This window comes from Sulfitobacter sp. 1A13679 (assembly GCF_043557115.1).
GTDB lineage: Bacteria > Pseudomonadota > Alphaproteobacteria > Rhodobacterales > Rhodobacteraceae > Sulfitobacter > Sulfitobacter faviae.
In genome coordinates this window covers 1-57671 of the sequence record NZ_JBIFFO010000021.1, presented here as the reverse complement: position 1 = coordinate 57671, position 57671 = coordinate 1, and the positions used below count along the sequence as shown (strand labels likewise).

Sequence of the window (57671 nt, the reverse complement as noted above, 5' to 3'; positions counted from 1 at the left end):
GGGGCTTAAGGTTGGCGCGGCACTGGGCTGACGTGGCGGTACGGATTTTGGTGAATGCGCATACTCATTGTTGAAGACGACGCGATGCTCGGCGACGGTCTCCGCGTGGGACTGCGCCTCTCGGGTTTCACGCCGGAACTTGTCACCACCTGCGCTGACGCTGGCGAGGCGCTGACCCAGGGGGGCTTTGCGGCGGTTGTGTTGGATATCATGCTCCCCGATGGAACGGGGCTCGATGTGCTGGCGCAGATGCGGGGCAAAGATGACATGACGCCTGTTCTCCTGTTGACCGCGCTGGATCAGGTGCGCGACCGGGTGGCGGGGCTGGATCTCGGCGCCGATGACTATTTGGGCAAACCCTTTGATCTGGACGAGGTAACGGCGCGCTTACGCTCGATCGTACGGCGAGCCGAAGGCCGCGCGCAGGCCGATCTGGCGTGGAACGGGCTGACCGTGGACCCGGCAAAGATGACCGGTCAATACGAGGGCCGAGAGGTTGAGTTTTCGCCGCGTGAATTCGTCATTCTGCGCGCCCTGCTGGAACGGCCCGGAGCCATCCTGTCAAAATCCACCTTGGAAGACCGGCTTTATGGCTGGCAAGACGGGGTGGAGAGCAACGCGGTCGAGGTTCACATCCATAAATTGCGTGCAAAACTTGGGGCGAATTTCATCCAGACCATTCGCGGGGCCGGCTACAAATTGTCAAAGGATAGGCCATGAACTCGATCCGCATACGGCTTTTTGCAATCCTTTTGCTGGCGACAGGGGTGGTGTGGCTTTCCGCCTTCTTGTGGATCCAGCAATCCACCCGCGCCGAGGTCGAACGCGTGTTGGATGCAAGGCTGGCGGAATCTGGTCAGATGGTGTCCTCGCTCATCTCGGACCGGCGCATAGATGTGGCCCGTGGGGCGACGCTTGTCGAAGATCAAAGCCCACTCACCAGTGATCCGACGGCGGGCTATTCCCACAAGCTGTCTTGTCAAATCTGGTCATTAGACGGGGAGTTGGTCGGAAAATCTGGCAGTGCCCCAACAGATAGCCTGTCCGGGCAAGAGCCGGGTTTCAGCGATAGCCTTGTGGAGGGGGAAAACTGGCGGGTCTATACCGTCATCAATGAAGAGCTTGGCGTGCGCGTCATGGTGGGCGACAGTCACAGCGTGCGCGACCGTCTGGTGCGGGACGTCACGACGGGCCTTGTTTTGCCGGCTTTGATGATCTTGCCGATCCTTGCGGGGTTGATTTGGCTTTCGGTGCGCGGTGGTCTGCGCCCCTTGGACAGGCTGGCTGACGGGCTGTCGCAGCGCGCGGCGGATGATTTGAGCGCCGTTGAAGAGATCGAGATGCCGCGCGAGATCAGACCCGTGGGGGTGGCGCTTAATGGGTTGTTCGCCAGGGTGAATGCCCAACGGGAGCGAGAGAAAGCCTTCACGTCATTCGCAGCACATGAGTTGAAGACGCCGCTTGCCGGGATAAAGACACAGGCCCAGATCGCCTCTATGGCACCCGATCAGGCGACCCGAAAGACCGCCTTGGCTCATATTCAGAAAGGCATCGGACGGACCGACAGGATGGTGCGACAGCTTTTGTCTTTGGCCGCGTTGGACGGCCCCGAAGTTGGAACAACGCAGGAGGTCGATTTGTCTGGGTTGATCCGGGATGTGGTGCAGGATTTGTCGCGTCTGGCTGCGGCAAAGAGTGTCTCCATCACCGTGCCTGACCCTTCCCCACTTTCGGTGCAAACAGATCCAACACTCTTATCGGTGGCGCTGCGCAATGTGGTTGAAAACGCCATTGATGCGGCCCCCGAAAGCAGCGAAGTCAGCATCCTTTCGGAAGCTACGACTGACGGCATTGCAATTTCCGTAACAGATCGCGGGCCGGGCATCGCAGAATCCGATCTGAAGAGAATTACCGACAGGTTTTTCCGAGGGTCAGGTGCCAGTGGCGACGGGAGCGGACTAGGGCTGGCTATTGTCGATACTGCGATTGAACGTCTTGGCGGAAAGCTGATGTTCGCGTCGAGAGCAGGCGGCGGCGAAGTGGTCCGGTTGGAAGTGCCCTTTCTGTGAAATCTAATGGGCGGAAGGAGATAAGCTTGTTCAAAAAAATTAGTACCGGAGCTCGTAAGCGACACAAATCGTTCCTTCAAGAACAAGCCGATCAGCGGTTCGAGATCGCCTGCGACCCTCGCGGGGCTGCGTTCTTCAGGAATAGAACTTGGATGGCGAGCGGCAACGCCCCAGGATCTTGTAAACAAATCGGCTCCACTGCGGGTTTGCATAAAAATGAAATACACCCAGCTTGTTCACCTGAAGATAAAGCCAGATTGATGAGTGCTGGAGAGGGCCCAACGGCCTTTGTCGGAGACGGTGTGAACGACACGTTGGCCATCAGTTGTGCTGACATTGGGATTGCAGCCACTGATGCGTCCGCAGCTACGATTGCTCTGGCAGATGTTGTGATCGCAAAGCACGTCGGGTTTTGCGATAAAACCTCGTCTTTTCGGTAGCCTACAACATCCCCGCCCTTAGTCTCCCAGCCTTCGAAACTGTACCACCTCTTGCTGCTGCAACCGCGATGGTCTTAAGTTCGCTGATGGTAATCGCAAATGCGGGGAGACTACGCGCGGGCATAGGGTCGAACGGTCAAGCGATGCCAAATCTGGGATGCACAACTACCGCTGCAACGAATCTAAAAGAGTAAGGTTCGAAAGTGAAATCGACAGACAGGAGACACGAGACAGGCTCACAGGGTAAATGCAACATGAAACATCTGAGCTACAATGATTTTTATGATGGAGGAGAGTTTGATGACCAAGCAGATGACTAAGACCCAGCAGGCCCTTCTCATTCTGCTCGACGCAGGCTGCGATCATAAGGAGATAGCGCGCCTTTTCGGTATAACCGACGCGCAACTTCAAGAACTCTGCCCAAACGGCGTAGAAAACGAAGACCGTGAGTTCACTGCAAAACGCGATGAAAGACAGAGCAAAGTCAGCATTGTGACCGACGTCAATCCATTTCGGCCGGATCGGTGTGTGCTACCTTTCAAATTCAACGGATCGCGGCGGGATAAGTTTGCGAAGGGGAAAAGGCCGTGTAATGACTTATCCCAAGTATACGAGCCGCCGCGCCAACGCAGACACGTGACAGTCTTGTTTGACAAGGATGCAGTTGGTCCAAAAAGCTTTTAGGTTAACATAAGTTAGCTTATGGGTTTCGAATGATTGTAAAGGCGCGCGCTACCCTCAAGTGCGACTCTTGTTAGAAAACAGTAGTTTATCTAATGAGAGGAATCGGTATGGGAGCCGTTTACGAGCAACTGAGTATCACAGAACGACGCAAGATAGAACGCTGGAGACACGCAAAGGTCCCTGTCGATGAGATGGCGCGCGTTCTGAAGCGCTGCAGATCAACGATATTCCGCGAGCTAAAGCGCAACAATTTCTCGGATGAAAACATGCCTGGATGCGATGGCTATTACGGTGCCGCTGCGAACCTGATGCAAGCGGAACGTCGTGCTCGAGAGCGCAAACTGATCAAACATCCTGAGCTTCGAAAGCGCGTGATCGAGCGTATAAAGAACGGCTGGACACCAGAGCAGATCAGTAACCGTATGATCCACGAGCGCGCTCCCCTCAGGGTCTGTCAGGAAACCATCTATCGCTACATCTATTCCAAGGAAGGTCAGCGCGAAGACCTGTGGTGGTATCTACCGACCCATCGTGTCGCCCGCAGACCACGTCGCACCAGAAGGCGCAGAGAACCCAAATTCCACCGCGATGTCAGTATTCTGTTCCGACCCGATGATGTCGCTCATCGCCGTCAGTTTGGCCATTGGGAAGCTGATTTGATGCTGTTCAAACAAAAGCTTGGCCAGTCCAACGTTACCTCATTGGTTGAGCGCGTCAGCCGCTTCACCGTGATCCTGAAGAACCCGAATAAGCGCACCAAACCGGTCATGGGAAAGATCATGAAGTCTCTCAAAGACCTCCCCCTCGTCGCCCGTCGATCCATTACTTTTGACCGCGGAACCGAGTTTGTCAGTTGGCCGCACCTCCAAGCCGAGATCGGAACCCAGACGTGGTTGTCTAATCGCAAGGCCGCAGTCAAGTCTTGATGCAAAAGCACGGCCTATCGAAATGCCTTCAGAGCATTTCGATCTCCGGTTCTTGCTCAGTTCCTTCTCAGCACGTTCACGTGATTGAGGTCATGCGTGTGTCCGGGGCATGGTTGTCTTCGCGGTCAACACTTGGCTGCCGCATTCTGGGTTCCGCAGGTGAAGCCTTCCTTTGTTTTGCACGCAGTCTGTAACAGCTGCTGCCACGTCTTTCGGATTGGCCTGACCTCCGTCCACGACAGGGACGCCTCCTCGCATCAAGTTATGATGCGCTGAGCTCGGTGTGCGAGGGACAGTACCTTAGGCGAGTTCCTCGCGCGTTGGAATAAAGGTTTGACCGGTCTTCAGCATGGAATGCATGATGACGGCGAGTTTGCGAGCAACGGCGACCGCCGCCCGCTTAAAGCCAAGGCGTTCGCGCAATTGAAGCCCCCAGGTTTTTAGATCACTGACCGTTTCGGCTCGAGTCCTCGTAAGCAACGAGGTCGCAGCCTCGTAGAGCAGCCCACGCAATCGTTGATCCCCCCTTCGGGAGATGTGACCGTTAAAATCCATCTCTCCCGATTGGTATCGGCGTGTGGTGAGGCCAAGCCATGCGCCGACAGATCGGGACTTCGGAAAGTTCTTCGGGTCTTCGATAGCGGCCACATAGGAAACTGCTGTGATCGCCCCGATGCCTGGTATCGTCATAAGCAAACGCGTGCTTCGGCACTGTCGCGCCGCCAACAAGAGCTGGCGGCTGAGTGTAGACGCCTGCTCCCTGACAGCTTGCCAGGCTTCGAGCAGCGGATAGATGATCCCTTTCAACTCGACATGTCCGTCCAGCAGACCGTTAACCTTTTCTACGAACACCCGGCCTTTGCTCTTGGGCACGACAAGACCGAAAGTCTTCATCAAACCACGGATCTGATTGGTCAATTGTGTCGTGATGGCCAGGAGTTGCGTGCGGGCTGCAACCAATGACCGGATCAGCATCGCTTCGAACGACTTGACCCTAACAGCCTTATAGAAGCCGGTTTCGGCAAGTTTGGCCAATCCCTCAGCATCGTTTGCATCGGTCTTGTTCAACGTCTCACCCAAAATTTTCTGGGCATGCCGTGCCTCAATGCAGATCGCCCGAAGTCCTTCCCCCGTTAAAGCATGATAGAACCAAGTGGCGAGTGGGCCAGCTTCGAAAACGACGTTCACGGGGTCGTCCGCATGCTTCCGAACCGTCTGCGCAATAATACCCGGGTCTGAGGGACATTTCCCGCGCCATACTCTTTTGCCGTCTTCTCGGATTGAGATCGCGGTATCCTTCAACGAAACGTCAAGCCCTATGTACTGGCCCATGCTCAATCTCCATCTGTTGCTTCGAACAAGACCCTTTCGGATCACGCTCTGGATCATACCGAAGAAAAAACATTTCGCTGCCATGACGAAACGCGGAGTGACAGAGCGATTACCCCATGTTTTGCGACCCCTCCAGCCCCTGGCAGAAAGGCACAGTCGAGAACACAAACCGACGCCTTCGAAGGTGGCTGCCCCGCAAACGCGACATCCGGCAATGCACAGATCACGATATGAAGGTGATCTGTGATCGCCTCAACAACACGCCGCGCAAGTGCCTGGGATGGAAAACGCCAGCCGAGGTCTTTCGCGAAAAGATATTGGAGGAAATGCGATGACACCCCTACCCTGAGCTCGACAGGAGTCGCGGTTCAGGTATCGCTCACAATCGGGCGGTTGCGATTGTCGCAACGGCAAGCATTCTGGGAGGCTGGGGGAGCGTGGTTGTCGGACGGCTGGTGTCGCAGCGCCTGATCCGTTGGTTCGTCATTGCCACTGGATTGGCTTTAAGTGCCTGGTACTTCATCCTCGGATAGCCTTTGGTTCTGCAACCCGGGCAATTTGACTTTTGAACCTAGTCGACCGTGGGGTTTGATTCCGAGCTCAAACTGAAGTTCGACGCTGACAATGGTCATATTGCCGACGATGTTTATAGCGCTCTTCCAGGAACTAACAAGCGGCATGAAGGAGTATGAGGGCAGTAGTAAATATAGGGCGGCCCTTGGTGCCCATCCTTTCTAATCTGCTTTGCGGGGAAAAGAAAATACTGAGCCTCCACGTCCTTAGAGGGTCGACGTTGGTGTGTAGTGATACGTATATGGGGGCATATCTGAAATAGAGGTTGATATGTTTACCAAAAGTGACCTGAAAGCAATGTCCCGTAAAGAACTCGAAAGGCTTTTGTCTGATGTGAAAAAGGCATTGGACGCTGCTCGAACCCGGGATCAGAGAGAGGCAAGAAAAGCTGCTACTAAAGCGGCCGCAGAATTTGGATTTTCCTTAGGGGAAATTTCTGAAACGCAACCCTCAGCTCCTGCGAAAAAGCGGGCCAAGATTAAGAAAACTTCGAAGCCCTCAAAACCAATTTATGCCAATCCAGACGATAAGAAACAGACCTGGACGGGTAAGGGCCGACAGCCGAATTGGTTCCGTAGTCAGGTCGAGAGCGGCACCGCGCCCGATGCTATGCGTATCTGACCGGTGGAAGCCTAGAATTTCAACTATTTCGGGACCGAAAAGTACCTGACATCCGGGGAGCGAGACTGATGGTTAGCTGCGCATTTCAGAATGGTTTTTCCCTGATGCGCAGCTACCAGCATTTCGCCCACCCCCTTTATACCGATCGGCATAAGGCCTCGGGAGAGAAGTCCTCCTTCAGCGTCACGTCTACAAGGCGCCTACAGAATGACCTCATTAGGCCTACAGGACAGCTACAGACGGGCCACAACAAGTATCTCTAAAAAGCAATCTCGTTAACGGTCTGCGCTGAGCTTTTAGGTGATCATAGAGCTTTTCAGGATCGGAGTGCCCGCTCATGTTCCCAAACTTTCTTTGAATACTGAGTGGCGCTTGTAAGGCTGTTACCCTAGCGATTACTGCGCAGGGTGTTCTGGGACGCCCTGGTGTTGTTGCACCTCGGCCGAGGTTGCGCTGAATAAGGATTAAACCCGTGTGGCAAGAAGTCTGGGCAACCATCATCAACGAATTTTCCGATATTCCGGACTTGTCGACCATGACCAGTATAACACTTCGCTTGGTGTTGGCCGCGTTTCTGGGAGGATTGCTTGGCTATGAACGAGAACTCAAGGCGCGAAGCGCCGGGGTGCGCACCCATATGCTGGTGGCTGTAGGTGCGGCGCTCTTCGTGATTGGACCATTACAAAGTGGCATGCCCACACCAGACATGTCCCGGGTTCTGCAAGGTATTATTCAGGGCATTGGCTTTTTGGGCGCAGGAGCGATCATTATTCGCGCAGCAGAACAAAAGGTCCAAGGTCTGACGACCGCTGCAAACATTTGGGCTACCGCTGGGATTGGTATCGTTGCGGGGCTCGGTCTCGAGGCAACTGCGGTCCTAGCGACGGTGATCGTGCTGATCATCCTAGCCGTTATCCCGCGCATCCTACCGTCTTCGGTTAGGCCTAACGGGGCCCAAGAAGGACAATAACCCTATTAGGTTCCCCTTTACCCCGCCCGGTGGCCTGTCGTTCCAAGGGGCTGTATCCAACGTAATAGGTATTTGGTTTAAATCACGTAGGGCACCCTCAATGCATTATGGCATCCGCTCCGGCTGCAACTGACATCGCGACGAGAACCGTCAGGACTATCGAGGCCAGCCCCATGCCGATACCTGCAAGCACAACCAGTCCGTCGCGCTCAACGAAGCCAATACCTGCGACGAAAAGCGAAATAGCAGGAAACCACCCGCTGAGCGGTAAAGGCACAAACAGTGCCACGGCGATTCCCAAAAGAAGCAATCCGATTAGTCGCTCAGTTTTGGGTTGGAATACGCCTTGCAGGCGCGGTCGAGTCAGGCGCTCAACGCGTCGGGAAATCGGCCGTAGACGCAGCACAGTATTTCTCAGGGCAGAACGGGACAATGACCGTTTGGCAATCCAAGGCGGCAGCCAAATATAAGAACGCCCTAGCACCAGTTGAACACTAAAGAACACCAGGGGGATGGCCGTTACAAGCGTGGCGCCGGGAGGCAGCGGCAACAGATTAATTAGGGATGAGAGCAGAATGGCCCAACCGAATGACCGCTCCCCCAATCGTTCTAAGAGATGACCAAGGGGTATCGCGTTGCGCTGGCGCTCACTCCGAAGCACGCAAAGCAAATTGAACGATAGAGAACGACTTTTAACGGTTCTTTGCCTTTTCGACAGTGGAAAACTGGAGTTGATTGTCACAATTCTCCTAAGCCCCGATGGGGAGGCGTTAAGAAAAATGTCTCTCGGATGGTCGTCATTGGCCTGCCTTTAACTTGGGGCCAATCTGCCCGGCGCATTGGTTGGCAGGTCCCTTTGGAATCCGCCCTGTTCCACTCTTGTAGAGAACTGGATGGAACTCTATTTGGGTATGAACCTGAGGGAACCAAGAGCCAATGCAATATTCTTACGAGCTGAGACCGCATGGGCGTTGATCTGATCTACATCGCAGCTGGCCTCATTCTGCTCTTCGCGGGTGGTGAAGGGCTTGTACGCGGTAGCGTGTCAATTGCCGAACGGGCTGGGCTCTCCAAAATGGTCATCGGACTGACCATCGTGGGGTTTGGCACCTCAGCACCGGAGTTGCTGGTCTCCTTGAAGGCCGCATTCAGCGGAGCCCCTGAGATTGCTCTGGGCAATGTGGTCGGGAGCAATATCGCCAATATTCTTCTTATTATCGGCGCAGGTGCCCTAATCATGCCGATCGCCGGTTGGGATAGGTCTGCTGTACGGGAAGCTCTGGTAGCGGCCTTGGTCGCTTTCGCGCTGTTTGGTCTGCTCAAAGGAGCGTTTTTGGACCGGCTCGAGGGCGCTCTGTTGCTGGCGGTTTTAGCTGTCTACCTCGGTGCGACGTTTTGGATGGAAAAACGCAGCCGTGACTCCAAGATGTTTGAGCATGAGGCCGAAAACTTCGAAGGCTCTGGCGTTTCCAGAACGAGCGTAGCCGCCGTCTTTGTTGTAGGTGGCATCATAGCACTCGTGGCGGGCGCAAACCTTCTAGTGACAGGTGCAGGATCAATCGCCAAAGCCTTTGGGGTTTCCGATGCTGTGATTGGCCTGTCCCTCGTAGCCATCGGCACCTCCCTGCCTGAACTTGCCACATCTATCTCTGCGGCCCTTAAAAAACAGTCTGACGTAGTCATAGGCAATGTGATCGGGAGTAATATTTTCAACGTTTTGGCGATCCTCGGGATCACATCCGCGATTGTCCCCATCGAAGTCAGCGACCGGTTTCAAGGGTTTGACATGGTGTTCATGCTGCTTCTGTCATGCGGCCTAGCGGTGATTTTGTTTGCAGCCAAGCGCATTGGTCGAGTAGCAGGCTTCCTGTTCATAGCGGGCTACGCTGTCTACATTGGATACTTATTCCAAAGCGGCGCGATCAGCTAGCCTTCCTGAATATCCCCGGCCGGGGTCGCATGAAGATGTAGCTCAAGCCAGACCGATTAGATGGCCGCTCAATCGCATTCTGTGCTGACCATCGTCTCATCTGGCACCTGCGTGTTGCAGTAGATCCCAGCATCAAGATCAGTGTCGACCAAAACGGCATCTTCAAAAACAGCGGCCTTCAGAACCGTGTTTTCGAACGACACGTTGATGAGCTTGGCGCCGGTGAAGCTGGCGCCCGTCAGATCGGCAGAGTCAAAGGAGACATTCTCCAAGGTTGCATAATCAAACAGCGAAAGATTGAGGCCTGCTTCAGAGAAGTCCACGTCTCGAAGCTCAGCTTCGGTCAGGTCTATTCCGGTCAGTTTCCGACCCGTAAGGTCCAGCTGCTCGAAGGCACAGCCGGGACATCTTCCGAGCATACGCAATTGTTTCTCTTGCTCCGGTTCCTGCCCGATCGCGGACGTGCCAAAGAGCGAAGCGACAGCCAGAAGCACGCCGAGGCGGCTCGTCCGAAACGCAGAATTTTTCAAGAAGTACCACCTAAGCCTATAAGGCCTCTAAAAATCAAAAAGCTCGCTCAAGAAGCCTTCGCGCCGCTTCTTTTTATAGGGCCTGCCATGACCGTGATCTTGTCCGGAGTTGCGCAAGGAGGCGACCTCACGGGGTGCAGGTTCGGGGCCCGAGCGTTCAATGATCTTGTCTAGCTCGCCTCGGTCTAACCAAACCCCACGACATTGAGGGCAGTAGTCAATTTCTACACCGGAGCGATCTGTCATCACCAGCTGGGTTCCATCGATCGGACATTGCATCGGTTAAGCCTCCTTCATTCCTAAGTTAATTGGGCACCCGCGATGCAAACTGCAACCACTTCAAATTTATTCTCGCCAGAATCGCTGTGCGTTTGAGCGGCTGGAGCGGAGCCAGCCAAGTTCCAGATGGTCATATAAAGTGGAGTGCATGCCTGCTCTCCGGGTGCGAGCTAGATCACGCGGTGCGCAGCATCCCAACGATCAGATGAAGCGGCCTCTTTCAAAAAAGCTATAACAGTCTCGGGCTGATAGGGTTTAGCAATAAATGTCGTGCCGGTAGGAAGACTGTTTGCCGCCACATTTGAGGCTCCGGATGCGACAATGATCGCAATGTGCGGCCATCTGCGGCGCACAATCTTTGACAGTTCTAAACCGTTTAGTGAGCCAGGCATCTCAATATTTGTGAACATGATGCCTATGTCATTATTCGAAGTGAGAACTGTGAACGCGTTGGCCGAATGTGCAGCAGCGTATCCCGAGAGGCCCGCATCCTCCACAAGGCCCATGGCCGCGAGGCGCAAAAATGGATCAGCTTCTACGACGAGAACGCCGCATGCATCACTAACGATCATAACAGAGATATTCCTATGCGCTGAGATTTACATATCATTGCTAGATAAGCGTTCTATGTCATTTTCAATTGACCTGCCCCCCCTTCCTCACTAAAGCCATTTTCCCGACAAATATTTAACAACATTGAGTATCCGTCGGATTCTTTCCTCCACGCTAGGAGGATGGTTAAGTAGCAATGGCTCGCATCGCTAAAAAATGCACTTGTCCGAGGAAGGTGTACCTATGAAAAAACATACGCACAGCGCCTCTCCTGCAAGTTGTCCGACCGACCAGCTTAAAGGTCGAGATGCTCCGGTAAATAGCGTACCGCATGCCATAGCGATCGAAACTATGGAAACGGCGTTGGCAGCTGCTCGGATAGCCGTGTTTGAACTCGATCTGGTTGCAGACACCTCGAATGTCTCAGCAACTTGGCGTGATCTTATGGATGTCGACCTGTCCGACGGCGTCGACTTTCAAACAGAATGGCGAAAGAGAATCCACCCTGACGACGAAGTGCTTATCGAACGTGCATTGGCTGATTACGTAAATGGCCAAGCTCCCCGGGTGGCAGTAGAATATCGGCTACGTTCACGTGATGGGCTGGACTGGCTCTGGATGCGTACAGATGCCGAAGCAACTGAGTGGGATGCTCAGGGGAATGCTCTCAACTTGGTCGGCACGCAACGAGACATTACAGACCGAAAACGCGCCGAGATAGCGCTGCAAGGTAGCGAAGAACAATTTAGGTCTCTGATGAACAATGCCCCCATCGGAACAGCCTTGGTTTCATTGGAGGGTCAGTGGCTGGCGACAAATGCAGCAATGACTGCCTTCCTTGGCTATTCAGAAGAAGAACTGAGAAGCACAGATTTCCAGTCCATAACGCATGAGGACGATCTGGATAGTTGCCTTTTGAAAGTCCAAAAACTTTTAAGTGGTGAAATTGACGCTTTCGAACTCGATAAAAGGTATGTGCGCCCCGATGGAGAGATCGTTTGGGGGCATCTCTGCGTGGTTCTTGTGCGGAGCGATTATGGCCAACCTTTGCACTACATAACTCAGGTCTTAGACATAACTGAGGCTCGGAAGTTGGATTTCCTCAGGAACGAGTTCATGTCCATCATTGCTCATGAATTACGCACGCCCGTGACGGCAGTCGTAGGGGCGCTGGATATGCTCGACGTCGTTTGTCCCAATGGTCCAATAGAAAAAGTGCAGCAGCTTGTAAAAATTGCCAAACGCGGCGGTGACCGGTTGCGCACGGCGTTGGAAGATCTACTCGACTTCGAACAAGTGTCAGGCGGAGCTTTATCCCTCAACCTGACTGAAACAAATATTATCGAAATTTTAGGAGAGGCGCTGCTGAAGAGCCAACCCGTCATGGATCAGCATAAAAGTTCAGCCCGCATGATCCTACAGGAAAGCGAGATCTCCTGGAAATGCGATCCGGTTCTGTTGGATAAAGCGCTTAGGCACCTGCTCTCAAATGCTGCTAAATTTTCTCCTGAGGATACTGAGGTTCGGGTTATAATCGCGAGGGATACAAGCCAATTAAGCATCCGTGTAAAAGATTCAGGCCCCGGCATTCCCGGTAATCTTCAGGAGAAGATATTTCAGCCTTTCTGGCAGCAAGACACATCTGACACAAGAGCGCAGCAGGGTATCGGCCTCGGGCTCACTATTTCCCGCCAGGCGATCCGAAGAATGGGCGGTGAGCTATCAATCGAGGCCTGTGGTGGGCCGGGGGCTGAGTTTCTTATCACGCTTCCCGCCTGCCCTTCGCAATGAATTCACCTCAGCGAGGAGGGTGACGGGAAGTACCGCCACTTTCGCCCACTCAGATTCAAAAGGACCCGCCGAAGAAGTGGTTGATCGCAACGTAAAGAGTAAAGGTGCACAGAACCGCCATAGAGGGCATCACGGCCCAGATAAATAGCCGTCGCTGCTTAATCTTATCGCGCTTTTTTTCCTTCTCCAGATCATCTAGACGCATCGTGTTCTCCGTAGATCAGCAAACGGCGCACAAGGCCGCTTCGCCAAAAAGTTTCTATCTGGTGGAAGGCAATTTCTTGCGGGGAGGCCTCACCAAGTATGACAGGCGCCTCCTACACCAATTCTCTCCAGAACGACGGAGAGAGAAGTACGAAGACCGTCAGCATCTCTAGCCGACCAGCGTACATGCCCAAGGACAGCAGCCATTTTGCCCCATCGGGTAGCGAGGAGAAGTTGCCTGCCGGGCCTATGATGTTGCCTAGACCGGGCCCGACATTAGCCACTGCGGTGAGGGCACCGCTAATTGAGGTCGTCATGTCCAAACCGAACGAGTTAAGAGCAACTGCGAGGCCCATTACTGTAGCAGCATAGAGGGTGAAGAAGGTCATCACCCCGTTGATAACATCATAGTCGACCACCCGCCCTTCGTAGCGGGTTGGAAAAACTCCATGAGGCTGATGAATATGCCGCATCTGGGCGTATACGCTGCGGATCACGACCACCCATCGCATCATTTTTCCGCCTCCCGATGTAGAGCCCGTACATCCACCCAGGGCCGTGAGGCATAAAAAGGTAGTCGCTGCAAAGGGTCCCCAAAGCGTATAGTCGGTTGTCGCAAATCCTGTGGTGGTTACAACCGAGACGACATTGAAAGCCACCAGCCGCAGGGTCTCAAGAAGCGGTGTGTGTGTTGTAATGACACGCCATAGTGTCAGGATGAAAATCGCCGATGACAGAGAGATGAGCAGGGCGCGAATCTGTTCGCTACGGAAGGCGCCCCTTGTCAGCACGCGGATATACCACGCGAACGGCAGGGCCGCTGTCAGCATAAAAAACGTTCCCATCCATTGCAGGTAAGCGCTTTCGAAAAGGCCGAATGAGGAATCTGAGGTAGAGTAGCCGCCGGATGATACGGTCGTGAAGGCGTGTACGAGCGCTTCAAATCCGGTCATGCCGCCGGAAAGGTAGGCGATGGCGCAAATGAAGGTCAGGGCAAGATAAATCCAGACCGTTGCTGAAGCAAACCGAGCGGCACTGGCGAGTGCCTTCTCCCCTTTTTCTGAGCTTTCTGTTTGATAAAGCTGCATGCCACCAACGCGCATGATTGGCAGCAGAGCTATGCCTGCGACAATGAAACCGACCCCGCCGATCCATTGAAGCAGTGCCCGCCAAAGCAAGATGCCGTGATCCGTGTTGTCGAGTCCCGTCATTACGGTTGAGCCGGTGGTGGTAATCCCCGACATGGATTCAAAGAACGCGTCGGAAAAAGACAGCCCCCAAAGCCACAGAGGAAGGCCCCCTGCCAAAGCCGCGACGAACCATGCGCTGCCGGTGAGAAGGAAGGAATGCCGACGGTCCAATCCTGGGCTGCGACCCATAGCGCTGACACAAACACCACCCCCAATGGACATGGTGATCAACGCTGCCTCGAAGAATACCACCCGCGTTGCGGGGAAGATGAGCGCATCGAAGGCCATTAGAACGCCAAGGCCGAGCAAAAGTAGGCCGTTGATGAATACCACGATTGCCATGCCGCCCTAGCTCTCGCGGAACCGGTAGCCGATGCCGGGCTCGGTAAATATCCAGACGGGGTCCGTCGCATCGTCGCCAAGTTTGGTGCGCAGCTGCCGGATAAATACCCGTAGATACTGGCTGTCTTCGGCGTGAGCCGCGCCCCAGACCTTTTCGAGCGCCATGCGCTGTGTCACCAGCCGACCGGGATGGGAGGCAAGAAGCCAGAGCAATTGAAACTCTTTGGGCGTCAAACTGAGGGCCTGGGTGTCCAAATGTGCTGAATGTGCAGCGACATCTAGAATAAGTCCGCCAATCTCAATCCGGGAAATGTCCTGCTGTTCGGTGCCACGGTCCCGAAGCAAGGCGCGCAACCGCGCAAGCAATTCGCGCGTACCAAAGGGTTTCGCCACATAGTCCTGCGCCCCAAGGTCGAGCGCTGCCACTTTTTCAGTCTCATCGGCGCGCACTGACAGAACAAGAACCGGCAGATTTGACCAAGTACGAATGTCTCGTAGCACATCTTTTCCGTCCCGATCCGGCAGCCCAAGATCAAGAACCAGCAGATCCGGCGCACCTGTGGCGGCCTGCACGATAGCCTCCCGGCCGGTTGCGGCCTCAAGAACAGTATGCCCCTCGGATTCCAGCGCGATCCGCAAAAAGCGTCGGATCTGATCTTCGTCGTCAATAACAAGAATACGGGCCATCAGACCTCCTGACCGGCGATCGGCAGGCGAAAGACGATTGTCGTCCCGCTTTCGTCTGGGTTGGTTGCCTGAACATAGATGTCACCGCCATGCGCATCGACGATGCCGCGCGCGATCGCGAGGCCAAGGCCCGTCCCGGCCCGCTGCGTATCGCCCGCCGTCACGCGGTAAAACATCTCAAAAACGTCGCTGCGTGCCTGCGCCGGTATGCCAGGCCCCTGATCGCTGATTGCAAGTTTCAACCAAGTGCTTTCCGCGTGCCCGGATAACAAAATTTCAGAATTCTCCGGTGCATACTTGGCGGCATTGTCCAGCACATTGACCAAGAGCTGTTCGATCAGGATGGGATCAACATCAATTAACGGCATGCTGTCGGGCAGGCTTAGTACAATCTTGTAGGGGGCGAGATTACTGCGGAGCCGCCGCCGGGCATTTCCGATAATCTCGAGCAAATCGGAGGCCACGCATCGAGGCCGAAGCGCTCCATGGCTCAGACGTGTCATGTCCAGAAGGTTCTGCACATAGCGGTCCAGACGCTCGCCTTCCTCCCGGATCGTCTCGGCCAAGTCATGGCGCATTGGTTCAGTGTAGCGGTCGCCCCCTTCTGCTAAAGTAGATGCAGCACCGATAATGCTGACCAAAGGCGTTCGCAGATCATGGCTGACTGATGATAAAAGTGCCGAGCGCAATCTTTCAGTTTCCGTCGCGAGGCGGGCAGCTTCGAGCGTTTCCGTGAGATCAGTACGTTCAAAAGCCAATGCCAACTGGCTTGCAAAAGCTTCCAGCAGACGTCGATCATCGCGTTCGATGGCTTTAGACCGAATACCAAGCGCAGCCAATGTTTCTTCGCCAGCACGCACAGGTAAGATCAACCACTCGGGGGAAATTGCTGAATTGCTGGCGACAGTGACAGGCTCCCCGGAGGCAATCGTTCGGCCGCAGGCCTCTTTGATACCCTCGTTCTCAACCGCTAATGCCGGGCTGTAAGCAATCTTTTCGACAGCATCTGCAAAAGTGCGAAACAGCGCCACCTCCACGCCCATTGTGGCGGTGACATGATCCACTGCGGCGTGCGCCACAGCCTGCGACGAAGGCGCACGCGCAATCTGCTGAGCGAACTCATGAAGGATCGTGATACGCTCCACACTCCCACGTAGCGCCATGGCGCGGGTCCGAAGTCGCGCAGCCAAACTGCCGGTGACAATGGAGGCCAGAAGAAACAAGCCAAGGGTTACCAGATCAGCTTCTTGTAGGACACGGAATGTGAAGCGTGGCTCAGTGAAGAAGTAATTGTATGCAGCGAACCCAGCAAAGGATGCCAGGATTGAAGGCCCGGGACCGCCGATCGATGCAACAACAACGACACCAGCCATGAAGACAAGAGTTAACTCGCCAACTGGTAAGGTGGCTTCCAGCACCCTGGCTGCAAACGTGACCATAACCATCACTAGACAGGCGCCCAGATAGCTGCGGCTTCCTGCATGCGTCCGTGCACGGTGAAGTCTGAATTTCGGCATTTGGCGAGGACGGTTGATTGGGTTTACCTCAGAAATCACAGCACCTTGGAGCATCCAGCGCTACTTTTGCATCGAGAGCACGTAAAGACGCTATGCTTGTTTTCACTAGCTCGTATAAAAAAATCATAAAAGTTAGGGCTGCGCGTTGATTAGGAGCGATCGCTGGAGTTGCAGATTTGAAAGACAGAAGCAGTGATTTCTGGCGATAGCTATCGGTTTTCTCAAGAGCCGCTTTGGGTCCCCGTTGGACGTGAGGTTCAATGGGGACAGGCATGGTGGAGCAGCAATACGAGGTCTAGTTGAGCCCGATCAATGATAAGGAATTAAATCCGTTAAGAACGGAGATTTCCAACTAGGTAGGCCAATGTCTTGGGTGGGTGAAAGCAGATTACGGCTAAGTGAAGAGAGGGGCAGTCAGGAGCGATTTACGTGTTTCTAGTGGATCGCGCCCTAGATGCCCGAAGGCCTGAACTTAAGAGCCGCATGCAATGACAGAAAAATTTCTTAATTTACCATTCTGAAGTATGGAGCTCGATACGCATTCTCCATGCCAGAGTTCCGGCAAAAGCCCATATCCATGTTGCTTGTTCCGTCAATTTGGCCGTAGGAAATGAACGATGCCCCCTTAACTCCATCTGCATTAGCAGAAAAGGTAATGTCCCCCATCGCCAAGACTTGTCCATTGTAGACGCTCAGAGAGGAGGCGACCTTGAAACCTCCGAGGGTCATCAGCGAAGCACCGCCACCTTCTGCGCAATCATCATCACGGCCAATCTGTAAGCCTTGAGGGGAGTTTAAGGATGTTGCTCCCTCATGGGTTGTTGCGATCACCACATCTTCCAAGACAACGCCGTTAGAAAACTTGATCTCGCAATCGGAAATGAAAACAAATTCACTGTAGAGGCCAGCATCCATGGTGATAGAGCCGGAGCCACCACAAATCATACGATTTACTGCATTTTCTTTGAAGTGATAAGAGTTCAGTGAGTTGGTGTTTCCCTTCGGTTGTGGTTCCCCTGGCGGGAGACCGGGGAATTCTCTTAGGTCGATGTCGTAGTAATAGCTAGGGCTGACATACGGCGGCAGATGCTCAGCTTCTGCCGTCCAGAAGCTATCGATGATATCAGGCAATTGATTGAGCAACCGCAGACGGTACTTTCCGTTCCGAAGAGCAGTTTGCAGGCCGTCGTTCTTTTCGAAACCGGATCTTGGGATGTCGAGGTCGTCGATGTTCGGCATCGATACAACAGTTCCCGGTTCAAAATAGTTATTCTGATTCATGCTGACATATTCATTTGAATGAATGCAAAAGCCATTTGAGAAATTGTTGTTTGATTGGACATCCACTACGCCTTCGGCAACGAAACCTTCGGTAAAACAGCCTGGATAATATGTAGAATAAACTGACTCGACTCTGACATCGAATGTATCGCGGCCGACTAGGCGGAGTAGAAAGTTGCGCGAGGCATTATCCCGGGCCTCCTCCATCATTGCGTGAACTTGCACCGCAGACCTAGAATTTGGATCTTGAACGAAGCTCTGTTCCGCAAAATCCCATTTCCCAAAACTCACATCAGTAGCCAATAGAGCATTATAACCGAACTGGTTTGGAGGCAGCATAGATGCTACGGTTTCAGTTGCCGTCGCAATGGATTCTTCCGGACTGTGTTTTTCTCGGGTGTAAAGTGCAGCGTGAGCCGCACTATCCGCAGCCACTTGTAGTTGTGTCCGTTCAGAGATTACTTTGTTAATATCAACGGCAAGCCCACCAAGAATGAGACATATCAAGAGCAGGAAGAGGGAAAGAAGCGTAATGGCTCCATCTTCTTTATGAACCCACTTGAGATGAGCTTTTATAGGCACAGCCTCAAAACTCCACGATATGTTGGGCGCTGACAAGAATTTGCACGCTGTCAAACGTGCTCCTGGCTAAATTCAAAGGCATCAATTTTCCAGCGGAAGCTGTGAGGTCCGTCTTTACGAAGCCCCCTGAGATCGTAGTTGCAACGTTTATATCGGCATCGAGATGTGCAACCTGTCCGATAATGTAATCCTGAACGGCTATACTATCGGGAAGACGACCTAGGGAAAAGGCGCGGTTGCCATCATGTACAATCCGCGTCAACTGCGACTCATAGAAAAATACCATCGAGACGTTCATGATTATCGCTAGTACAAAAACGAAAATCGGCAGCCAGATCACTGATTCAATCGTAGCAGAGCCCTGATCATCCTTACAGAATCTGGTTACACGACGTGAAACGCTCGCTTGATCGGCTCTGACTGTATCCCAAGATCGCTGCATAGTGTGGTCCTTAGGGGAAGGAAACTCCTCCCGTGGAGTAATTTGGTGCCCTAAGAATCTGACTTAAATACGTTCTCGCGGCGGCATTTTTTCGTTTTTCTGTAATCGATCCGTGGCGATATGCGATTGTCCCTCAATCCCATCGCGCTCCGCGCAAGCACAGCCCTTTGTCGCCGCAAGATCTTCAGCATGTATGGGCGCGGCATGACGACCCGTGATGCCCAACGGCAAATCGAGGAGGTCTACAGTTTTGAGGCATCTCCCAGCTTGATATCGGCGTGCACCGAGGCCGTGATGGACAGCATGGTCTTTTCCGATTGCTCAGGTCCCGCGGATAGCCGCCAAGTTCCTTTTTTATCATTCCACTCGCAGTCTTGAGCAGATCATGCTCAATCGGGAACTCGCGGATGTCGCACTGCAGAGCTTCACGCTAACGCTCCAATTCTTCAAGCTCTGGGTGAAGGGCGCTCTTCTTGCGTTTCATCACGGCAGGAGCCTCCGGGCCAAGGCTCTGTGTTTTCCAAGCATAGAGCGTCGGCCGACTAACTCCGAACTTTTTGGCCAGGGCCTGGGCATTTTCTTGACGGCTATATAGCCCGACCACAGCAGCCTGCTTCACGGCGTCAGTGTGGTTGCCAGGGCCATATGCCGCGTTGGAAGCCGGCTTCATGTCAGGAAAGGCGTCGCGCACCCAAGCCGTCATTGTGGCCCGGCCAGGATAGCCTAAAGCACGTAGTGTCCATGAGATGCAGCGGCCATGGGTTGCATAATGCTCTAACGCCACCTGCTTCTGTGCCGTCGAGAACTTAGGCGGGCGCGGCGCCGATTGTATAGGCAAGTCCTGCAGACGTTCGTATTCTCGATGCCACCCTTTCAGGGCGTTCTTCGTTGGATACCCCAACTCACGTATTGTGGCCTGCACACGCTTACCGAACTTGAGATAAAGCTTAACCGCGCGCAGTCGTTCTTCGTAGCTGTACATGGACTATCTCCAAGATAGTCCAACTTTTCGTCCGCACCCCCCCCCCTTAGATGAAAAGTGAAGGTGTCCGAACAACCAGAACCTTGCGAAAACTGTATTTAACAAGAGCCCCTACATGCGCGAAAGCCCGCGCCAGTCTGGACGGGGGACGCGAGCTTTCTGAGAAAACCGAACAGAGAATCGGCATTCTCCAGAAAAGTATGTTTTACAGGTCAACCAAAGGCAACTGGGCCGCGCTTGAAGACCGAAATCAGCCCGAACCCGGTGGAATTTTGCCGAACTGTCTTTTCATGCTAGGTGCCGTCCAAGGGGAGCTAGCATGCGCCGAAAAGAAGATGACATACACGAAGAGTGCGAGAAGATCAGGCATCGTAGGTTTTTGATTTGGGGCGTGGTACCGTCTATGGTTTTCCTATGGGGCTTCGCTCTATGGGTCGCGCTGGAGCATTTCTTCAACGCCTACTAGGTCAGATAAGAAGATGGTTCCGCAGAGAGGTGTGAGCCTAGCCGGAGCCAATCCCTCGGTATGTTGGATCGCGATCTAGCCCTCCCGCTTCTAAGAACGATTAAGGGGAGGAAGACCTTAGATGGACCCAGAGTTTTTAAAATTCGGTGCTACGTGGGGATATATCCTGTCCGCCCAAGGTAGGCCGTCCGCCAAACGGCAGCGACAAGACATTTCGCTGCATGGGGTAATTGACCAGGTTTGGTGTGACCAGTTTGAGGGGCAAACTACGCGTCCTCGAAAGCATCTCATCCAACGAGAGCAACTGCTGCTGGCGGTAAATCAAGGGGATAAGGTCGTTGTGACGGCACCAGAATGCCTGGGATTGTCAGAACGTGACGTGAACTGGTTCTTGACAGAACTCGCCACTCGCGGCGTGCTTCTGTTAGTCCATTCCGGAACCATTGTTGTTGATCCGGGTGGATCGACAAGAGACTTAGCTGCTGTAGTTGGCCGATTTCATAGCAAACTGCGACTATGACACTGGAGCGCGGAGAGACCGTTCGACAGAAATTTTGACCAGCTTGACATCATTATCAGGTAAAATGGCGGCCGAGCATTCTGTGATGAAGGCGCCTAAGGTGGACCGCTTCACCGTCAAACCGCAACCCTTTTGCTCTCAGCTGGCCCATCGACGATCATCATTGCGCAGCCTCGCGAGCAGCGCTCAACGCGGCTGTTGATACCATAGAGGCGGCGGATCATCGCGGGTGTCAGTACCTCTAGGGTCGGACCGGTGGCGAGGATGCTGCCCTCGCCCAAAGCGATGGTGGTCGCGCTGCAACGCATCACCTGATTTAGGTCATGCAAAGCGAGGATCATTACTGCTCCGCTTTCAGCGGCATAGGATTGCAACGCCTCCAATACCTCGTATTGCCGGTAAAGGTCGAGCGCGGAGGTGGGCTCGTCCATCAGGATAACCCGCGGCCGCGTCACCAGTGTCTGTGCGATCGAGACGACCTGGCGTTGCCCGCCGGACAGTTCCGGCAATTGCCGCTCAGCAAGTGCGGTGATGCCCAATCTGGCCAAGACGTCGTTCACGGCCGTTAGCTCGGAAGCCGAAAGGCGCCAGCCGCCCCCACCCTGCTTCAGCGCGAGTATGATGGATTCGTAGACCGTCAGCGCTGCATTCATCCCCGTATCCTGAGGCATGTAGCGCAAGTCCTCCGCGGCTGCACCGCTGAGACGCACAGTCCCTGCCCCCCGCATCTGACCTGCGATGCGCCGAAACAACGTGGACTTACCAGCCGCATTGGCTCCCACAAGAGCGGTCAAGCTGCCTCCTCGAATAAGCGGTGTTGTTGCCTTGCTGAGGACCTCATGCCGACCATAGCGCGCACCGAGGTTTTCAAGTTGCAGCGTCACCATGCTTTACGCCCCTTGGTCAGAATAAGAGCGGCAAAGAAGGGAACGCCCACCAATGCCGTGATAATGCCAATGGGCAGGACAGCGCCGGGCAGCAAGGCCTTCGAGAGCACAGATGTGGCCGAAAGGATCAGCGCGCCAGCTAACATCGCTCCAGGCAGGAAGAACCGTTGATCTTCACCCAAGAGAAGCCGTGCCACATGTGGACCGACAATGCCGATGAAACCTATCGTGCCGACGAAGGAAACCGGCACGGCCGCCAAGAGCGATACGAGAAACAAAGCTTCCAGTCTCAGCCGACGCACCGGCACGCCCATTGCCGCCGCGCGCGCTTCACCCAGTCGAATGGCGGTCAGGGCCCATGCCCGGCGAGCAAAGAGCGGCACACAGAGCGCGAGGACCACCGCCGTCACCGCCACCTTGCCCCAAGTGGCTTTGGTGAGGCTGCCCATGGTCCAGAAGACCACGGCAGATAGAGCCTGCTCCGAGGCAAAATATTGCAACAACGCCAAGGCTGCGTTGAAGCTGAAGACCAATGCGATGCCTAGAAGGATAATGGTTTCGACCGTCACGCCCCGTAGAGTGGACAATCCAAAGATCAGCAAAGCGGCTGCCATCGCCATCAGAAAAGCATTGATCGGCACCATCAGGGAAATCGCCGCCGGAAAGAGTGCGACCCCCAACACCATCGCCAACGCCGCGCCAAAACTGGCTGCTGCCGAAAGGCCGAGCGTGAAGGGACTGGCCAAAGGGTTCGCCAGGATGGTCTGCATCTGCGCCCCGGCAAGCGACAGGCTTGCGCCGACCGTCACCGCGAGCATGGCCATCGGCATCCGAATGTCCCAAATGACGACCCGCATCTGCACATCCGCATCGGTTGGAGAGACGAGGGTCCGCAGCACATCTGCCACCGAATAACGCGCCGGTCCCAGTGATACGTCCACCGCGACAGAAAGTATCAGCAAACAGGCCAGCAGAGCCAGAATGAAGATACGTCGCGTCACCAGCCCGCGGTAGGCGAACGCGGGTGCCGCAGTGTCGGATGTGATACTGGTCATTGGTCTGCCTTATTCGACAAGAGGGTGCGCTGCGCGCCCTGGTTACTTCAGTGAAACCCAATATCCAGGACGGTAGTCGACGGGCAGGAACCGCTCGTGAAGTTCCTTAAGTGTTGCCTCCGCGTCGAGGTCGGCAAACAACTCCGGGTGCAACCATGTCGCCAGCCGTTGGACGGCGACAAAGCTATAGGGCGAATTGTAAAACTGATGCCAAATCGCGTGAACCTCGCCTGCCTCGACGGCCTTAACACCGGTAAAGGCGGGACGCTCCATCAAAGCCTGCAACTTCGCACGGGCCTGCGCTTCGTCCGAGCCTGGCCCGACGCCAACCCATGCGCCACCGGGGACGTAGGCCTCCCAATTTCCACCGGTGACTATGATTTGATCGGGGTTGGAGGCGATCACCTGCTCCGCGTTCACCGTACCAAATGTCCCGGGGATGAACGGGGCAGCCATGTTTTCCCCACCCGCCAGTTCGACCATGCGACCGAAGTTGCCGCTGCCGAATGACATGCAGCAATCCTCGGAGTAGCCCCCTGCCCGTTCGACAAATACCAAAGGTCGCTCCAGATCGTTCTGCGCATCGATCACATCTGTGACACGGGCGATCTGCTCTTGATAGAAGTCGTTGAAGTCATCGGCACGCTCTTCTTCGCCAAACAATTTACCGATGATTTCCATCGACTTCGCGGTGTGTTCAAACGGCTTTTCGCGGAAATCAACATAAACGATAGGGATGCCGACCTTGGCGAGTTTTTCCTCATAGCCTGCCTCATCGGTAGCCGCCTTGGCTTCGAGGTTCATGATCATCACGTCAGGGGTCAGGGATACGGCCTGTTCAATATCGAATGTGCCATCCTTGAAGCCGCCGAAGGTCGGAATATCAGCGATCTCGGGGAATTTTTCAGCATAGGCCTCATAGCTCTCGGGCGCGGCCTCACGGAAATCGTCCCGCCACCCCACCACGCGCTCGAATGGGTCTTCGCCGTCCAATACGGCCGCAAAGAAAATTTGCCGCCCTTCGCCGAGAATTACCCGGTCCACAGGTGCTTCGAGTGTGACTTCTCGCCCTGCAATATCCGTTATGGTGATCGGGGCTGCAAAGGCAGGAGCGGAGAAAAGACACAGCGCACCGGCGCTCAAGGTGTAGCGAAGGGACATCAGAAGACCTTTATGTTTGAACTGGCCCACCGCGTATTAATTCCTACTTAAATAGTCAAGTTTTAATATTGACAAAAATTGTCGCCTTTAACATGGAGGTTATCGACACGTCTTGGAGCAGACCTATGACCCAACCGCTTGGCAGCAACCGTGATCTACGCGATGAGATCCGCGACTACTGGTCGGATCGTGCCGCCACTTTCGACGCCGAGCCAGGCCACAAGATTGGGCAAGGTGAAGAACAAGCAGCTTGGCAGGCGCTTGTCCAAAAACATCTCGGATCTGCCACGGGACGCCGACTGCTCGATCTGGCGTCTGGAACAGGAGAGATTGCGCGCTTGTGCCACGATCTTGGTTATGCGGTAACAGGTCTCGATTGGTCCGAGCCCATGCTCGAGCGCGCCCGCGCCAAAGTTCCGGCCGCAGTTTTTATGCAGGCTGACGCGGAGCGTACCATGCTGCCCGATGCAAGTTTCGATGCGATCGTAACCCGCCACCTTGTATGGACCCTCGTCGATCCGGCTGCAGCCTTCGCAGAATGGAAGCGCGTTTTGGTTCCGGGTGGACAGCTGCTGTTGGTCGATGGTGATTTCGTCACCCGTGGCTGGGTTGCGCGCACCTTGGCTCGGCTCTCTCCACGTCGGTCCCAGAACATGAATTCTCGTCATCAGGAAATTCTGTCGCAAATTCATTTCGCTCAAGGCGCTCGGGCGGAGCAAGTTGCTTTCCTGTTGGCCGAGGCAGGCTTTACGGATATTCGCATCGATACCGATCTTAGTAAAATACATCGCGCACAGGCACGACAGCTCGGCTGGCGCAGGTCTTTGATCCGTCACAGTGAGCATCGGTATGCTATCAGCGCAAAGGTTTAAGCGGAGGGAAGGACGAGCGCTTGTCTCACAGGCATTTCGATACACAAATTGCTCTTGCAACCAGCATGGTCCTGTTCTCTAGTATTTCTCGTTCATGATTAATGGTGTTATCCATATGCAGGTCAGTGTCCGCGATAATAATGTCGATCAGGCTCTTCGGGTTTTAAAGAAAAAGCTTCAACGCGAAGGCGTTTTCCGCGAAATGAAGCTCAAGCAGCACTTCGAGAAGCCTTCTGAGAAGAAAGTTCGCCAACAGGCCGAAGCAATCCGCCGGGCTCGCAAAGCGGCGCGCAAGCGCTTGGAACGTGAAGGCGTGATGTAGGTCTTCCATCGAACATCCAAGCCTGCAGCAAACCCATCGTTTTTAGGGTGGCCGATATGCTGAATTGGCCCGACTCTTCGAGTTTAACTGGTATTCCGATCTAGCTTTGCAGACATCAATGATGGTCTCGGCTCGGGCTGCCAACGCAGCAGAGTATTGGCGCGACGCTAACAAAGTTGGTGCCATATTTTTAAAGGCCCTATGTGCGAGTATCTGTCATAGCGCTTTCTAAAGCTCTAATTCGCTAGGTGCCTTGTTCCGGTCTCCACACTCGGAGCCCAGTACCTTTTGTGTCCGCCTCGGGTCAGATCCCCGGCGTGGCGACCTGCATTATTGGAGGAATGCAGATCAGAGAGCTCACTGCCGATCTCTGCGCGGCCCCTAAGCTGAACAGGTAGACGGGCATTGATCGTGTTTGGGCCGCTGTCAGGGGTAGGTGAAATACAGCTAACTGTCAGATGACATGGCCGCCACGAAATGAGGGCGCGACGGGACCCCCTTGCGTTCTGCCGCCATTCGGCACGGTCTCGCTCTGAAGGCTCAGCCCCGTATCGATTTTCGGCATCGCTGACGTGACACCATCCGCCGAAGGCCACGTGACGAGGAGGATCGCACTGCCTGTCACGCGATGTTCCCGCAAAACATTCGCCATCGTAGCGACGGTCGCTTCCAAATACCGTTGGCCTTGTTTGGTTACCTCAACACAAATATCCACCGAGCAGTCAGGCGGCATCCCTTGTTGCATCCACAGGCCGGACAGTCGGCTGGCCTGAGAGACCGACATATAAAGCGCGGTGGTGGTGCCGGGACCGGACAGGCGGATGCTGTCGGGCAATGGGTCTTCGGCCCTGCCGGTGCCTGTCGCCAGCACAAGGGTATTGGCGACACCCCGCTCTGTCAGGCTGCGGGTAAGCCCGGCGGCGGCGGCACAGGCGGCAGTCACACCCGGCACGATTTCGATTGGAATACCGGCGTCACGCGCGGCCTCCACTTCCTCGGCAGCGCGTCCAAACACCCCGGGATCTCCGGACTTCAACCGCACAACGCGACGGCCCTTCTTCGCCTCGGAGACGACCATGCTGTTGATCCGATCCTGCGGCCAGCGGTGGGCGCCGACGCGTTTGCCGACGAACACGCGCTCAGCGTCACGGCGGGCCAATTCCAGAACCTCTGCATCGACCAACCTGTCGTAAAAGATCACATCCGCCTCCTGAAGCCTTTCGACCGCGCGCAGGGTCAACAGGTCCCGCGCGCCCGGGCCAGCGCCGACCAAGGTGATCTGGGCGATACTCTCCCCGGTGGCGCCGCCGCTGGCAATGGCAGCTTTGATGTCGCGCGCGGCGTCGCGTTCGGCCCCGCGCACCCATTGCCTGCGGGGAGTCCCTTTGAAAACCCACGCCCAGAAGGCGCGGCGCTGCGCCAAAGGAATATTGCGTGCGACACTGGGTCTGAGCCGCCCGGCAAAGGCAGCGAGGCCACCAATGTTCTGCGGCAAAAACCGTTCAATCTTGGTCTTGATTTCGCGCGTTAATACAGGTGCGGTGCCTTCGCTCCCGATGGCCACGACAATGGGGTCGCGGTCCACGATGGCGGGCGTGGTCATGTCGCAAAGGTCGGGCTGGTCGACCACATTCACCGGGCAGCGTGCCGCCTTAGCGAGCGCATGCGCCGCTGCATCCAGCGCGGGACACCCGGTGCCGACAAAGGCCATGACCGCATCCTCGAACACCGCCCGCGATAGCTCTGAGCTCTGCCCTGCCCGCCCGCTGTTCACTAGATCAGCCAGTTCCGCATCGAGCGCAGGAGCCACCAGAACCAGTTCAGCGTCGGTTTTCAGGAGCAACCGCGCCTTCTGTGCCGCCTGCTCGCCGCCGCCAACGATAACGACCCGGCGGCCAGTCGTACGAATGAACATTGGAAAAGATTTCATGGCAATCTCCTGTCAGGCGGCCTGCTCGGCGGTGTTGGGAATACCCAGCGTATCAAGCGCAAGTGCTTTGGTGCCGGTGATGATCTCAGCCTCGAATGCGGTCGGCGTTTGGTGCGCCCACGTCCGGGCTGTATCGGAAGACAGACGGCGGGTTTCATCACAAAGCGCTGGAAAGGTCGCTTCCCAGCTACGCCCCTGCCGCAATCCGAAGGCCGCGATCTCTTTTGAAGGGTGACGTTCGAACTCTCCGCCGCCGCCCTTGATCACGGTCAGGCCATTCAGCCCCAAAAGCGCTGCCGCATCGGCCTGCAAGAGGCGATAGGACGGATGAAACACACCCTGTACACTGGCCGCAGCAGCGCCGGGATTCAGCATGCGGCAGACGGTGTTGACGCAAGACCGCAGTCCAAAAACCCGCCGCAAATCCAGCAGCCGGAACAGAGCGGGATGTGCACGTTCCAGCGGCAGATAGGCGATGCGGTCGCGATCAAGCAGCCGTGCAATTTCGTCAGCGGAATCTCCAACCCCAATCCCCGCGACGGCTAAGCCGTCCCGCACCTGTGCATCGGCGCCGTTCCAGCCGTGCAACAAGACGCGGTGGCCCGCCTGCGCGACCTCCTTCGCCGACAGCAGGAACCACGGCGCACCGCGCGTGCGGCCGGCGGCATAGCTGGGCCAATCCAGATCGACGGACGGCAAGGCGGGCATATGCGCCTGCGCCGCGGCGGCAAATCCGGCGATCTCTGGCGCGGTCTCGCCCTTCATCCGTAAAAGCATCAAAACCGCGCCCACGGCCTCGGCATCTGCGTCCCCCCGCAACATGGAGGAAATGGCATCGAAGGCTTCCTCCTGAGTTAAGGACCGTGAGCGCCCGGGCCCGCGCCCCAGCGTGCGAACATGGGCTGACAAGCTCATTCTGCGGCCTCGCGGGTTAAAAGGTTGTTCAACAGCTCCGCGATTTCCGGGCGGCAAGAACCGCAGTTTGTCCCAGCCCCCAGTGCTTCGCCGATACTTTCTACTGACATCAGGCCGCGCGTTTCGATCGCTTCAAGGATGGTGTTGATCCCCACGCCAAAGCAGGAACACAAGGTTGGTCCGGGGTTCGGGGCGTCGGCTGCAGGGCGTCCCGTTAACGCGCCAGCCGCGCGGGTGCCGGGCAATGCCACGAGGTAATCGCGCATGATCGCGACAGGGGTTGGCGACACAAAGAGTGCGCCCAAAAGCAGCCCGTCGGCGTGAGCCGCGATCCGCGCAGAGCCACGGCGCGCATCTATGATCGTGGTCAGCACAGCAGTCGGCGCGTCAAAGAGCCGTCTTGCCTCGGCCTCCCAATCGTCAGGATGCAGGCGGCCAGCCAACTCGGCGCGAAACCCGTGCGATGTCCGCGCCAAGGCCCAGTAGTCGGCGGTCAGGTGCATCGGTTTTTGTGCGATGGCAAAGCCGTACCAGCCTGCATCGAACCGGCGCAGGTCAACAACGCCCGCCTTGCTTTCAGGTTGGCCGGAAACCGGATCGCAGGCCGCCGCGATCAGCGCGTCGATCCGGGCCGAGGGGGCTGTCTCTGCTGTCCAGTGCATTGGGGCAAAGACCTGACGGGTTTGCACAGCATCGGTGATCCGCGCGCGCAGGATGCTGACACCCGTTGGGCTGGAGACCTCCACCAGATCGGAGGGGCGAATGCCCAATGCCGTGGCATCTTCGGGGTGAATTTCAAGAAAGGGTTCCGCCAGATGGGCCGACAATCGCGGGCTTTGGCCGGTGCGGGTCATCGTGTGCCATTGGTCCCGCACGCGGCCTGTGTTCAAACGAAACGGATAGCGTCGCGTCGTCCGGGCCGCTGGCGGCCGCCACGATACGGGCAGCAAACGCGCCTTGCCGTCTGGGTGAAAGAACCGCCCATCCGCAAAGAACCGCCCGCCTTCGCGCGCAGCAGTGATTGGCCAGCGCTGCGGGGCGAAGTGATCATATTGCTGGTCCGTGATCTTGGCCAAATCCGAGATATCAAAATCCCGTCCGAACCGTCCCGCAATGCCTGAAAGGGCTGCATATTCGCGAAAAATCTCTGCCACGCCGTCAAACTGAAATCCCGTTTCGAACCCCATCCGCCGCCCCACCTCGGCCAGAATATGCCAATCCGGGCGGGTCTGGCCGGGTGCGGGCAGTACGCTGCGTTGGCGGCTGATGGTACGGTCCGAATTGGTGACGGTGCCGGCCTTTTCAGCCCATGCAGTGGCGGGCAGGAGCACGTCGGCGAGCCGCGCCGTGTCGGTCTGATCGGTAATGTCGCTGACAACGACGAAGGGGCATTCAGATATTGCATCACGCACAGCATCGGCTTCGGGCATGGAAACGGCGGGATTGGTGTGAATAATCCACAGCGCTTTGATCCGCCCGTCGCCCACCGCTTGAAACATGTCGACCGCTTTGAGCCCCGGCTTATTGGGTAGGGAGGGCACACCCCAGAAATCACGCACGGCGGCACTGTGCTCGGCATTCTCCAGTTCCAGATGACAGGCTAACATATTGGCCAGCCCACCAACCTCGCGCCCGCCCATCGCATTGGGCTGTCCGGTCACCGAGAATGGGCCGCAGCCGGGCTTGCCAATCCGTCCGGTCGCGAGGTGGCAATTCAGGATCGCATTGACCTTGTCGGACCCGCTGGTCGACTGGTTCACGCCTTGCGAGTAAATCGTCACGACCTTCTCATGCTGCATCCAGAGGCGGCAGAAAGCGGTGATTTCCGCGTCGCTCAGCCCGGTTGCGGCCCCGCTTTCGATACGTGCCGTGTGCAGGGTTTCGTCATAGCCGCTGGTATGGCGCAGAAAATCCGCATCACAGGCACCGCCATCATAGATCTCGCGGAAAAGCCTGTTGAATAGCGCCACATCTGAGCCGGGTTGTAAGGCCAGATGCATATCGGCGCCATCACAGCTCGCGGTCCGGCGGGGGTCGATCACCACAATCTTGGTTCCGCGGGCTGCGCGTGCCCCCAGCAGGCGTTGGTACAGTACAGGATGACACCAAGCGAGGTTCGACCCCACAAGCACAACAAGATCGGCCTCGTCGATGTCTTCATAGGTCCCGGGTACGGTGTCGCTGCCAAAGGCGCGCTTGTGGCCGGCGACAGAAGAGGACATGCAGAGCCGGGAATTCGTGTCGATATTGGCCGACCCAATGAAGCCTTTCATCAGCTTGTTGGCGACGTAGTAATCCTCTGTCAGCATCTGGCCAGAGACATAGAAGGCGACGCTATCTGGGCCGTGCTGCGCGATGGTTTGCGAGAACCGGTCGGCGACATGCTGCAAGGCCAAGTCCCAGCCCACGTCCTGTCCGTCCACGCGGGGGGTCAGCAGGCGGTTTTCCAGACCCACAGTCTCCCCCAGTGCCGCCCCCTTTGAGCAGAGCCGCCCACGGTTCGCCGGGTGGTCAGGATCGCCGCGCACATCCAACCCGCCTGCCCCATCCGCGCGCAGCAGCACGCCACAGCCCACGCCGCAATAGGGACAGGTCGAGCGCACCTCTGGCATGGCAGAGCCGTCCATCACGCGGCACTCCGACTTGCGAGTTTGGTCCCATCAATCAGGATGCGCCCAGCCTCTACCCGCGCAGGGTATGTAGAGATGGCCCCCTCTTCGCCCTGCGCCTGCCCGGTGTTCAGGTCGAACACCCAGTTGTGCAGCGGGCAAGTGACGGATTGACCATGAACGATCCCTTCAGACAGCGGTCCGCCCTTGTGCGGGCAGCTATCGGTGGTGGCAAAAACCTCCGCCTCGCCAGTGCGGAAAAGGGCCACGCAGCCAAGTGCCGTCTTGATCTTGCGCGCGCCGCGCAGGGGAATGTCGTCTATCGCGCCGATGTCGATCCAGTTCATTCCGCGGCCTCCAGTGTCAGATTGGCGAGGGGCTGGTACCGCTCTGCCGTTTTGGCGTGCTCGGCCCAGGGGTCTTTGCGATAGATGGATTGGCTGAGCTCGAATGCCGCGATCAGCCGTGCGCGTTCCTCGGGGTCGGCGATGCGGGCCTGCACCCAATCGAGCCCAACCTTGGCGACCCATTTATAGGGGCGGTCGAGGTATTTGGCGTGCTCACGGTAGAGTTGGACAAAGGCAATCGTCACATCAATCGCCTCTTGCTCGGTGCCGACATCACAAAGGCGCTCGGTCTCTTTGACGTCCATCCCCGCTGCGCCGGCGACGCTCACCTGATAGCCGCTGTCGACGCAGATGATTCCGACGTCCTTGCAGGTGGCTTCGGCACAGTTGCGCGGGCAGCCGGAGACACCCAGCTTAACTTTGTGCGGCGTCCATGACCCCCAGAGCGCCTGTTCCAGCTTGATGCCTAGGCCGGTGCTGTCCTGCGTGCCAAAACGGCAGTGGTCGGTGCCGACACAGGTTTTTACCGTGCGCAGCCCTTTTGAATAAGCATGGCCCGAAACGAGCCCCGCCTTGTTCAGATCGGCCCAGATATAGGGCAGGTCTTCGCCCTTCACGCCCAACAGATCAATGCGCTGACCGCCTGTGACCTTGACCGTCGGCACATCGTATTTGTCCGCGGCGTCGGCAATGGCGCGCAATTCGGCCGGGTTGGTGATCCCGCCCCACATGCGCGGCACGACGCTGAAAGTGCCGTCTTTTTGAATATTCGCGTGTTTGCGTTCGTTCACAAAACGGCTCTGTGGGTCGTCTTGATACTCTAGCGGCCAATCGGCCAGCAGATAGAAGTTCACCGCGGGGCGGCAAATGTGACAGCCGTTGCGGGTTTTCCAGCCCAACTCCTGCCAAACGGCCTCTTTGGACTTCAACTCCTGCGACTTGATCAGCAGGCGGATGTCCTCATGGGTTAGGTCACAGCAGGGGCAGATGGGCTGGGCGGTCGGCATGACGAAGTCATCGCCCAGTGTGACCTGCAAAACCTGTTCGACCAGCCCTGTGCAGGTCCCGCAGGACGCACTGGCCTTGGTCGCCGCCTTGATCGCGGCCAAATCCGTCGCACCGCCCGCGATGGCGTCGGTGATGGTGCCTTTGCAAATGCCGTTGCAGCCGCAAATTTCCGCCTCACGCGGCAATGCTGCAACGGCTGAGAGCGGGTCCGAGGTATCGCCCCCCTGAAATGCCGGTCCGAAGATGAGCGTCTCGCGCATCTCGTCGATATCGGTGCCGTCCTTGATTAACTGGAAGAACCAATTGCCATCTGCCGTGTCGCCGTACATCACAGCACCAATCAGCCGGTCGCCCTCAATCACCAGCCGCTTGTAGATGCCCCGCGCCGGGTCACGCAGCACGATGTCTTCGCGCCCTTCCCCTTCAGCAAAGTCACCCGCGCTGAACAGATCGCAGCCGGTTACTTTCAGCTTGGTGGCAGTATCCTTCGCGATGAAAGCGTCGACCCCCTCCAGCAGACTCCGCGCCAGAACTTTGGCCTGATCATAAAGCGGCGCCACAAGCCCGAAAAGTTGCCCGTCAAATTCCACGCATTCGCCCACGGCAAAGATGTCCGGGTCCGACGTCTGCATCTGCGCATTCACCTCGATGCCCCGCGCAACCGTCAGCCCCGCGTCGGTCGCGAGCCGGGTTTCGGGCCGGATGCCAACGGCCATGACCACCAGATCGGCTGGAAGGGTTTCCCCGTCCTCCAGCAAAACGGCCTCGGCACGGCCCGCACCGATGATCGCCTTGGTTGAGGCCTGCGTGCGGATGCTGATGCCGCGCCCCTCTAGGTCCTTGCGCAACAGGTAACCGGCCGCCTCATCCAATTGCCGCTCCATAAGGTGGCCCATCAGATGCACCACCGTGACCTCCATGCCACGTTCGGCAAGACCGGCTGCGGCCTCCAACCCTAAAAGCCCACCGCCGATGACCACGGCTTTGCCGCCCTTCCCCGCTGCGCTTATCATCGCATTGGTATCGTCCAGATCACGATAGGTGACGACGCCCGGCAGGTCTTTACCGGGAACCGGAATGATGAAGGGCGCAGAGCCGGTGGCGATGATCAGCTTGTCATATGGGAGATGGCCACTCTGACCGGAGACCACCTTCATCGTCGGATCGATGCCCGACACAGACTCGCCAAAGCGACAGGTCACTCCCTGTGCGGCATACCAATCGCTGTCATGGGTGACGATTTCCTCATAGGTCTTTTCGCCCGACAGCACCGGGCTCAGCATGATGCGGTTGTAATTCCCCCGCGCCTCCGCGTTGAACAGGGTGATGTCAAAGGCATCCGGATCGGTCTCAACCAGATGTTCGATGACGCGGCCCGATGCCATGCCAGCGCCGATGATGACCAGTCTTTGTTTCATGGGTTCACTCCGCCGCCATTGTTTCAGGGGTTTTGGGCTTGGGTTTTGCGCCGTGCTCATATTCCTCAAGGAAATCGAGCACCTCTTGCCTGTAGCCGTAGTAGTCAGGATGCTGCAGGAGCATCTTGCGCGTTCTGGGCCGGGGCAGATCGACCTGCGTGATCTTGCCAATGGTAGCCTGCGGCCCGTTGGTCATCATGACCACGCGGTCAGCCAGCAAGATCGCCTCGTCCACATCATGGGTGACGCAAATCGCCGTGACCTTGGTGCGCGACCAGACCTCCATCAGCACCTCTTGCAGCTCCCAACGCGTCAGGCTGTCGAGCATGCCAAACGGCTCATCAAGCAACAGCAGCTTGGGGCTGAGCGCAAAGGCCCGGGCAATACCGACACGCTGCTGCATACCGTTGGACATATCGCTTGCCCGCTTGTCCATCGCATCGCCCAGCCCGACCCGCTCCAGATAGTACTCCACCACATCCTGACGCTCGGCCTGCGAGGCGCGGGGGTAGACCTTATCGACACCGATCGCCACATTCTCTTTGGCGCTGAGCCAGGGGAACAGATTGGGCGATTGGAACACCACGGCGCGCTCAGGGTCGGCGCCCTCCACATGGGTGCCGTCCAACACGATGGAGCCCTTCGATATGTCGTTCAGCCCCGCCGCCATGGTCAAAACTGTCGACTTGCCGCAGCCTGAATGGCCAATCAGCGAAATGAACTCTCCCTTCTCGATCTTAAGATCGAAATTCTCGACCACCGTCAGCGGGCCTTTGGGCGTGGGGTAGACTTTGTGAAGCTGGCTGAAATCCAGATAACGGCTGCGCAATGTGCTCTTCTCTGCTTCGGCCAGAGCGGCGGGGAGGCCGTGGATCGGGGTCACGTTCGGCAAAAGTCGGGTGCCCTCGACCTTGGCCTCAATCCCAACATCCATCAGGTATTTGGTCACATCCGCGCGCAGGCTTTTGAAGGTTTCATTGGTGTTCATGCGGCCCCGGTCCCGAGGGCGCGGGATCTTGACGGGGAACTCTTTGCCCAACGTTCCATCTGGGTTCAGGGCGATGATCCGGTCGGCAAGGATGATCGCCTCGTCCACATCGTTGGTGATCAGCACACAGGTCTTCTTGTCGGCCTCCCAAATGTGCTCAATCTCATCAGCGAGATTGGCGCGGGTCAGCGCGTCGAGTGCCGACAATGGCTCATCCAGCAAAAGCACTTCAGGGTTCATCGCCAGCGCGCGGGCCACATTGACCCGCTGCCGCATCCCGCCCGAAAGCTCCGCCGGGCGGCGCGTAGCGGCATGGCCAAGGCCCACCATCTTGACGTAATGCGCAACTTTTTCGGCCCGCTTTGCCTTAGACAGACCGGGGAAGACCGTGTCCACCGCGAGGCCGACATTGCCGCTGACGGTTAACCAAGGCATCAGCGAATAGCTTTGAAAGATCATCGCGCGTTCCGGCCCCGGCCCGGTGACGGGTTTGCCCTTGAAGCTGACCTTTCCCTTGGACGGCTGCTCAAGCCCCGCCATCAGGTTGATGAGGGTCGTCTTGCCACTGCCGGAAAAGCCGAGCAGGACGAGGAACTCCCCCTCACGCACATCCAGGTTGATGTCCTTCAGCACATGGGTCGCATGGGTGCCCGAGCCAAAGCTCTGGCTAACATGATCGAGTTTCAGAATGCTCATGTGAGTGTTCCTTTCCGCTATCGCCGCAGCACTGCTCAGCGGTTGTTCGTGAAGGTAAAGAGCGACTGCAGGGCGTACATCACCCGGTCCAGCAGGAAGCCGATGATGCCGATGGTCAGCACAGCGACCATGATCCGGGCGAGCGAGCTGGAAGACCCGTTCTGAAACTCGTCCCAGACGAATTTTCCAAGGCCCGGATTCTGCGCCAGCATTTCCGCGGCGATCAGGACCATCCAGCCCACCCCGAGCGACAACCGCAGCCCGGTAAAGATCAGCGGCAGGGCGGAGGGCAGGACCAGTTTGGTGATCTTGGTCCAGGTGTTCATCTTCAGCACCTTCGAGACATTCACCAGATCCTTGTCGATGCTGGCCACACCCAGTGCAGTGTTGATCAGCGTCGGCCAAAGCGAACAAAGCGTCACGGTAATGGCCGAGACCAAGAAGGACTTGGACAGCAAGCCATCATTTGAGGCCGCAACGGCGGAGACCACCATCGTCACGATCGGCAGCCAAGCCAGCGGGGAGACCGGTTTGAAAATCTGAATGATCGGGTTCAACGCCGCGTTGGCCGTGGGCGAGAGGCCCGCCGCGATGCCAAGCGGGATTGCCACCGCACTGGCGATCAGAAAGCCAAAGAACACGGTTTGTATTGAGGTCCAGATTTGCTGGTAATACGTTGGCGCACCGGTATAGGCGCGCTCAACAGGGGGCATGCCCTGTTCGACGCGGCGTTCATTCAAAACCGCGACCTGCGCTTCGAATTTGGCACGGCTCTCGGCCTTGGCCTGCGCGTCCTCATGCAGGGTGACCGCCTCAGACCATACCTGTGCCGGGCCGGGGATCGCGCCGAGCGAGGTTTGCACTGTCGGGGCCAATGCCGCCCAAAGCGCGAGGAACCCGACAATCGCAAGCAACGGCACCCCCAACAGACGCCAGATCTCGGCAACTTGCGCCTTAGGGTTATCACCAGCGACGGCTTTCAGGATCGGGGTCAGCCATGCCAGCCCAATAACCTGAAACCACTTATCGGCGGTGTTGATCCGGGTGAAGCGCCTCTCAAGGCGCGCCGTGCGTGCTGGATCATCGGTAAAATTCGGGTCTGCGGTGCTCATCGAACTGTCTCCTGCAGTAATGGGAAAGGCACGGGCGAGACGGCTCGCCGGTGCCGCCGGGCCTCAGCCCTGAACTTCGTCGCCGACCACGGTTTGATCGCCTTTCAACCCGATTGGCAGGCTGTCGAGATAGGCGTTGGGGGCGCGACCATCGAAGGGAATGCCGTCGATGATATCAGCCGCAGGTGTCGGTGCTTTGAAGCCGTTGGCCTCCCAGGGGAAGTCTTCCTCCTTCGCCAAGCCGTCGTCGACCAGCGACCGGGCGGCCTCCAGATAGATTTCCGGGCGGTAGACGCTGGCGGCGACTTCCTTGAACCATGCGTCGGATTTTGGCTCAGCAATCTGACCCCAGCGGCGCATCTGGGTCAGGTACCAGATCGCGTCCGAATAATAGGGATAGGTCGCGTTATGCCGGAAGAAGACGTTGAAATCGGGGATGTCGCGTTTGTCGCCTTTCTCGAACTCGAAAAAGCCGGTCATTGAATTGGCAATCACCTCGTAATCGGCGCCGACATATTCAGGGCGGCTGAGAATCTCGACGGCTTCGGGGCGGTTGGCATTATTGTTTTCATCCAGCCACATGGCCGCGCGAATGAGTGCCCGGACAACCGCCTTGGTGGTGTTGGGGTTCTCCTCAGCGAAAGCATCGGTGATGCCGAATACCTTTTCGGGGTTGTTCTTCCACAGTTGGTAGTCGGTGATGACCGGCACGCCGATGCCTTTGAACACCGCCTGCTGGTTCCAAGGCTCGCCCACGCAATAACCGTGGATCGTCCCGGCTTCCAAGGTGGCAGGCATCTGCGGCGGTGGTGTCACCGACAAAAAGACATCCGCCCCGATCTGGCCCGAAATGTTATCGGGGCTGTAGTATCCGGGGTTAATCCCGCCTGCAGCCAGCCAATAACGCAGCTCGTAATTATGGGTTGAGACAGGGAACACCATCCCCATGTTGAAAGCCTCGCCCTTGGCATTGAACTCTTCGATCACCGGCACCAGCGCCTCGGCTGAAATCGGATGCTCGGGCCGTCCATCGGCCATCTTGGGAATGTTGGGCAGCATCTTTTCCCAAACCTCGTTGGAGACGGTGATCCCGTTGCCGTTCAGGTCCATCGAAAAGGGCGTGATGATATGCGCCTCAGTCCCGTAGCCAATGGTCGCCGCCAAGGGCTGCCCGGCCAGCATATGCGCGCCGTCCAACTGGCCGTCGATCACCCCATCCAACAGCACTTTCCAATTGGCCTGGGCTTCCAAGGTGACAAAAAGCCCCTCATCAAGGAAGTAGCCCTGCTCATAGGCAATGGCGAGCGGGGCCATGTCTGTCAGCTTGATAAAACCGAAGGTCAGCACGTCCTTTTCAAGGTCAAGCAGTTCAGCGTAGGCGGCGCTGGTCATCACGGTCGAGGCCGCAAGGCCAAGGATAAGGTGTTTCATGGTTGGTCCTTTTGAGGGCGTCCGCGGCGGGCGGAGGTGGATCGGGCAAATAAAAAAGGCCGCTCACTGACCATCGTTGCAAACGATGGAAAGCGAGCGGCCCTGCTCAACGTATCCCAGTCATCGGGAGGAATTCGGTGCAAGCCACGCCATTGTGGATGCAACTTCGATCATGCCGCAATGCAGCGCGTTCTCAACCCTATGAGGTCATTATCCAGCGAAAAAGTCGGAGACGTTTTGCCGTTGCATAAAAAATAGTCGCCTACAGCGCGGAAGGATCGAAAATTTGGCCGTCGAAAAACTCATTCGGCAATAAAGTCAGCCTCCCCCCCGCTGAAGCCACCGGCGTAGCGCGCGGAATCGCCCCTTCGACCTTTTCCGATGCGCCAGGCAAATCAGGGTCCAGCATGCTAAGATGCAAACGATGTAGATCTGAGCGGAACACGTTCGCAATCGTATCCGCAGTGGGATTGCCGCTGCCGTACGACTGACACAAATGTTGCGCGATCCACCGTGATTGGCTGCGCCACGGAAAGGTTGCAGCGCCACGGTGAAACTCGAGAAATCCATCAACCTGGCGGTGCGCCCCGCGGGACGAGACGATCAAGTGCCCCGACAAGGCCCGGTTGATAAGTTCCGACGGCACATCCAGATAGGCTTTGCGCGACAACAGATCGCTGGCGGCCGCATGAACATTCGGGTCGGCCAACCACCGGCCCGCCTTCCATGTCGCGCGCAACAGACGGGCAAGTAGATCGGGCTCGGCCTCTGCCCAGTTGGTGCGCACGGCCAAGACCTTTTCGGGTGCAAAACTCCAGATCGCCTTGCCCGGCAGGAGCAATGCACCGACGCCACGTTCAACCGCAACCGACCCCCAAGGCTCGCCTACGCAAAAGGCGTCCACCTCCCCCGCTGCCAGTGCGCTTGCCATAAGCGCAGGCGGCACGGTGCGGATTACGATCCCGTCCGGTCCGAGTGCTGATGCCCGGCTCCAGTAGCGCAACAGTTCAACATGCATCGAAAACGGGAATGGCACCCCAAATACGATCGGTCCGCGGCGGACCTGTGCAAGTGCTTCTGCCGCCTTGAAAGGATCAACAAAGTCGAAGTCATAGCCCAAAGCGCGCAGCCGGTCTTCGAGCGGTTTGCCAACCCCTATGACAGTGCCGTTGACCGACAGGACCGACACCGCCGACAGTGCGGTCGCGACCCCGCCCAACCCCATCGCCATTGCAACCGGCAGCGGCGACAGCATATGCGCAGCGTCGACACGGCCAAAGGCCAACATGTCTCGGAGTGATGACCACGACGGCGCGGCGGTCAAGTCCAGCGCAATGCCCTCAGCTTCGGCAAAGCCCAACTCATGCGCCACGATCAAGGGCGCGGCATCCACCAAGGGGACGTAAGCAACAGGGATGTTCGTCGTCTTCATCCGAGCAGCCCCGACGCGGTCACCAGTGCTTCGGCCACATCAGCCACCCGCCGCCCTTGGTCCATCGCGGCCTTCCGCAGGAGGGCATAAGCGGCTTCCTCATCAAGGCCCTTGGCCTTCATCAACAGCCCCTTTGCACGGTCAATCACCTTGCGTTCTTCCAAAGCGCGGCGTGTCTCGGCCAATTCACTGCGCATCTGACGCACCATCGCAAAACGCGCAATCGCAGTGTCCATCACCGGCTTTAGTCGGCCCGGCGCGAGCCCATCGACAACATAGGCCGAAAGCCCCGCCTCAATCGCCGCCTGTGCCAGCCCGCCAGCCGCACCGGATACGAACATCGCCACAGGACGCTCCAACGGGCCAGACGCCAGCGTCAGTTCCTCCATCACGTCGCGTGTCGGGTTGCCCGCGTCGATCAGCACAATGTCGGGCACATGGGCGGCGATCTTGCGGGCGAGGCCACTGGAATTGCCGACAACGAAAACGTCACAAACGCAGGCCTCTTTCAGCGCGTCCACGATCGCAATCGCGCGCTCTTGATCTTCTTCGACAACAACGATGCTTAGGGTCTTGGTCATGGGTGCCCCGCCACCTTCTGAACTGGTGGCGCTGTATCGGGGCGAAACTCCGACACCAAGAAATCAATGAAGGCGCGGGTCTTCGGGGGGAGATTTCGCCGGCCCGCGAACTGCACGACGATATCGGTGCTGGCAGGCGCATAACCGGGCAAGATCCGCAGCAACTCACCCGACTGCAGTTTCGCGTCCACCAGATAGCTGGGCAGCCGCGCAATACCGATGCCGGCAAGGGCGGCGTGAAAGATCACATCTGTACTGTTGCCTTCGAAATCCCCATCCGCGTCGAACGGCTGCGCCTCACCCGCCTCGACATCGCTCCATGCGTTCCTGCGGCTATTTCCGGCGATCCTCAGGCAGTTGTGCTCCGACAAATCGGAGAAGCTGGTTGGTGTCCCGCGCCGCTCGATGTAGTGCGGCGCCGCGCAGAGCACGCGGTGGCTATGCATTATCCGGCGCACGACGACATCGGGGTTCTTATGCTGCTCGGCAAAACTGACCGCCGCGTCGACACCCTCTGTTTGCAGGTCAATCTCGCGATCGGTCAGCTCGAGCGATACCTCAACCTCTGGGTTCACGGCCAGAAACACAGGCAAGGCCGGGATCAACTGGGATTTGCCAAAAGCCACCGTCGAGGCGATCCGCAATTTGCCGCGCGGCACGTCATCAAGGTTAGATATATGCGCTTCAGCGTCCTTGAACTTCTCTGCCATCGCCTGACATTTGAAATAGAATTCCTGACCTTCCGGGGTCGGCAAAACGCCGGTCCGCGTGCGGTTGAGTAGACGAAAGTGCGCGTGATCCTCCAAAAGACTGATCTGCTTGCTGACAGCGGATGGGGTTTGGCCCATGGACCGCGCCGCCGCGGAAATGCTCCCTCGCTCGACCACGGTGGCGAAGATCAGCATTTGCGCTGATAAATCCATGTCAATTCACTCGTATGTTCCCAGTTTGGCGCTGTGCCACCGCGCGCGGGACAAACTGCGAAGGGTTGGGAGGGTGCTCGCTTCTGTGATGCACCACGATACTGCACTGCAGCAATCAATCGAGCGATATGAGCCTCGATTCCCACGGGGCAGTTAGACTCAGAGGTCACTATTGATGCCGATTGCCTATTTTTTCATCGGTTTTGCAATTGCTTTCTACTGGAGACTCGCGAGTAAGCAAACGGGTTGAACTGCCCTCACGCCGAACCGCAGCTATTGTTGTGTGTCTGACGTCAGCATCCTTGGAACAGATTTGAGGATTTGAATAAGGGAGAATTTCTGGTTCATCTTATCGATTGGGAGATCGAGATGACTAAGAAACCCCCGACGTCGAAAGACGCAGCCGAGAAGGTGGTCAAAAATCAACCAACTGAGTAGCGCAGAACGACGCAGGATAGAACGCTGGAGACCCGTAAAGGTCCCTGTCGATGAGATGGCGCGCGCTCTAAAGCGCTGCAGATCAACGATATTTCTTGAGCTTAAACGCAACCATTTTTCGGACGAAAGCATGCCCGGGTGCGACGGCTATTACGGTGCCGCCGCCCACCTGATACAGGCGGAACGGCGTGCGCGGGAGCGCAAACTGATCAAACTTCCTGAGCTTCGCAAGGGCGTGATCGAGCGTATCAAGAACGGTTGGACACCAGAGCAGATCAGTAACCGCATGATCCACGAGCGCGCTCTCCTCAGGGTCTGCCAGGAAACCATCTATCGCTACATCTATTCCGAGGAAGGGAAGCGCGAAGACCTGTGGTGGTATCTACCGACCCACCGTGTCGCCCGCAGACCACGTCGCACCAGAAGGCGTAGAGAACCCAAATTCCACCGCGATGTCAGTATCCTGTTCCGCCCCGATGATGTGGCTCATCACCGTCAGTTTGGTCACTGGGAAGCTGATTTGATGCTGTTCAAACAGAAGCTTGACCAGACCAACGTCACCTCACTGGTTGAGCGCGTTCTGAACCACTTCAGGCCAGCAATTTTTTGTGAGCTATCGCGGAACCGTTTAAAGCCGGAGCCTTTTCAAGAAAGATCTGTGCGGCAGCTTGTATTGGTATATGCCGACACAACTCATAGCCTGAAAACTACTCCGAACCAACAAAGGAAGAATATTTAGTGTCCTATGGCGGCATGACCGCGCGCAAGGGCGCTCCACGGAAAGGTCGCTCTGGAAGAGCCAGACCATACGAGGACTGGCTGCACTGGGATCCCTCTCGGGGAACGTCCGCAGTCAAAAAAGGCGACCCGAAGGCCACCTTTCCCGAGCCCCCTCATGGGGGACAATAACATAGGAGGCCGGTCGAAACCGGGTCAGCCCTAACCCCTCAAGGGGAAACATGAAGGAAATCGCCTCGGTTCGCTGCGGGGCTGGGCGCAACCACCAAGAGCCATCCTCCCTCTAGCAATCTTATGGGGCTCTTTCCTTTCAAAACAAAATAAAAAAAGCAATCTGGAGGGCACGACAAACGTCGTGACGCGATACGTCACATTACTCCAAGCTCCCGCAGGAGGTCATCGTCCAATTTCGGCACGGTCAGCGGCGGAGGGGGCGCGATAAATTTTCGGACATGCGACTTTGACACCCGGGACTGATCCTGATCCATAGTTGTCCAGTCCAGGAAGTCCAAAAGACCACCTTGGCGCGTGTCCTGACTTAGGCGCGCGGCGGCATCGTGCATACTACCTGAGACCAACACAGTAATAGCATATGGTAGAGCAGGCGTAAGCTGCTTGACACCCGAGCAGTTTGCTCCCCAGACGTTCAAAACGGTGAGCGTATCCATCGTCAGATAAGCTTGCCCGGTGAGAAGCGTGTGGGAATATTCGTCGGCCATCCGCATCAATGTATCACCTACATAACAAAAAAGTTCGGGTCCGTGGCGCTTTTGAAAGTTCGAGAGCGCGTCTCTGAGACGTTCCGGCAGGTCACCAATTTCGACCCGTCGAAACGCTTCTTCATCCCATACAACAACTGCGTCAAAGACAAATTTGCTGAGGTGATAGGGCTCATCGGTGAACACGAAAGAGATGGCTCGGACTTCGGCGCTGGAGCCCTCCCATTGGGCACAAAGAGCAGTCAACTGACTTTGCCAATGCTCCTCAGGTGAAAATTCTGTTTCCATCGAGGGCACAGGGTCGGAACGATACCCCATCCATTGTTGCCCCTTCTGGGCTTTTTCAATCATGTCTTTGGTGTGGTTCAGAGGAGATTTGGTCATGGTTTACCTTTTTTGATTTTTGAATTTGCGGGACGTAAAGCGGAGGCACGTCGCCGAGCAGAGGTTTCAGGGGGGGAGTAGGGTTCTGTTTCGCAGCGCCGGAAGCTCTTCTGTGCTCTACCCGGCGCCTCGCATTCAGGCAGACCAGCTGCAGATGAGAGGGCCGTTTTCGACGATATCCTTGGCAAGGAACGTGACAACCGCAGGGTAGTAGCGCAGCAAGTCCTTCCATTCCGCATCCCGTGCATCCAAATCGTAAAATTTCTCAGGGATTTCGGACACGGCATCGGCGGCGGTGAGCCCCAAGGCCGCGAACTCCTTTTTGAGCATGGTCGCAACCACTGCTAACGTGCCGAGAGTGACATAGAAGTCGCTATAGGTCTCATAGACATTCCCCCCAGAGCCTTCCGCAAGCGCCTCAAAGAGATCGTCGTGGTTGCGCAGATAGAACACCTCCTCCCCATCCCGATAAAAGCCAATATCCAGCCCCATCTGTGTATCCTTTCCAATGTGATGGTTTCAGTTGAACGGCACGTGCAGTGCCTAAAGATGAACTGGGAACCTTTTTCTGAGGCCGTTAATCAAATCGTGCATTTTGATGAAAAAAGTTTTTCCGCGAACAGAAGGAGGGGCGGGTTATCAAGAGCGCCCTGCCCCTCCCAGTTGAATTGGCCGTAACGGTGTCGGACTTGAGCGGGGCAAAGGCAGCAAAGAAGCCCCGCCCGGCTCACGCCGAGATCACCCCCCTTCCAGCTTCGCGATACAGCGGTCCATCGCTTGGATCGCACCACTTTCGGCAAAGTCGCTGCGGTAGGTTTCCTGCATATAGCGGTCTTCATGCCCCAGCATATGTTGGGCTGCCCACCGTGCACCGGGCCGTTCGCGTCGCATCAGATCGGTCAAAAGTGTCCGAACCAGATGCCCGTGGATTTTGAAGTCGTCTTTAAGCCGGAGGTTAATGAACCCCTCATTGACCACGGCGTCGGCAAGGGTCAGCAAATTAGCACCCTGCAACTCCGCCACACGCCGCTCAATCATCCAGGCAGGCCGATCCCCTAAAATATGGGCGTCGATCAGTTTTGAGGTTCCCGGCCAAAGCGCATCAATCTCTTTTTGGCGGCCGGTCTTCGACGTCCGGATTGCGTGATGCCAGTCACCCTGCGCATCGCGGATCAAATCCACACCGATGTCGAAATGCCGCAGATCGCCTTGCCGATCCCCGGTGTTGACGAGCAATGCATATGACACCGCCTTCTGCCGCAGACGCAGGGCCGAAGTGGTGTGACCCGGCAGTTTTTCCGCCTCCTGCGCGGCAGCCATTGCAGCATGCAGAAGATCGCTCATGGTGAAGTGCTTGCGAAACGCGCGCAGCTTCGTCCATTTGCCCGGATCACTTTCCGTCGCTTCTTCCGTCAACGCCCCCGCAAGGTTTGCCAAAGCGGCCAGACTGGCCTCATCAAAAAGACCCGCGCGCATAAAAAACATGCGCAGCCGTTCGCAATAATCTGCAGCGGTTCCGAAGGAGACCCCGCGCTGTGTGATCAGATACCGAAAAAACGCTTCAAAAAGGTCCGCCGAAGGGGTGGGTGCGAGCTCCACTCCCTGTGCTGCCGCCCATTCGCGGCTTTTTGCGAGAAGACCCACTGCACTGATCACAGCGACTTGTGTTTTAGCTGCCAAGCGCGGCAGACGGTTGCCGTACGGCCGGACAGTCCTGCCCAAGTTTGGCACAGCTGCCGCCCAAGCTTTCGGCCAATCCTCCGGTGCCAAACCAACGCGCCGACTATCTCTCGGCCGCGCCGGTTTGGCATTATAACGCGCGTTGAGCCAAGCGTCCCACCGCTGTGTGACCGGCGCCGCCGGGCTTAACGGCACGGCGGGCGCAAAAAGACGCAAACCCTTCAGCAACGTTCGCAGTCGGCTACGCGATGTGGCAACAGCCGCGTAGATCTCTTCAGTTACGAGATCAGGAGGTAGCTTGGCCTGGGCCAGCCGATTGTAAAAATCCTCAATCGCAGCAGGCATGCCGCGTTCAAGGGTCTGCCCTGCCCGTAGTTGCGCTTGCATGCGCGTCACTACGTCGGCAGGAATATGAGGTGCGCGTTTTGCAAGGTTTGCCGCGCGTTCTTCGGCTGACATTGGCATGTTCAGGTTCTCCTAAGAAAAATCGCAAGCGTGGGATCGATGGTTTCCATAACTCCGGCGAACAGTTTGGCAGCCGCAGCACCTTCCCCGCGGGCATAGAATTTCTCGACAGTAGCAATGCTGTCTCCAAGGAACGCCGCGACCGTGGCGTAGTCCCCCGGATTGACGGCCAGCCAAAGCGTCGCCGCGACATGACGCATCATATGCGGCCGCAACCCTGGCACACCGATCCGGTTCACACAGCGGTTCCAGATGCGGTTGAAGCTCTGACGACTCAGCACACCATTGGGCCCGGGAAACAAAAAGATATTCGCCTCAGCGTCGACCTCCTTGATTGCACACCAGCGCGGCAGACCTTCATCGAGCCAACCGACAATGACTTGCCATTGCCGTTCGGGGATTTCTCCTTCGATGGGACGGCGGTTCTTGACCCGAGACCGGTGAATATCAAGCCAAGGACGGCTGTCGCGCAGCGGGCGGATGAGTTCGGCGTCCGGCCCGTCAATGATCATGCCGTTAAGGTTCCGGCTGCGTACGGACCGCGCCAATTGCAAAGCCATCATCGTAGCACCCATCGATAGATGCAGCGCCTCGCTCTTTGAATGCGCCCCCAGGTCATCCCAGGTGGCGAAGGCAGCTTCGGCCTCGGCTTTTAGCAGACGGGGTCCCGAAACAATGGCCTTGGCAATTGCCGGGTTGCGCTCAACGAGCTTAATGAAGGCTTCGCGTTCCGCGGACATCTCACGGGTCTGATAGCTATCCACGTGATCAAAACGCGCATCTTCCAAAGCCCAGATAACGTCTTGATCCAAGTCATTGCGCCGCGCCAGGGTCTCAAGTGCGGACAAGATGGATGCACCGCTTGAGGTCTGCGCCGGGTTCAAAAGGACGGGTGAGGCTTCAGCCCGCGCGATATAGCGCATCGTCGCCTGTTCGACGGCCTCACCTGTTACCAGCGCTTCAATGCTGTCGATGCGGTAGGCCACCCTACGGTCTTCAAACGCGTGCCGCACAAGCCAGCTCAACGCATTCAAATGACGCGCCCGGGCAGCTTCGGGGTTGCGAATGGGGCGCGTTCGGCGCGTGCGGTCACGCCCATTCAGGGGATCAGCGCCAAGCTTATCGCCAAAGCGATCTTTCTTTTTGCGGGCATCATTGCGGACCGCCACTTTGAGGGCCCGGTCCCGCGACGCTATAAATTTGGCGCTGAATTGAGACCAATCCAGCGGACGATCTCGCAGGCGCGGCAGGTCTCCGATGGGTGCGAGGGGCACCAGATCCTGAATGGCCGGATGCCGGTTGCGCTCGCCGATGAGCTTGTTGAAGGCTAAGATTGATCGGCGCAAAGTGGCTGCTTTGTCAGAGCGGCAATGTTCCAGCGCTTGCGCTGCTGCCTGCGTATTTAGCTCTGCGGGATGGGTCTCTCTGCAGCGTGCACGCAAATTGGCAATGGAGAGAGAGAACATGTTTGGCAGCAAAAGAGCGCCGTGTTGGTCTCGGGTGTTTTCCACTTCCGCGGCATAGGTCTGAAGGCGCGCCCATGCCGCATCCTCAGACATAGAGACCACCGGCGTTGCAATATGCGCCTGCGCCCGCCGGATCGCATTGGCAACCTTCTTGACCCAAGCTTCAAAAGCTTCTTGCCGCGCGCCAGGTGTGTCGCCGCGAAACTCGCCAACCCAGACGATCCCGCGGCTAAATAAGAACCAAGCGCTTTCATCGGCAGGGATATGCGACAGGGGCTTGCCTGTAAGCTTTGTCACGCGTCTTAGAGCAGCGCTGTAGACCGCCGCAGAGGCTGCTGAGTAAAGCGCGGGCAGCAGCAGATCTACATCTTTCAAAGAGACGAGCTGGATGGGGGTGTGTCGTGTCATCGTTCATTACCTTCTGGGAGTGTTCATTTGAAATTAAGAGCGTTCATCTGAAGCAAGATGAACCAAACGGGGGGTGCACTTTGGACCGTAAAGCTCACCCCCCGTCTCGTTCATCGCTCGGATTTACTATTATTTTCCGTGCATTACGGTTCACGAACCGTGCTTTGTGCCACACCTCGATTTGGGCAGGCACAAAGCGGTAGGCGCTGCCAATGCGCCGGCAGGGCAAGTCTCCGCGCCGCGCCGCACTCAGAATGTACGACGGCTTTACAGAGCAAAGCCCGGCCGCTTGATGCTCTGTCAGTAAGTTATTTTGATACGCCGCGCGCATGCCCTCAGGCGGCGCGCCGCCTTCGAACGCAAACACAGCATCCCAGGTGTAGCGCCGCTTCGTGCCATCGCTCACAACGCATAGCTTGCCGAGTTTTTCTTGCCGCCAAAAGAACGCGTCGCTCCCTTTCTGCCAGCGCCGGATCAGGAACGGACGGTCCAGCAAAACTGGCACGTCATTGGAAATTGGGGTGGGTGGTTTTTCTGTCATTTTCACTCCATCGGTTTGGGGGGTGAAAAGGACAGAGGGAAAATGAACGCCGTTTCAAAACGGCTGTACGGTTTTTCTTAATCTTTTTGCGTTTGAGAGGACGCCAAGAAAAGCCCGGCTCTGCTAAAATCTCCGAGCCCCCGCCATGGAAACGCGAAAGAGCTTTTTGACATCGCCAAGTTGTTTCTCAGGTGCCCCGCAGACTCCTAGTCTGACAAATGAAAGGAAAAGAAATGACCGCACCAAATCCAACTCCCTATCAGATCGCAAACGCGTTCGCAGGGCTCAGAGGCCTCATTGTGGAACCGGATATCGAAATTCTCACCCGTAAGCCTAACGGCACCGTCAATCTGCGTATAGTCGGTGACGACGGCTCCTACCTAGCCACAAGCACATGCCCGGAGAGTAAGTCTCTTTAAAGCAAAACCGCATTCAATAAAGTTTACTGGCTGGCGGGTCAGCAAATGATACCTGCGCCATTAAAAGCCTGATGCGAACAGACGCTCTAAGGAGGTCTAGAGCATATCCCAAGCTATGCTGTGCACAGATCGTCAAAACCGACAGTGGTGCTCGAACAGCACCGATGCAGCGCGAACGCCTGGCCATCCCGTCAACTGTAGACTTTCACGCTGAGAACGTGGGATTCAGTGATCGTCAGCGGCCACTCGAGTTGTCTGTAAATTCCCTGGTAACACTTTTGTGATCAAGGCGCTTTGGAAGCCGGGTGTTTCTAGAATGCCCCTTTGCAACACATTAATATTAAATAAAAAAAAACGCAAATAGGAGGTTTGCGAAGTGGGTTTGAATCCCCCATTTGCAATACTGGCCTTTATGTCTAAGCAGAGGGTGTGTTTCGAAGCACCTGAGACAAACCGCGAATTGCGGTCACAACCTCTTAGGTCGTTTCGAGGCAAGAGTGTAACGGAAAAAGGAGCAGCAACAGACAAAAGAAAACCCTCCGAAACCGAGGCTTCAAAGGGCTTTCAAGTTCTCTAGTACAGACTTGCTACCCGGTTGGCGTCTTTGTTTCAACACCGTTTTGCGGTGCTGGTATCTATTTGTCTACTGATATCTCAGATGTAAAAAACCCTAAAACCAATCCGGCACCTAGCTCTTGGAGACCTCTGCGCGAACCTATTGGGAACACGCCGATAGATCGCTGCCTTACTTTCCGCGTTCATACCCATGTTCGTTTTGTAACGCATTCTGGAAACGGAATGCAGGCGGTCGGCCGATTGCTTCACCTTCAAACGAGACCTGCATTGCCATCACGGCGGCGCGGGCCCTTTCAGCACACCAAGGAAAACTCATGTCTAACTGTTACAAAAATCAAACAACCGTCAGGAGAGGGAAAAAATCCTTTGGGACTCAACATACTGCTGCAGTTCCCAGCCTCTGACCCCTCCTTGCCCTCAACTTACAACCCAGGAAGAAACGCAATGAACACTTACGACCAAACCGCCGAGGACCGCTTCGAAGCGAACGCCGAAATGTATCCACTCTTGGAGAACTTTGGTTATGATGTTGAGGGGCTAGCAGAGCTGCTTCGGGATGAACCGATCTCCGAGGTGTGGGAAATGTTCGGCAGCTTTCATGGCGTCAATCGTTCCGCCCGTTCTGGAGAGTATGGCGTTTTCGAAATCAGCGACGCTGACAATGACCACGTCATTTCCTTCCTGCTACCTTTCGACGAACAGGGTGAACTCACTGGCCCGGGGCGCATCGCCTTGGAAAATCGTCACAGCGTGATCGAATCCTACGAGCTCGACATTGAGCTTAGCCGAGTGATCTGGGCTGATGTTTCCGACGAGATCCAAGAAGCCTTGCCAGAGCTGAGCAGCATTCAAGAGGACTGCTCCGAAGAATGCCGCCCCGATCACAGGCTTTGGGTGGAGAAGCTCGCCAAGAGTCAAACTGACGTTTGATCGGATTAACGCGGCACGCCAAGCTCAAGCGGACGAGGCGTGCCGCAACTCGACCGTCTGACCCGGATCGACAAGGACAAGAACCCCGTGAAAGCTCGGATTTGACGGCTCCCAATTTAGGCGCGCAAAAAGAGTTCGTCGGGGGCCGCCGGCCCCGGCCTCAGTCTGCTCTTACTTCACTGCGGAAAACGCACAAGTTGTCGGGGTTTTGCCACTTTACGCAAAAAGGTCCGCAAACATTTCGCCGATAAATGTTTGGGGACCAATGTGCGCCTGTCGCGAGAAGTTCAAGCATGTCGTGGTTTCGACCATTTGACTGTGCGGCCCTATCATAAGCGTCCCTTTTTTGTGGCGCCAAACGTCTGTTCTGTCCAGTCCACCGCATCTTCCGGCGCTATTCGTACGCTCCCAAAGACGTTGCGCGTTGGGAGCCCCTCTACGATCCAGCGCTCAACCGTGCGTTCGCTGACCTGCCATTTTGTGGCGAGTGCCTTTTTGCTCTTCAACGGTCTCTTATAGAGTTTGGAACGCGCTCCGCGCGGCGCAGGTCCCCCCAGGCATCGGTCCAGCAACACCGCCAGCTACCGCTCAGGCGAACGCCCTCCAGCGCTCCGTTTTTCAGGCAGGTACGGACCGTGCGGGGAGACAGGCTATAATGCGCGGCAACCTCTGCAACGGTCAGGTTATAGTCGTTATCATCTTCCATGTGCAGAAGATTGTTCCCCTGACCACGCAGCCAAAATTTTCATATTTTAAGTTTTGACCGTCCGTGGTTCGAGGCGAAGGTCCCTCAATGCCGCACCGTTTGTCAGCGCGAGACATTTTATCAGATCGCAGGTCCACGGCCCGATGGGGGCCGCTCCCCTGTTTCACTGCCATAAAATAGGCTCCGAGAATTTTCATAGATGAGAACCGCATCGGGGCGGGCAAGCTTTACATGGGCGCGCTATCAACCCTCAATCTTTGAGAGCCAGCACTATCTCCAGCCTCAAGATCCAGCTGCAACCGGCATCCCCAGACTCAAAATGCCGGAGCCTGAGGGCAACTGCCCGCTGTTCATCCAGTTCCGGCAAGTGACGCCTAAAGGCTTCAGAACAGCGGCCGGAAACAGGGCGGCTGCCCTGAACGTGTCCGGTATGAGCAACGCAGTGATCCCAGTTGAAGAATATCGAAGGTTTCTCGCTGCACAACAGCGGTCGCGAGATTAAGCTCCTCTGTCATAGAATGTTCCGTTTAGGATTTGTCGTGACTGCCTTTGGCTGAGCGGCGCAGGCGTGAGCTGCTTAAGGCTTGTCGCTCTTCGGAACGGGCTTCCAAAAACGGGTGTTGGTCTGTTCCCAAGAACCAATTTCTAAAAAGAAAAGTATCCTTTAGAGAGTTCCGGGACATTCCGGCGCTTTGCATCCGTCGAAAAATTTATATGGATAAGTTTATAAGTTACATACACTTACAGGAGTTTTCACGAATTTCTCTCGGTGTTTAACGCCGACCCAGAAAGGGGTTTCAAACCGCGTTTCTGAAAATCTTCGTCGAACGCACGTCCTCGTCACACAAACGAGGAATGCACCATGAAGATTAAGTTCAACGACACTTCACCCACCACCGCTAAAGCTCTGGATCAGTTCTACACGGCCCCCAAGGTCGCCCAAGATTGCATCGATCAGGTACTCGACTACTATGCGGACCAGCCCTTCGAAACCATCATCGAACCTTCCGCCGGCACGGGCGCCTTCTCAAGGCAGCTTGGGAGCAATTGTATCGCTCTCGACCTCGATCCAAAGGCACCGGACATCCAGACCGCCGATTTTCTGACCTGGCAGCCAGAAATTCTCACGGGACGCTGCCTGGTCATTGGCAACCCACCTTTCTCTGGGGGCGCTGCCATGAAGTTCCTCAACCATGCAGCGGCGTTCGCTGATGTGGTCGCCTTCATTCTGCCTGCGACCTTTAAGAAAAAGAGCCAGCAAAACCGGGTCGCTTCGAACATGCACCTGATGTACCAGCAAGATATCCCCTCGCGCTCGTTTAGCCATGCAGGCAGGGTGGTTGACGTCCCGTGCGTCCTCCAAATCTGGGAGCGTGGCGATGTGCCTCGCCAGCGGCATAAGCTTCGCTGCCGTCATTCTCATTTTGAACGCTGCTCTCAAGCCGAGGCGGACTTGGTGATCCGCCGGATCGGCGCCCACGCCGGGACGCTCAAGCCGCTTGATGTGAATTGGAGCGCACAATCCAATATCTTTCTGCGCGCAGTTGGTTGCAACCGAGCAGAACTCTTGCGCCGTTTCCAGAACCTCGACCTAACCGGCGCAGCCGCTAACGGAGTGGGCGGAGGTTCGATCAATATGTCAGAACTTGTCGAACTCTATGAAGCTATTTTAAAGGAGGAACCGGTCGCGAGTCCTTTACAGGGAATCGCAGATGACCAGATTGGCAAAGGAGCAGCCCTGAAATGGCGGATGCCATTGCATGCCTCTTCAGCAGCATTTTCGCTAGCAGCCAAAAGCTTCCATTTGTTCAATTCTAACGAACGTGATCACCTTGTTCCTACATCCAAGGCTCAGCCCCCGCTATCTAACCCCATTCAGGAAGCTTGGATTCGGCATGCCGCTGAACTTCTGGAGCGCCCGTTTTGCAGAACGCGACGCTGCAGTACGCATATTGGCGGCTTGATGACAACAGTATATCCCGTCTTAGGTCCGCCGCAGAATTTGATAGTAAACTCAAGATGGCCTCTATTAACGATGAACTGTTCTCGCCCGGCTCCACCCACATCGAGGTCCGATGCTGGGAGTGCGGCCATACGGTGAGCCGCAGGTCCGGCGAGGTGCCTGAGGGCATTACGCAGCACGAATTCGAGCGCCGGTCTGTCTGCAAGTACGGCGCAGGCTGGCCGCAGGTGTCGCGGTTTCCTCAAAAGAAATCGACATCGATGTGATAAGCTTACGTGAGGGAGACAACATGAAACCCAAGGTGCCCAGATTTTCACCCCAAGAACGCGCAGCTGAGAAAGCCGCTGCGCGTGCGCGCGATGAAGAACTACTTCGCTCTGGTCAGGTTTCACACGCTGATATGGCACGCGCTAACGGCGGTTTCGTCCGAGGGGCGCGTTACAAAGGCCCAGCAAAGCGTATTCAGGCACTCGCTGCGTCCCTGTCGTCAGATGACGACAGCGCCTAAATTGCCAATGGCGCGTATGTGAGGAGATATGCAGGTCATAATCCCGAAGAAACTGCACATCGCACTGGCATGGAGCTGCCCGAAGTACTCGCCCTGAGGTGTTGTGACGATGAAGAAGAAGGTGCCGAGTTTAATGCGCTCTGCGATGCGTGGCAGGGCGAAATGCCAAGCGAGGTCGTTATCGACAATATCTGAAGGATCACCGGCACAGGGATTGTCAATTCATTACTGCGCCAACTTGCGCCAGCCCTCTGCATTTCGTGGTGCAGCTCGTGGCCAGCATTTTTGTGGACATGGCGCTATGTCCAAACAAGCTTGAAGGTCGGCTTGGCTGGACCTTCCTGCCGTTCGCTGCTGGCGCTCCATTTGCGCTGCGATCACGAAGGTCACCGGCTCGAAGGGGCGGACAGCTGACTTTCGCCGCTGGGGCGAGTGGGCCGTGCCGGGAGAGTGAGAGCCGATGTTCAGAACAATGCGAAATTAAGCATCTCGCTGCACGGCCTTGAGGCCACTACAAGCCGTTGCGTGAGGGGTGCGGCACTCCGGCTCGCGAGGTGGAATTGTAGGCGAGGCGCAAAACCATTAGGACGCGCTTCAAAATAATCGTTTACACCGAAGCTGTCGAACCAGCAGAATGACGCAAGGAGACGAAGGAATTACCGATGGCACAGGTCGACATATCGCCTGACGTTCTGGAATGGGCGCGAGAACGCGCCGGGATGCCGTTCGACAGTCTCGTGCAGCGTTTCAAAAAGTACCCGGCTTGGCTGAAGGGAAAGGGCGGTCCGACCTTCAAGCAGCTGGAAACCTTGGCGGCGACGCTTCACCTACCGCTCGGCATGTTTTTCCTGCCCGCACCGCCCGAGGAGCAGCTGCCCCTGCCTGACTTCCGGCGGATGGCTGGAACGGCCTATGGGCGTCCAAGTACAGAGCTGATCGACACGATTCACACCTGCCAGCGGCGCCAGAGTTGGTATCGTGACCACCTTGCCGGGTCCGGCGCGCCGCTTCTGAAGTTCGTCGGTTCTTCTACGGCGGGCGACCCGCCTGCGATTGTAGCGGGCAGCATCCGCACCGTGCTGAAGTTGGAGGTCGGGAGCCGGTCCGAGGCCGCGACTTGGGAAGAATTCCTACGGCTCTTCATAGCCCTTGCCCGAGAGGCGGGGATCCTCGTGATGATCAATGGCGTCGTTGGAAATAACACACACCGGAAGCTGAATCCGCGCGAGTTCCGCGGCTTCGCAATTTCCGACTCGTTCGCGCCGCTCGTGTTCGTGAATGGCGCTGACACGAAGGCCGGTCAGATTTTCACGCTCGCCCACGAGCTGGCGCACATCTGGATCGGCAAAGGCGGTATCAGCAACGCAGCCGCTGACGACCTACCGGAGGACTGGAACCCGGACAGCGCGGTCGAGCGGTTCTGCAATGCAGTCGCCGCTGAAGTTCTCGTGCCGATGGCCCAACTCCAGAATATGGAACTACCCGGCGATATCGACTTGGCGAAGACCACGGTCGCGCGCTTGTTTCGGGTCAGCACGCTGGTCGCCCTACGTCGCCTGAAGGATCTTGGACGCCTGAGCTATGACGCCTTTCAAGCAGCCTATGACGCCGAGCTCGACTTCCTGAAGGACAAGGCGAAAGGCAGTTCTGGCGGCGACTTCTATGCGACGATGGGGGCGCGCGTCGATCCGCACTTTGCATCGGCGGTCATCTCGACGGCCCTCGAAGGCAGGACGCAGATGGGTGAAGCCTTCGACCTGCTGAATCTCAAGAACAGCAAGACATTCCGCGAGGAAGCAAGGCGGCTGGGAGTGACGAGCTAATGTTGTTGCTGGACACGAACGTCTTCCTAACACCTGCGCTAAGCTACTACGCTTTCGACATCTGCGGAGGATACTGGGATTGGATCGCCAGTGCCGCAGCCGCTGGTGAGGTCGCAAGTATCGCTCCGGTGAAGCGCGAGCTGCAGAAGAAAGACGATCAGGTAAAGCACTGGATCGAGTTGCATGGCACGAGCATTTTCATGCCTGATGACGGCGCGATCGGAAACAGCATGGGGCAGGTTGCGAGCTGGGCAACCTCGAACGGCTACACCTCCGCCGCCGTCGCAGACTTTCTGAACAAGGCCGATGCTTACCTTGTCGCTTACGCAATCCACGGCGGTCACGACATCGTAACGCTTGAGACCCGGGAACCGCTCAGGGTGAGCAAAATCAAAATTCCTGACGCCGCGGACGCTCACGGCATCAGCACGATTTCACCTTACGAGATGCTGCGTAGGAACGGTGTCCGCCTGTAGACGCGACCCCGTCTCTGGGCGCTGAAGGACGCACCATGACGACAGTCTTTTACACATATGTCTGGGGGTCGAACCCGAACCTCGGCGTGCCGCTAACCTTCACCGCGAACCACCACCGGGCCTTCGCGGCAAAGCGCGCGACCGTCGAGCAGGACGCGGTCGTGTTCGGCGTCTGCAGTACGAACCCACAGGACCCGAAGGTCGTCATCTCCGAGCACCAGCGCGGGCGTGTACTGTCCGCTTGGCGGCTGTCCAGAATCGCGTTCGCAAGCTCCGACTATGGCATCGGGGCGCAGAACACTTGGGATGTGGATGAGAACGGCGCCTACCGGTGGCCCTACGCACTGCAGCCGCTCGACGTCTGGGCAATCACCGCCCCCCCGAGGTTTCGCGATCTGCTTGGCTACACGCCCCGCACGCACACGCAGCGGGCCATCACCAGCACACAGGAGGTGAACCCCGAATTGGCCGAAAGCCTCCTCGCGCTGATCCCTGGCGCGACCCGGCTGAAAACCATGATGCCGAGGTTCAGCGGCCTTGCTGGGCGAGTGCAGCGGCTGCGTCAGCAGCATCCCTTCCGGATAAACGGCTACGAGGTCGCGCCGCGCGATATGTCCGCGCTGGTGAGCGTCTATGTCGCCGAACTGGTGATTAACCGCCGGCGCTACTGCAAGATCGGGCACGCAGTAGACCCTAAGACCCGGCTGGCAGCGTTTAACGCTTACCGCGTCAGTTCGGAACCCCAATGGCACCTCAAATACGTGCAGCCGATCGGCACCGAGCAGGAGGCGATCAGGATAGAGCACCAGCTCGGTGCGCAGTTCGAGAAGCACCGAACCGAACAGAACGGCGAGATCTTTTCCGATCTTGATGCCGATGTCCCCGGGATGGCCCTGCTTCGACATGTGCGCTGACCGGGAGCCCGCAGTTTGGATCGTAGGGGGCCAAAAAACCCTTGGGCTCCAGACCTATCGATCTCAGCCGATTGGCTTGGATCACGCTTCGCAAAGCGATCCGAACTATGAGCAATCTTTTCCCGGAAAGCCTGCGACATGAATGCTGCGCCGGGAACAAACGGCGGGTCTGGTTACGCTGCGGCGCGGCGATTAACGATTAGGCGGAGGTCCGCAGTGGGCCGCTCACACCAGTTACGACAGTGGCCCACCTGTCAACGTTATTAGGACAGATAATCTGGTCACTGCCCATCTTCGAAGAAAGAATTCGCCGAGGGGTGGTTGCGGAGCTGTTCGGGCCGGTATGGTCGCATCTCACCGACGTGAGAAACCAGCCCAGTTTCAAGACGCTTGATGACCGATGAATGGAGCGCAAAAGCAGCGGTCACTTCGCGCGGAACCATCGGCCAGCGCTTACGGATCGGACCATATGCGAACATGAAGGCTTCCTCGTGCTGCATACCGGTCGGATCCGGCATGATGTACAACTTGCTCTCGTTGATCCGGACGTCTGGAACACAAACCTTCAGCTCTTCTAGCATCCAGCTGAGCGCGATGTCACTAAGGCGGGACTCCGGTTCTGGGTAACTGCCGCCAACATCGCTGTGGCAGCCGGCGAACCAGACTTGCTTCAACCACGGCGGGTCACGGCCTTCGGTCTTCTTGGCTTCGGCCGCCATGGCCCATTTCACGCGGGGGAAGTTCTTGCGATTCTCGTCTATCGCGAGCGCGTGACGAGCATGGCCGACATCGGAATCAAGCCACTGGTCGTAATTTTCAAGATTCCATTTGGCGTAGTGGCCGTAGTTCCAGATCGCAGGCCAGTCAGTGAGACGGGACAGTTTGAGCGGCTTTTTCTCGTCGGGTGAAAAGTACTTCCACTGCGACCACTTCAGCTTGCCGTACCAAAATCCGATGAGACCAAGGAGGCCCAGAAAGGGAAGCCAGACGTACCATGGCCAAGAGAACCAGAGCGACGCGCAGAAGGCGACAAAGAGCGCGAACACGATGCCGCCGGTAAGTAGGCTCACCTTGGCGTTTCCGAGCGCGGCGACGGTGTCGAAAACGCCGATGAACGCAGGCTGAACGTTGCCCTGAACATCTTTATCCGCATCCGGCACGAAGCTTCTGTACTTCTGTCGAAACCGGCGGCCGAGTTCCTCGCGACGTTCGTAATAGGGCTTCTGGCCGCGCTGATAGCCGTTGCCATGATTGTAGACGAAGTTCACCGCGTCACTCGCGATCTTCCTAAGTCGGGGACCGAAGCGCGGCACCGGCGATCCGTCCGGCATCTTTGTTGGGACGCCGCAAAGGTTCATCACATTGGCAACGGCTCGAACCGTATATGCCCCTCTTGAAAACCCGAAGAGGAGGATGCGGTCACCGGGTTCATAGTAGGAGATAATCTTCTCGTAGCAATCAATGACGTTTTCATCGATCCCGGTGCCGACCGCGGCCGACAAGATGTTTCTGATCCGCCGGAGCGTGAGGCCTCCCACCTCACCCGCACCGAGACCCGCGTCGTAAAAACAGACCTGTTCCTTCGGATCGATTGGGGATGACGGCCCGGGACGCATCGCGCGATACATTTTGTAGACGTTCGAGAGCCGTTGGTCGGGTCGTAGCCCACCGACTTGCCCGGTCCCATCCGAAAAGATTAGGATGTTCTTGGGCATGTTAGATGGCCTCACCTTCGTTATTTGTTTCAGCATCTAGTAGTCAGCGCAAAGCGTCAACGTTTCCGCCCCAAAAGTCCATGTTGTGTTATTTCAGGCAGCTTGTGATGTTGCTTGCGCAGTGAATGTTGTTGATTGTCACTGAGAACTGACCCGGTAGCCCCATAAATTGTCACTGAGAATTGACCCATGTGAACACACTTCC

Annotated in this window: 51 protein-coding genes and 1 pseudogene; 20 read left to right on the top strand and 32 right to left on the bottom strand. The window is 56.8% G+C overall.

What is annotated here, in order from left to right:
- Positions 1-54 precede the first annotated feature (54 nt).
- The 5 genes from ACGYLA_RS15710 (at position 55) to ACGYLA_RS15690 (ending at position 4119) form a co-directional block, all read left to right on the top strand.
- Positions 55-720 carry a response regulator gene (locus tag ACGYLA_RS15710; RefSeq protein ID WP_394433714.1) on the top strand — a complete coding sequence of 222 codons (666 nt, stop codon included), beginning with the start codon at positions 55-57 and terminating at the stop codon, positions 718-720.
- Positions 717-2069 (top strand): ATP-binding protein, encoded by a 1353-nt coding sequence (locus ACGYLA_RS15705; RefSeq protein WP_394433712.1) that lies wholly within the window; start codon positions 717-719, stop codon positions 2067-2069. The genes ACGYLA_RS15710 and ACGYLA_RS15705 overlap by 4 nt, the downstream gene beginning before the upstream one ends.
- A gap of 26 nt (positions 2070-2095) precedes the next feature.
- Complete coding sequence (locus ACGYLA_RS15700; RefSeq protein ID WP_394433710.1) at positions 2096-2509, top strand: hypothetical protein; 414 nt, start codon at positions 2096-2098, stop codon at positions 2507-2509.
- Positions 2510-2809: 300 nt separating this feature from the next.
- The gene (locus tag ACGYLA_RS15695; protein WP_394433708.1) at positions 2810-3193 is read left to right on the top strand and encodes a hypothetical protein; all 384 of its coding nucleotides are present in this window, start codon (positions 2810-2812) and stop codon (positions 3191-3193) included.
- Positions 3194-3300: 107 nt separating this feature from the next.
- Complete coding sequence (locus tag ACGYLA_RS15690; protein WP_394433706.1) at positions 3301-4119, top strand: IS30 family transposase; 819 nt, start codon at positions 3301-3303, stop codon at positions 4117-4119.
- Positions 4120-4419: 300 nt separating this feature from the next.
- Here ACGYLA_RS15690 and ACGYLA_RS15685 read toward each other — a convergent pair whose 3' ends face one another.
- Positions 4420-5451 carry an IS110 family transposase gene (locus ACGYLA_RS15685; protein ID WP_132447151.1) on the bottom strand — a complete coding sequence of 344 codons (1032 nt, stop codon included), beginning with the start codon at positions 5449-5451 and terminating at the stop codon, positions 4420-4422.
- 113 nt (positions 5452-5564) lie between these two features.
- On the opposite strand from ACGYLA_RS15685, the pseudogene ACGYLA_RS15680 reads away from it, so the two are divergent.
- From ACGYLA_RS15680 to ACGYLA_RS15670, 3 genes and pseudogenes are all read left to right on the top strand, one after another.
- Positions 5565-5786, top strand: a pseudogene (locus ACGYLA_RS15680) (transposase); the annotation flags it as partial.
- Positions 5787-6294: 508 nt separating this feature from the next.
- Entirely contained in the window at positions 6295-6645 is a 351-nt protein-coding gene (locus tag ACGYLA_RS15675) for an H-NS family nucleoid-associated regulatory protein (protein WP_132446866.1), read from the top strand.
- Between the two features lie 472 nt (positions 6646-7117).
- Positions 7118-7615, top strand: coding sequence for an MgtC/SapB family protein (locus ACGYLA_RS15670; RefSeq protein ID WP_206054345.1), 498 nt, complete (start codon positions 7118-7120; stop codon positions 7613-7615).
- Between the two features lie 97 nt (positions 7616-7712).
- Here the strand turns inward: ACGYLA_RS15670 and ACGYLA_RS15665 are convergent, their stop codons facing one another.
- Entirely contained in the window at positions 7713-8357 is a 645-nt protein-coding gene (locus ACGYLA_RS15665) for an exopolysaccharide biosynthesis protein (protein WP_394433702.1), read from the bottom strand.
- Positions 8358-8579: 222 nt separating this feature from the next.
- Here ACGYLA_RS15665 and ACGYLA_RS15660 point away from each other — a divergent pair, with 222 nt between their 5' ends.
- A complete protein-coding gene (locus ACGYLA_RS15660; protein ID WP_132446868.1) occupies positions 8580-9545 on the top strand; it encodes a calcium/sodium antiporter in 966 nt (321 codons plus the stop codon).
- Positions 9546-9613: 68 nt separating this feature from the next.
- On the opposite strand, the gene ACGYLA_RS15655 is transcribed toward ACGYLA_RS15660, so the two are convergent.
- The 3 genes from ACGYLA_RS15655 to ACGYLA_RS15645 form a co-directional block, all read right to left on the bottom strand.
- Positions 9614-10075 carry a pentapeptide repeat-containing protein gene (locus ACGYLA_RS15655; RefSeq protein ID WP_240791683.1) on the bottom strand — a complete coding sequence of 154 codons (462 nt, stop codon included), beginning with the start codon at positions 10073-10075 and terminating at the stop codon, positions 9614-9616.
- 27 nt (positions 10076-10102) lie between these two features.
- Positions 10103-10354 (bottom strand): zf-TFIIB domain-containing protein, encoded by a 252-nt coding sequence (locus tag ACGYLA_RS15650; protein ID WP_132446870.1) that lies wholly within the window; start codon positions 10352-10354, stop codon positions 10103-10105.
- Positions 10355-10524: 170 nt separating this feature from the next.
- Positions 10525-10926 (bottom strand): response regulator, encoded by a 402-nt coding sequence (locus ACGYLA_RS15645; RefSeq protein ID WP_132446872.1) that lies wholly within the window; start codon positions 10924-10926, stop codon positions 10525-10527.
- Positions 10927-11149: 223 nt separating this feature from the next.
- Here ACGYLA_RS15645 and ACGYLA_RS15640 point away from each other — a divergent pair, with 223 nt between their 5' ends.
- Complete coding sequence (locus tag ACGYLA_RS15640; protein ID WP_165935626.1) at positions 11150-12697, top strand: PAS domain-containing sensor histidine kinase; 1548 nt, start codon at positions 11150-11152, stop codon at positions 12695-12697.
- A 55-nt stretch (positions 12698-12752) separates the two neighbouring features.
- Here the strand turns inward: ACGYLA_RS15640 and ACGYLA_RS15635 are convergent, their stop codons facing one another.
- From ACGYLA_RS15635 to ACGYLA_RS15610, 6 genes are all read right to left on the bottom strand, one after another.
- Positions 12753-12902 carry a hypothetical protein gene (locus tag ACGYLA_RS15635; RefSeq protein WP_165935627.1) on the bottom strand — a complete coding sequence of 50 codons (150 nt, stop codon included), beginning with the start codon at positions 12900-12902 and terminating at the stop codon, positions 12753-12755.
- Between the two features lie 112 nt (positions 12903-13014).
- Positions 13015-14433, bottom strand: coding sequence for a TrkH family potassium uptake protein (locus tag ACGYLA_RS15630; protein ID WP_132446876.1), 1419 nt, complete (start codon positions 14431-14433; stop codon positions 13015-13017).
- Positions 14434-14439: 6 nt separating this feature from the next.
- Positions 14440-15120 (bottom strand): response regulator, encoded by a 681-nt coding sequence (locus ACGYLA_RS15625; RefSeq protein WP_132446878.1) that lies wholly within the window; start codon positions 15118-15120, stop codon positions 14440-14442.
- Complete coding sequence (locus ACGYLA_RS15620) at positions 15120-16691, bottom strand: ATP-binding protein (RefSeq protein ID WP_394433697.1); 1572 nt, start codon at positions 16689-16691, stop codon at positions 15120-15122. The genes ACGYLA_RS15625 and ACGYLA_RS15620 overlap by 1 nt, the downstream gene beginning before the upstream one ends.
- A 450-nt stretch (positions 16692-17141) precedes the next feature.
- The gene (locus ACGYLA_RS15615; RefSeq protein WP_394433694.1) at positions 17142-18536 is read right to left on the bottom strand and encodes a pilus assembly protein TadG-related protein; all 1395 of its coding nucleotides are present in this window, start codon (positions 18534-18536) and stop codon (positions 17142-17144) included.
- A complete protein-coding gene (locus ACGYLA_RS15610; protein ID WP_394433692.1) occupies positions 18505-18942 on the bottom strand; it encodes a TadE/TadG family type IV pilus assembly protein in 438 nt (145 codons plus the stop codon). Before ACGYLA_RS15610 ends, ACGYLA_RS15615 begins: the two co-directional genes overlap by 32 nt.
- Before the next feature lie 120 nt (positions 18943-19062).
- Between ACGYLA_RS15610 and ACGYLA_RS15605 the strand changes: the two genes are divergently transcribed.
- Entirely contained in the window at positions 19063-19320 is a 258-nt protein-coding gene (locus ACGYLA_RS15605) for a transposase (protein WP_394433690.1), read from the top strand.
- Between the two features lie 52 nt (positions 19321-19372).
- Here the strand turns inward: ACGYLA_RS15605 and ACGYLA_RS15600 are convergent, their stop codons facing one another.
- Positions 19373-19924: a transposase gene (locus ACGYLA_RS15600; RefSeq protein WP_394433688.1), complete on the bottom strand. Its 552-nt coding sequence runs from the start codon at positions 19922-19924 to the stop codon at positions 19373-19375.
- Between the two features lie 587 nt (positions 19925-20511).
- Here ACGYLA_RS15600 and ACGYLA_RS15595 point away from each other — a divergent pair.
- Entirely contained in the window at positions 20512-20910 is a 399-nt protein-coding gene (locus tag ACGYLA_RS15595; RefSeq protein WP_394433686.1) for a hypothetical protein, read from the top strand.
- A 116-nt stretch (positions 20911-21026) separates the two neighbouring features.
- Here ACGYLA_RS15595 and ACGYLA_RS15590 read toward each other — a convergent pair whose 3' ends face one another.
- Genes ACGYLA_RS15590 through ACGYLA_RS15580 form a run of 3 tightly spaced genes read right to left on the bottom strand, consistent with a single transcriptional unit; the run spans position 21027 to position 24013 of the window.
- Entirely contained in the window at positions 21027-21797 is a 771-nt protein-coding gene (locus ACGYLA_RS15590) for an ABC transporter ATP-binding protein (protein ID WP_394433684.1), read from the bottom strand.
- Positions 21791-22852, bottom strand: coding sequence for a FecCD family ABC transporter permease (locus ACGYLA_RS15585; RefSeq protein ID WP_394433682.1), 1062 nt, complete (start codon positions 22850-22852; stop codon positions 21791-21793). The genes ACGYLA_RS15590 and ACGYLA_RS15585 overlap by 7 nt, the downstream gene beginning before the upstream one ends.
- Positions 22853-22894: 42 nt before the next feature.
- Positions 22895-24013, bottom strand: a complete 1119-nt coding sequence (locus tag ACGYLA_RS15580; RefSeq protein ID WP_394433680.1) for an ABC transporter substrate-binding protein — start codon at positions 24011-24013, stop codon at positions 22895-22897.
- Between the two features lie 125 nt (positions 24014-24138).
- On the opposite strand from ACGYLA_RS15580, the gene ACGYLA_RS15575 reads away from it, so the two are divergent.
- Together ACGYLA_RS15575 and rpsU are read left to right on the top strand one after the other, a co-directional pair.
- Positions 24139-24885, top strand: coding sequence for a class I SAM-dependent methyltransferase (locus tag ACGYLA_RS15575; protein WP_394433678.1), 747 nt, complete (start codon positions 24139-24141; stop codon positions 24883-24885).
- A 115-nt stretch (positions 24886-25000) separates the two neighbouring features.
- Complete coding sequence (gene rpsU / locus ACGYLA_RS15570; protein WP_174857891.1) at positions 25001-25207, top strand: 30S ribosomal protein S21; 207 nt, start codon at positions 25001-25003, stop codon at positions 25205-25207.
- Between the two features lie 454 nt (positions 25208-25661).
- Here rpsU and cysG read toward each other — a convergent pair whose 3' ends face one another.
- From cysG to ACGYLA_RS15515, 11 genes are all read right to left on the bottom strand, one after another.
- The gene (gene cysG / locus ACGYLA_RS15565; protein WP_394433676.1) at positions 25662-27137 is read right to left on the bottom strand and encodes a siroheme synthase CysG; all 1476 of its coding nucleotides are present in this window, start codon (positions 27135-27137) and stop codon (positions 25662-25664) included.
- 12 nt (positions 27138-27149) lie between these two features.
- Positions 27150-28052, bottom strand: a complete 903-nt coding sequence (locus tag ACGYLA_RS15560; protein ID WP_394433674.1) for a glycosyl transferase family protein — start codon at positions 28050-28052, stop codon at positions 27150-27152.
- The gene (locus tag ACGYLA_RS15555; RefSeq protein ID WP_394433740.1) at positions 28049-30679 is read right to left on the bottom strand and encodes a molybdopterin-dependent oxidoreductase; all 2631 of its coding nucleotides are present in this window, start codon (positions 30677-30679) and stop codon (positions 28049-28051) included. Before ACGYLA_RS15555 ends, ACGYLA_RS15560 begins: the two co-directional genes overlap by 4 nt.
- The gene (gene nirD / locus ACGYLA_RS15550; RefSeq protein WP_394433672.1) at positions 30679-31008 is read right to left on the bottom strand and encodes a nitrite reductase small subunit NirD; all 330 of its coding nucleotides are present in this window, start codon (positions 31006-31008) and stop codon (positions 30679-30681) included. Before nirD ends, ACGYLA_RS15555 begins: the two co-directional genes overlap by 1 nt.
- Entirely contained in the window at positions 31005-33434 is a 2430-nt protein-coding gene (gene nirB, locus ACGYLA_RS15545; RefSeq protein WP_394433670.1) for a nitrite reductase large subunit NirB, read from the bottom strand. Before nirB ends, nirD begins: the two co-directional genes overlap by 4 nt.
- Before the next feature lie 4 nt (positions 33435-33438).
- Complete coding sequence (locus ACGYLA_RS15540; protein ID WP_120352690.1) at positions 33439-35118, bottom strand: ABC transporter ATP-binding protein; 1680 nt, start codon at positions 35116-35118, stop codon at positions 33439-33441.
- A gap of 35 nt (positions 35119-35153) precedes the next feature.
- Positions 35154-36230 (bottom strand): ABC transporter permease, encoded by a 1077-nt coding sequence (locus tag ACGYLA_RS15535; RefSeq protein WP_394433667.1) that lies wholly within the window; start codon positions 36228-36230, stop codon positions 35154-35156.
- A gap of 63 nt (positions 36231-36293) precedes the next feature.
- Positions 36294-37661: a CmpA/NrtA family ABC transporter substrate-binding protein gene (locus tag ACGYLA_RS15530; protein WP_394433665.1), complete on the bottom strand. Its 1368-nt coding sequence runs from the start codon at positions 37659-37661 to the stop codon at positions 36294-36296.
- Between the two features lie 262 nt (positions 37662-37923).
- Entirely contained in the window at positions 37924-39093 is a 1170-nt protein-coding gene (locus ACGYLA_RS15525) for an ABC transporter substrate-binding protein (RefSeq protein ID WP_394433663.1), read from the bottom strand.
- A complete protein-coding gene (locus ACGYLA_RS15520; RefSeq protein WP_120352694.1) occupies positions 39090-39674 on the bottom strand; it encodes an ANTAR domain-containing response regulator in 585 nt (194 codons plus the stop codon). Before ACGYLA_RS15520 ends, ACGYLA_RS15525 begins: the two co-directional genes overlap by 4 nt.
- Entirely contained in the window at positions 39671-40597 is a 927-nt protein-coding gene (locus ACGYLA_RS15515) for a LysR family transcriptional regulator (RefSeq protein WP_394433661.1), read from the bottom strand. The genes ACGYLA_RS15520 and ACGYLA_RS15515 overlap by 4 nt, the downstream gene beginning before the upstream one ends.
- Positions 40598-41018: 421 nt before the next feature.
- Here ACGYLA_RS15515 and ACGYLA_RS15510 point away from each other — a divergent pair, with 421 nt between their 5' ends.
- The gene (locus ACGYLA_RS15510; RefSeq protein ID WP_394433738.1) at positions 41019-41774 is read left to right on the top strand and encodes an IS30 family transposase; all 756 of its coding nucleotides are present in this window, start codon (positions 41019-41021) and stop codon (positions 41772-41774) included.
- 367 nt (positions 41775-42141) lie between these two features.
- Here ACGYLA_RS15510 and ACGYLA_RS15505 read toward each other — a convergent pair whose 3' ends face one another.
- From ACGYLA_RS15505 to ACGYLA_RS15485, 5 genes are all read right to left on the bottom strand, one after another.
- Positions 42142-42876, bottom strand: a complete 735-nt coding sequence (locus tag ACGYLA_RS15505) for a hypothetical protein (protein ID WP_394433660.1) — start codon at positions 42874-42876, stop codon at positions 42142-42144.
- A 135-nt stretch (positions 42877-43011) separates the two neighbouring features.
- Positions 43012-43368: a hypothetical protein gene (locus tag ACGYLA_RS15500; RefSeq protein WP_394433658.1), complete on the bottom strand. Its 357-nt coding sequence runs from the start codon at positions 43366-43368 to the stop codon at positions 43012-43014.
- A gap of 246 nt (positions 43369-43614) precedes the next feature.
- Positions 43615-45021, bottom strand: coding sequence for a hypothetical protein (locus tag ACGYLA_RS15495; RefSeq protein WP_394433656.1), 1407 nt, complete (start codon positions 45019-45021; stop codon positions 43615-43617).
- A gap of 2 nt (positions 45022-45023) precedes the next feature.
- Positions 45024-46895: a hypothetical protein gene (locus tag ACGYLA_RS15490; protein WP_394433654.1), complete on the bottom strand. Its 1872-nt coding sequence runs from the start codon at positions 46893-46895 to the stop codon at positions 45024-45026.
- Between the two features lie 94 nt (positions 46896-46989).
- Positions 46990-47436: a hypothetical protein gene (locus ACGYLA_RS15485; RefSeq protein ID WP_394433652.1), complete on the bottom strand. Its 447-nt coding sequence runs from the start codon at positions 47434-47436 to the stop codon at positions 46990-46992.
- Between the two features lie 1439 nt (positions 47437-48875).
- Here ACGYLA_RS15485 and ACGYLA_RS15480 point away from each other — a divergent pair.
- The 5 genes from ACGYLA_RS15480 to ACGYLA_RS15460 all read left to right on the top strand — a co-directional run bounded on the left by ACGYLA_RS15480 (position 48876) and on the right by ACGYLA_RS15460 (position 55751).
- Positions 48876-49361: a hypothetical protein gene (locus ACGYLA_RS15480; protein WP_394433650.1), complete on the top strand. Its 486-nt coding sequence runs from the start codon at positions 48876-48878 to the stop codon at positions 49359-49361.
- A 1568-nt stretch (positions 49362-50929) separates the two neighbouring features.
- Positions 50930-52168 carry a hypothetical protein gene (locus ACGYLA_RS15475; RefSeq protein WP_394433648.1) on the top strand — a complete coding sequence of 413 codons (1239 nt, stop codon included), beginning with the start codon at positions 50930-50932 and terminating at the stop codon, positions 52166-52168.
- 1032 nt (positions 52169-53200) lie between these two features.
- Entirely contained in the window at positions 53201-54361 is a 1161-nt protein-coding gene (locus ACGYLA_RS15470) for an ImmA/IrrE family metallo-endopeptidase (RefSeq protein ID WP_394433646.1), read from the top strand.
- The gene (locus ACGYLA_RS15465) at positions 54361-54837 is read left to right on the top strand and encodes a DUF4411 family protein (RefSeq protein WP_394433644.1); all 477 of its coding nucleotides are present in this window, start codon (positions 54361-54363) and stop codon (positions 54835-54837) included. The genes ACGYLA_RS15470 and ACGYLA_RS15465 overlap by 1 nt, the downstream gene beginning before the upstream one ends.
- Before the next feature lie 35 nt (positions 54838-54872).
- Entirely contained in the window at positions 54873-55751 is an 879-nt protein-coding gene (locus ACGYLA_RS15460; RefSeq protein ID WP_394433642.1) for a GIY-YIG nuclease family protein, read from the top strand.
- Positions 55752-56032: 281 nt separating this feature from the next.
- Here ACGYLA_RS15460 and ACGYLA_RS15455 read toward each other — a convergent pair whose 3' ends face one another.
- Positions 56033-57466: a DUF2235 domain-containing protein gene (locus ACGYLA_RS15455; protein ID WP_394433640.1), complete on the bottom strand. Its 1434-nt coding sequence runs from the start codon at positions 57464-57466 to the stop codon at positions 56033-56035.
- Between the last annotated feature and the right edge of the window lie 205 nt (positions 57467-57671).

Bases quoted from the DNA above. Each gene is read 5' to 3' on its own strand.
- ACGYLA_RS15710 (WP_394433714.1), top strand. From the start codon at position 55: ATGCGCATACTCATTGTTGAAGACGACGCGATGCTCGGCGACGGTCTC.
- ACGYLA_RS15705 (WP_394433712.1), top strand. From the start codon at position 717: ATGAACTCGATCCGCATACGGCTTTTTGCAATCCTTTTGCTGGCGACA.
- ACGYLA_RS15695 (WP_394433708.1), top strand. From the start codon at position 2,810: ATGACCAAGCAGATGACTAAGACCCAGCAGGCCCTTCTCATTCTGCTC.
- ACGYLA_RS15690 (WP_394433706.1), top strand. From the start codon at position 3,301: ATGGGAGCCGTTTACGAGCAACTGAGTATCACAGAACGACGCAAGATA.
- ACGYLA_RS15685 (WP_132447151.1), bottom strand. From the start codon at position 5,451: ATGGGCCAGTACATAGGGCTTGACGTTTCGTTGAAGGATACCGCGATC.
- ACGYLA_RS15675 (WP_132446866.1), top strand. From the start codon at position 6,295: ATGTTTACCAAAAGTGACCTGAAAGCAATGTCCCGTAAAGAACTCGAA.
- ACGYLA_RS15660 (WP_132446868.1), top strand. From the start codon at position 8,580: ATGGGCGTTGATCTGATCTACATCGCAGCTGGCCTCATTCTGCTCTTC.
- ACGYLA_RS15650 (WP_132446870.1), bottom strand. From the start codon at position 10,354: ATGCAATGTCCGATCGATGGAACCCAGCTGGTGATGACAGATCGCTCC.
- ACGYLA_RS15645 (WP_132446872.1), bottom strand. From the start codon at position 10,926: ATGATCGTTAGTGATGCATGCGGCGTTCTCGTCGTAGAAGCTGATCCA.
- ACGYLA_RS15640 (WP_165935626.1), top strand. From the start codon at position 11,150: ATGAAAAAACATACGCACAGCGCCTCTCCTGCAAGTTGTCCGACCGAC.
- ACGYLA_RS15635 (WP_165935627.1), bottom strand. From the start codon at position 12,902: ATGCGTCTAGATGATCTGGAGAAGGAAAAAAAGCGCGATAAGATTAAG.
- ACGYLA_RS15630 (WP_132446876.1), bottom strand. From the start codon at position 14,433: ATGGCAATCGTGGTATTCATCAACGGCCTACTTTTGCTCGGCCTTGGC.
- ACGYLA_RS15625 (WP_132446878.1), bottom strand. From the start codon at position 15,120: ATGGCCCGTATTCTTGTTATTGACGACGAAGATCAGATCCGACGCTTT.
- ACGYLA_RS15620 (WP_394433697.1), bottom strand. From the start codon at position 16,691: ATGCTCCAAGGTGCTGTGATTTCTGAGGTAAACCCAATCAACCGTCCT.
- ACGYLA_RS15610 (WP_394433692.1), bottom strand. From the start codon at position 18,942: ATGCAGCGATCTTGGGATACAGTCAGAGCCGATCAAGCGAGCGTTTCA.
- ACGYLA_RS15605 (WP_394433690.1), top strand. From the start codon at position 19,063: ATGCGATTGTCCCTCAATCCCATCGCGCTCCGCGCAAGCACAGCCCTT.
- ACGYLA_RS15600 (WP_394433688.1), bottom strand. From the start codon at position 19,924: ATGTACAGCTACGAAGAACGACTGCGCGCGGTTAAGCTTTATCTCAAG.
- ACGYLA_RS15595 (WP_394433686.1), top strand. From the start codon at position 20,512: ATGGACCCAGAGTTTTTAAAATTCGGTGCTACGTGGGGATATATCCTG.
- ACGYLA_RS15590 (WP_394433684.1), bottom strand. From the start codon at position 21,797: ATGGTGACGCTGCAACTTGAAAACCTCGGTGCGCGCTATGGTCGGCAT.
- ACGYLA_RS15585 (WP_394433682.1), bottom strand. From the start codon at position 22,852: ATGACCAGTATCACATCCGACACTGCGGCACCCGCGTTCGCCTACCGC.
- ACGYLA_RS15580 (WP_394433680.1), bottom strand. From the start codon at position 24,013: ATGTCCCTTCGCTACACCTTGAGCGCCGGTGCGCTGTGTCTTTTCTCC.
- ACGYLA_RS15575 (WP_394433678.1), top strand. From the start codon at position 24,139: ATGACCCAACCGCTTGGCAGCAACCGTGATCTACGCGATGAGATCCGC.
- rpsU (WP_174857891.1), top strand. From the start codon at position 25,001: ATGCAGGTCAGTGTCCGCGATAATAATGTCGATCAGGCTCTTCGGGTT.
- cysG (WP_394433676.1), bottom strand. From the start codon at position 27,137: ATGAAATCTTTTCCAATGTTCATTCGTACGACTGGCCGCCGGGTCGTT.
- ACGYLA_RS15560 (WP_394433674.1), bottom strand. From the start codon at position 28,052: ATGAGCTTGTCAGCCCATGTTCGCACGCTGGGGCGCGGGCCCGGGCGC.
- ACGYLA_RS15555 (WP_394433740.1), bottom strand. From the start codon at position 30,679: ATGGACGGCTCTGCCATGCCAGAGGTGCGCTCGACCTGTCCCTATTGC.
- nirD (WP_394433672.1), bottom strand. From the start codon at position 31,008: ATGAACTGGATCGACATCGGCGCGATAGACGACATTCCCCTGCGCGGC.
- nirB (WP_394433670.1), bottom strand. From the start codon at position 33,434: ATGAAACAAAGACTGGTCATCATCGGCGCTGGCATGGCATCGGGCCGC.
- ACGYLA_RS15540 (WP_120352690.1), bottom strand. From the start codon at position 35,118: ATGAGCATTCTGAAACTCGATCATGTTAGCCAGAGCTTTGGCTCGGGC.
- ACGYLA_RS15535 (WP_394433667.1), bottom strand. From the start codon at position 36,230: ATGAGCACCGCAGACCCGAATTTTACCGATGATCCAGCACGCACGGCG.
- ACGYLA_RS15530 (WP_394433665.1), bottom strand. From the start codon at position 37,661: ATGAAACACCTTATCCTTGGCCTTGCGGCCTCGACCGTGATGACCAGC.
- ACGYLA_RS15525 (WP_394433663.1), bottom strand. From the start codon at position 39,093: ATGAAGACGACGAACATCCCTGTTGCTTACGTCCCCTTGGTGGATGCC.
- ACGYLA_RS15520 (WP_120352694.1), bottom strand. From the start codon at position 39,674: ATGACCAAGACCCTAAGCATCGTTGTTGTCGAAGAAGATCAAGAGCGC.
- ACGYLA_RS15515 (WP_394433661.1), bottom strand. From the start codon at position 40,597: ATGGATTTATCAGCGCAAATGCTGATCTTCGCCACCGTGGTCGAGCGA.
- ACGYLA_RS15505 (WP_394433660.1), bottom strand. From the start codon at position 42,876: ATGACCAAATCTCCTCTGAACCACACCAAAGACATGATTGAAAAAGCC.
- ACGYLA_RS15500 (WP_394433658.1), bottom strand. From the start codon at position 43,368: ATGGGGCTGGATATTGGCTTTTATCGGGATGGGGAGGAGGTGTTCTAT.
- ACGYLA_RS15495 (WP_394433656.1), bottom strand. From the start codon at position 45,021: ATGCCAATGTCAGCCGAAGAACGCGCGGCAAACCTTGCAAAACGCGCA.
- ACGYLA_RS15490 (WP_394433654.1), bottom strand. From the start codon at position 46,895: ATGACACGACACACCCCCATCCAGCTCGTCTCTTTGAAAGATGTAGAT.
- ACGYLA_RS15485 (WP_394433652.1), bottom strand. From the start codon at position 47,436: ATGACAGAAAAACCACCCACCCCAATTTCCAATGACGTGCCAGTTTTG.
- ACGYLA_RS15480 (WP_394433650.1), top strand. From the start codon at position 48,876: ATGAACACTTACGACCAAACCGCCGAGGACCGCTTCGAAGCGAACGCC.
- ACGYLA_RS15475 (WP_394433648.1), top strand. From the start codon at position 50,930: ATGAAGATTAAGTTCAACGACACTTCACCCACCACCGCTAAAGCTCTG.
- ACGYLA_RS15470 (WP_394433646.1), top strand. From the start codon at position 53,201: ATGGCACAGGTCGACATATCGCCTGACGTTCTGGAATGGGCGCGAGAA.
- ACGYLA_RS15465 (WP_394433644.1), top strand. From the start codon at position 54,361: ATGTTGTTGCTGGACACGAACGTCTTCCTAACACCTGCGCTAAGCTAC.
- ACGYLA_RS15460 (WP_394433642.1), top strand. From the start codon at position 54,873: ATGACGACAGTCTTTTACACATATGTCTGGGGGTCGAACCCGAACCTC.
- ACGYLA_RS15455 (WP_394433640.1), bottom strand. From the start codon at position 57,466: ATGCCCAAGAACATCCTAATCTTTTCGGATGGGACCGGGCAAGTCGGT.